General features: G+C 73.1%; 53 protein-coding genes and 1 riboswitch (1 of these 54 running past the window's edge). Of the genes, 30 read left to right on the top strand and 23 right to left on the bottom strand.

The annotated features are described in order from the left end of the window. Positions 1 to 96 precede the first annotated feature (96 nt). Positions 97 to 1,662 carry a DUF6350 family protein gene (locus ACIRQF_RS20280; RefSeq protein WP_404093797.1) on the top strand — a complete coding sequence of 522 codons (1,566 nt, stop codon included), beginning with the start codon at positions 97 to 99 and terminating at the stop codon, positions 1,660 to 1,662. Positions 1,663 to 1,666: 4 nt separating this feature from the next. Here the strand turns inward: ACIRQF_RS20280 and ACIRQF_RS20275 are convergent, their stop codons facing one another. After that, the gene (locus ACIRQF_RS20275) at positions 1,667 to 2,356 is read right to left on the bottom strand and encodes a hypothetical protein (RefSeq protein ID WP_404093795.1); all 690 of its coding nucleotides are present in this window, start codon (positions 2,354 to 2,356) and stop codon (positions 1,667 to 1,669) included. Positions 2,357 to 2,584: 228 nt separating this feature from the next. On the opposite strand from ACIRQF_RS20275, the gene purN reads away from it, so the two are divergent. From purN to ACIRQF_RS20260, 3 genes are all read left to right on the top strand, one after another. Then, positions 2,585 to 3,214 (top strand): phosphoribosylglycinamide formyltransferase, encoded by a 630-nt coding sequence (gene purN, locus ACIRQF_RS20270; RefSeq protein ID WP_376635560.1) that lies wholly within the window; start codon positions 2,585 to 2,587, stop codon positions 3,212 to 3,214. Continuing rightward, entirely contained in the window at positions 3,189 to 4,766 is a 1,578-nt protein-coding gene (gene purH / locus ACIRQF_RS20265; protein WP_404093792.1) for a bifunctional phosphoribosylaminoimidazolecarboxamide formyltransferase/IMP cyclohydrolase, read from the top strand. Before purN ends, purH begins: the two co-directional genes overlap by 26 nt. A gap of 137 nt (positions 4,767 to 4,903) precedes the next feature. Then, positions 4,904 to 6,358 (top strand): DUF2079 domain-containing protein, encoded by a 1,455-nt coding sequence (locus tag ACIRQF_RS20260; RefSeq protein WP_404093790.1) that lies wholly within the window; start codon positions 4,904 to 4,906, stop codon positions 6,356 to 6,358. 84 nt (positions 6,359 to 6,442) lie between these two features. Here ACIRQF_RS20260 and ACIRQF_RS20255 read toward each other — a convergent pair whose 3' ends face one another. Continuing rightward, positions 6,443 to 7,045, bottom strand: coding sequence for a hypothetical protein (locus ACIRQF_RS20255; RefSeq protein ID WP_376635565.1), 603 nt, complete (start codon positions 7,043 to 7,045; stop codon positions 6,443 to 6,445). A 236-nt stretch (positions 7,046 to 7,281) separates the two neighbouring features. Between ACIRQF_RS20255 and ACIRQF_RS20250 the strand changes: the two genes are divergently transcribed. The 6 genes from ACIRQF_RS20250 to ACIRQF_RS20225 all read left to right on the top strand — a co-directional run bounded on the left by ACIRQF_RS20250 (position 7,282) and on the right by ACIRQF_RS20225 (position 13,284). Beyond that, on the top strand, positions 7,282 to 8,142 hold the full coding sequence (locus ACIRQF_RS20250) for a bifunctional methylenetetrahydrofolate dehydrogenase/methenyltetrahydrofolate cyclohydrolase (RefSeq protein ID WP_404093787.1): 861 nt from the start codon (positions 7,282 to 7,284) through the stop codon (positions 8,140 to 8,142). Between the two features lie 2 nt (positions 8,143 to 8,144). Next, positions 8,145 to 8,660, top strand: a complete 516-nt coding sequence (locus ACIRQF_RS20245; RefSeq protein ID WP_376635569.1) for a DUF3017 domain-containing protein — start codon at positions 8,145 to 8,147, stop codon at positions 8,658 to 8,660. A 337-nt stretch (positions 8,661 to 8,997) separates the two neighbouring features. Next, positions 8,998 to 9,987, top strand: coding sequence for a malate dehydrogenase (locus ACIRQF_RS20240; RefSeq protein ID WP_376635571.1), 990 nt, complete (start codon positions 8,998 to 9,000; stop codon positions 9,985 to 9,987). Between the two features lie 166 nt (positions 9,988 to 10,153). Next, entirely contained in the window at positions 10,154 to 11,929 is a 1,776-nt protein-coding gene (locus tag ACIRQF_RS20235; RefSeq protein WP_404093783.1) for a hypothetical protein, read from the top strand. Continuing rightward, a complete protein-coding gene (locus ACIRQF_RS20230) occupies positions 11,922 to 12,308 on the top strand; it encodes a hypothetical protein (RefSeq protein ID WP_376635575.1) in 387 nt (128 codons plus the stop codon). The genes ACIRQF_RS20235 and ACIRQF_RS20230 overlap by 8 nt, the downstream gene beginning before the upstream one ends. Positions 12,309 to 12,567: 259 nt before the next feature. Beyond that, positions 12,568 to 13,284, top strand: a complete 717-nt coding sequence (locus tag ACIRQF_RS20225) for a hypothetical protein (RefSeq protein WP_404093780.1) — start codon at positions 12,568 to 12,570, stop codon at positions 13,282 to 13,284. A 49-nt stretch (positions 13,285 to 13,333) separates the two neighbouring features. Here the strand turns inward: ACIRQF_RS20225 and ACIRQF_RS20220 are convergent, their stop codons facing one another. Further along, complete coding sequence (locus ACIRQF_RS20220) at positions 13,334 to 14,071, bottom strand: isocitrate lyase/phosphoenolpyruvate mutase family protein (protein WP_404093777.1); 738 nt, start codon at positions 14,069 to 14,071, stop codon at positions 13,334 to 13,336. Beyond that, complete coding sequence (locus ACIRQF_RS20215) at positions 14,068 to 14,577, bottom strand: carboxymuconolactone decarboxylase family protein (protein WP_376635581.1); 510 nt, start codon at positions 14,575 to 14,577, stop codon at positions 14,068 to 14,070. Before ACIRQF_RS20215 ends, ACIRQF_RS20220 begins: the two co-directional genes overlap by 4 nt. 47 nt (positions 14,578 to 14,624) lie before the next feature. Here ACIRQF_RS20215 and ACIRQF_RS20210 point away from each other — a divergent pair, with 47 nt between their 5' ends. Further along, positions 14,625 to 16,034 (top strand): PLP-dependent aminotransferase family protein, encoded by a 1,410-nt coding sequence (locus tag ACIRQF_RS20210; RefSeq protein ID WP_404093775.1) that lies wholly within the window; start codon positions 14,625 to 14,627, stop codon positions 16,032 to 16,034. Between the two features lie 114 nt (positions 16,035 to 16,148). Here ACIRQF_RS20210 and ACIRQF_RS20205 read toward each other — a convergent pair whose 3' ends face one another. After that, positions 16,149 to 16,979 carry a hypothetical protein gene (locus ACIRQF_RS20205; protein WP_403520291.1) on the bottom strand — a complete coding sequence of 277 codons (831 nt, stop codon included), beginning with the start codon at positions 16,977 to 16,979 and terminating at the stop codon, positions 16,149 to 16,151. A gap of 122 nt (positions 16,980 to 17,101) precedes the next feature. Here ACIRQF_RS20205 and ACIRQF_RS20200 point away from each other — a divergent pair, with 122 nt between their 5' ends. Both ACIRQF_RS20200 and ACIRQF_RS20195 read left to right on the top strand, forming a co-directional pair. After that, positions 17,102 to 17,395: a hypothetical protein gene (locus ACIRQF_RS20200; RefSeq protein ID WP_404093772.1), complete on the top strand. Its 294-nt coding sequence runs from the start codon at positions 17,102 to 17,104 to the stop codon at positions 17,393 to 17,395. Between the two features lie 6 nt (positions 17,396 to 17,401). After that, positions 17,402 to 18,595 (top strand): glutathionylspermidine synthase family protein, encoded by a 1,194-nt coding sequence (locus tag ACIRQF_RS20195; protein WP_376635587.1) that lies wholly within the window; start codon positions 17,402 to 17,404, stop codon positions 18,593 to 18,595. A gap of 375 nt (positions 18,596 to 18,970) precedes the next feature. Here the strand turns inward: ACIRQF_RS20195 and rocD are convergent, their stop codons facing one another. After that, the gene (gene rocD / locus ACIRQF_RS20190) at positions 18,971 to 20,176 is read right to left on the bottom strand and encodes an ornithine--oxo-acid transaminase (RefSeq protein WP_376635588.1); all 1,206 of its coding nucleotides are present in this window, start codon (positions 20,174 to 20,176) and stop codon (positions 18,971 to 18,973) included. A gap of 108 nt (positions 20,177 to 20,284) precedes the next feature. Continuing rightward, positions 20,285 to 20,375, top strand: a riboswitch (ZMP/ZTP riboswitch). A gap of 68 nt (positions 20,376 to 20,443) precedes the next feature. Here rocD and glyA point away from each other — a divergent pair. After that, the gene (gene glyA, locus ACIRQF_RS20185; RefSeq protein ID WP_404093769.1) at positions 20,444 to 21,775 is read left to right on the top strand and encodes a serine hydroxymethyltransferase; all 1,332 of its coding nucleotides are present in this window, start codon (positions 20,444 to 20,446) and stop codon (positions 21,773 to 21,775) included. Between the two features lie 373 nt (positions 21,776 to 22,148). Here the strand turns inward: glyA and ACIRQF_RS20180 are convergent, their stop codons facing one another. Then, positions 22,149 to 22,928, bottom strand: coding sequence for a hypothetical protein (locus ACIRQF_RS20180; protein ID WP_404093766.1), 780 nt, complete (start codon positions 22,926 to 22,928; stop codon positions 22,149 to 22,151). Continuing rightward, positions 22,921 to 23,505, bottom strand: coding sequence for an RNA polymerase sigma factor (locus ACIRQF_RS20175; protein WP_404093763.1), 585 nt, complete (start codon positions 23,503 to 23,505; stop codon positions 22,921 to 22,923). The genes ACIRQF_RS20180 and ACIRQF_RS20175 overlap by 8 nt, the downstream gene beginning before the upstream one ends. 56 nt (positions 23,506 to 23,561) lie before the next feature. On the opposite strand from ACIRQF_RS20175, the gene trpS reads away from it, so the two are divergent. Further along, positions 23,562 to 24,575, top strand: coding sequence for a tryptophan--tRNA ligase (gene trpS / locus ACIRQF_RS20170; protein WP_376635595.1), 1,014 nt, complete (start codon positions 23,562 to 23,564; stop codon positions 24,573 to 24,575). Positions 24,576 to 24,678: 103 nt separating this feature from the next. After that, positions 24,679 to 25,275, top strand: coding sequence for a 2'-5' RNA ligase family protein (locus ACIRQF_RS20165; protein ID WP_404093760.1), 597 nt, complete (start codon positions 24,679 to 24,681; stop codon positions 25,273 to 25,275). A 74-nt stretch (positions 25,276 to 25,349) separates the two neighbouring features. Here ACIRQF_RS20165 and ACIRQF_RS20160 read toward each other — a convergent pair whose 3' ends face one another. After that, entirely contained in the window at positions 25,350 to 26,105 is a 756-nt protein-coding gene (locus ACIRQF_RS20160) for a decaprenylphospho-beta-D-erythro-pentofuranosid-2-ulose 2-reductase (protein ID WP_382483595.1), read from the bottom strand. Positions 26,106 to 26,238: 133 nt separating this feature from the next. Then, the gene (locus tag ACIRQF_RS20155; protein WP_404093758.1) at positions 26,239 to 27,918 is read right to left on the bottom strand and encodes an FAD-binding protein; all 1,680 of its coding nucleotides are present in this window, start codon (positions 27,916 to 27,918) and stop codon (positions 26,239 to 26,241) included. Between the two features lie 165 nt (positions 27,919 to 28,083). Here ACIRQF_RS20155 and ACIRQF_RS20150 point away from each other — a divergent pair, with 165 nt between their 5' ends. From ACIRQF_RS20150 to ACIRQF_RS20135, 4 genes are all read left to right on the top strand, one after another. Further along, complete coding sequence (locus ACIRQF_RS20150; protein ID WP_404094529.1) at positions 28,084 to 28,614, top strand: phosphatase PAP2 family protein; 531 nt, start codon at positions 28,084 to 28,086, stop codon at positions 28,612 to 28,614. Continuing rightward, positions 28,607 to 29,575 carry a decaprenyl-phosphate phosphoribosyltransferase gene (locus tag ACIRQF_RS20145; protein ID WP_376635601.1) on the top strand — a complete coding sequence of 323 codons (969 nt, stop codon included), beginning with the start codon at positions 28,607 to 28,609 and terminating at the stop codon, positions 29,573 to 29,575. The genes ACIRQF_RS20150 and ACIRQF_RS20145 overlap by 8 nt, the downstream gene beginning before the upstream one ends. Positions 29,576 to 29,778: 203 nt before the next feature. Continuing rightward, complete coding sequence (locus ACIRQF_RS20140; protein ID WP_404094526.1) at positions 29,779 to 30,192, top strand: GtrA family protein; 414 nt, start codon at positions 29,779 to 29,781, stop codon at positions 30,190 to 30,192. Continuing rightward, entirely contained in the window at positions 30,180 to 31,127 is a 948-nt protein-coding gene (locus ACIRQF_RS20135; RefSeq protein ID WP_404093755.1) for a YihY/virulence factor BrkB family protein, read from the top strand. Before ACIRQF_RS20140 ends, ACIRQF_RS20135 begins: the two co-directional genes overlap by 13 nt. Here the strand turns inward: ACIRQF_RS20135 and ACIRQF_RS20130 are convergent. Then, complete coding sequence (locus ACIRQF_RS20130) at positions 31,024 to 32,478, bottom strand: D-alanyl-D-alanine carboxypeptidase family protein (RefSeq protein ID WP_404094524.1); 1,455 nt, start codon at positions 32,476 to 32,478, stop codon at positions 31,024 to 31,026. The two genes, ACIRQF_RS20135 and ACIRQF_RS20130, sit on opposite strands and share 104 nt — an antisense overlap. A gap of 124 nt (positions 32,479 to 32,602) precedes the next feature. Here ACIRQF_RS20130 and ACIRQF_RS20125 point away from each other — a divergent pair, with 124 nt between their 5' ends. From ACIRQF_RS20125 to ACIRQF_RS20115, 3 genes are all read left to right on the top strand, one after another. After that, positions 32,603 to 32,848: an SCO4848 family membrane protein gene (locus ACIRQF_RS20125; protein WP_382483556.1), complete on the top strand. Its 246-nt coding sequence runs from the start codon at positions 32,603 to 32,605 to the stop codon at positions 32,846 to 32,848. Positions 32,849 to 32,861: 13 nt separating this feature from the next. Continuing rightward, positions 32,862 to 34,274, top strand: coding sequence for a metallophosphoesterase (locus ACIRQF_RS20120; protein ID WP_404093752.1), 1,413 nt, complete (start codon positions 32,862 to 32,864; stop codon positions 34,272 to 34,274). Positions 34,275 to 34,545: 271 nt separating this feature from the next. Beyond that, the gene (locus ACIRQF_RS20115; protein WP_404093749.1) at positions 34,546 to 36,105 is read left to right on the top strand and encodes an ABC transporter substrate-binding protein; all 1,560 of its coding nucleotides are present in this window, start codon (positions 34,546 to 34,548) and stop codon (positions 36,103 to 36,105) included. Positions 36,106 to 36,215: 110 nt separating this feature from the next. On the opposite strand, the gene ACIRQF_RS20110 is transcribed toward ACIRQF_RS20115, so the two are convergent. From ACIRQF_RS20110 to ACIRQF_RS20100, 3 genes are read right to left on the bottom strand one after another with little or no spacing between them, the layout of a single operon-like run. Further along, positions 36,216 to 36,983 (bottom strand): TetR family transcriptional regulator, encoded by a 768-nt coding sequence (locus tag ACIRQF_RS20110; protein WP_376635610.1) that lies wholly within the window; start codon positions 36,981 to 36,983, stop codon positions 36,216 to 36,218. A 23-nt stretch (positions 36,984 to 37,006) separates the two neighbouring features. After that, positions 37,007 to 37,435 (bottom strand): thiol-disulfide oxidoreductase DCC family protein, encoded by a 429-nt coding sequence (locus ACIRQF_RS20105; RefSeq protein ID WP_404093746.1) that lies wholly within the window; start codon positions 37,433 to 37,435, stop codon positions 37,007 to 37,009. Positions 37,436 to 37,439: 4 nt separating this feature from the next. Further along, positions 37,440 to 37,895, bottom strand: coding sequence for a hypothetical protein (locus ACIRQF_RS20100; RefSeq protein WP_404093744.1), 456 nt, complete (start codon positions 37,893 to 37,895; stop codon positions 37,440 to 37,442). A 136-nt stretch (positions 37,896 to 38,031) separates the two neighbouring features. Between ACIRQF_RS20100 and ACIRQF_RS20095 the strand changes: the two genes are divergently transcribed. Continuing rightward, complete coding sequence (locus ACIRQF_RS20095; protein WP_404093741.1) at positions 38,032 to 38,793, top strand: alpha/beta fold hydrolase; 762 nt, start codon at positions 38,032 to 38,034, stop codon at positions 38,791 to 38,793. On the opposite strand, the gene ACIRQF_RS20090 is transcribed toward ACIRQF_RS20095, so the two are convergent. After that, positions 38,780 to 39,991, bottom strand: coding sequence for an MFS transporter (locus ACIRQF_RS20090; RefSeq protein WP_404093738.1), 1,212 nt, complete (start codon positions 39,989 to 39,991; stop codon positions 38,780 to 38,782). The two genes, ACIRQF_RS20095 and ACIRQF_RS20090, sit on opposite strands and share 14 nt — an antisense overlap. 93 nt (positions 39,992 to 40,084) lie before the next feature. On the opposite strand from ACIRQF_RS20090, the gene ACIRQF_RS20085 reads away from it, so the two are divergent. Further along, positions 40,085 to 40,624: a MarR family winged helix-turn-helix transcriptional regulator gene (locus tag ACIRQF_RS20085; protein WP_382483548.1), complete on the top strand. Its 540-nt coding sequence runs from the start codon at positions 40,085 to 40,087 to the stop codon at positions 40,622 to 40,624. Between the two features lie 163 nt (positions 40,625 to 40,787). On the opposite strand, the gene ACIRQF_RS20080 is transcribed toward ACIRQF_RS20085, so the two are convergent. From ACIRQF_RS20080 to ACIRQF_RS20055, 6 genes are all read right to left on the bottom strand, one after another. Next, positions 40,788 to 41,351: a hypothetical protein gene (locus ACIRQF_RS20080; protein WP_404093735.1), complete on the bottom strand. Its 564-nt coding sequence runs from the start codon at positions 41,349 to 41,351 to the stop codon at positions 40,788 to 40,790. 91 nt (positions 41,352 to 41,442) lie between these two features. Further along, on the bottom strand, positions 41,443 to 42,201 hold the full coding sequence (locus tag ACIRQF_RS20075; RefSeq protein WP_376635623.1) for a succinate dehydrogenase iron-sulfur subunit: 759 nt from the start codon (positions 42,199 to 42,201) through the stop codon (positions 41,443 to 41,445). Then, complete coding sequence (gene sdhA, locus ACIRQF_RS20070) at positions 42,201 to 43,955, bottom strand: succinate dehydrogenase flavoprotein subunit (protein ID WP_376635625.1); 1,755 nt, start codon at positions 43,953 to 43,955, stop codon at positions 42,201 to 42,203. Before sdhA ends, ACIRQF_RS20075 begins: the two co-directional genes overlap by 1 nt. Positions 43,956 to 43,979: 24 nt before the next feature. Further along, complete coding sequence (locus ACIRQF_RS20065; protein WP_046908506.1) at positions 43,980 to 44,453, bottom strand: succinate dehydrogenase hydrophobic membrane anchor subunit; 474 nt, start codon at positions 44,451 to 44,453, stop codon at positions 43,980 to 43,982. A gap of 8 nt (positions 44,454 to 44,461) precedes the next feature. Further along, positions 44,462 to 44,842, bottom strand: coding sequence for a succinate dehydrogenase, cytochrome b556 subunit (gene sdhC / locus ACIRQF_RS20060; RefSeq protein ID WP_123954581.1), 381 nt, complete (start codon positions 44,840 to 44,842; stop codon positions 44,462 to 44,464). A gap of 192 nt (positions 44,843 to 45,034) precedes the next feature. Then, positions 45,035 to 45,484, bottom strand: a complete 450-nt coding sequence (locus ACIRQF_RS20055) for a 2-oxo-4-hydroxy-4-carboxy-5-ureidoimidazoline decarboxylase (protein WP_404093731.1) — start codon at positions 45,482 to 45,484, stop codon at positions 45,035 to 45,037. Positions 45,485 to 45,814: 330 nt separating this feature from the next. On the opposite strand from ACIRQF_RS20055, the gene ACIRQF_RS20050 reads away from it, so the two are divergent. The 3 genes from ACIRQF_RS20050 (at position 45,815) to ACIRQF_RS20040 (ending at position 48,553) form a co-directional block, all read left to right on the top strand. Beyond that, positions 45,815 to 47,392 (top strand): glycoside hydrolase family 20 protein, encoded by a 1,578-nt coding sequence (locus tag ACIRQF_RS20050; RefSeq protein WP_389753196.1) that lies wholly within the window; start codon positions 45,815 to 45,817, stop codon positions 47,390 to 47,392. Between the two features lie 76 nt (positions 47,393 to 47,468). Continuing rightward, entirely contained in the window at positions 47,469 to 47,966 is a 498-nt protein-coding gene (locus ACIRQF_RS20045) for a hypothetical protein (protein ID WP_404093728.1), read from the top strand. A gap of 65 nt (positions 47,967 to 48,031) precedes the next feature. Then, the gene (locus ACIRQF_RS20040; protein ID WP_389753194.1) at positions 48,032 to 48,553 is read left to right on the top strand and encodes a hypothetical protein; all 522 of its coding nucleotides are present in this window, start codon (positions 48,032 to 48,034) and stop codon (positions 48,551 to 48,553) included. A 97-nt stretch (positions 48,554 to 48,650) separates the two neighbouring features. On the opposite strand, the gene ACIRQF_RS20035 is transcribed toward ACIRQF_RS20040, so the two are convergent. Further along, positions 48,651 to 49,403, bottom strand: a complete 753-nt coding sequence (locus tag ACIRQF_RS20035) for a Clp protease N-terminal domain-containing protein (protein ID WP_389753191.1) — start codon at positions 49,401 to 49,403, stop codon at positions 48,651 to 48,653. A gap of 536 nt (positions 49,404 to 49,939) precedes the next feature. Here ACIRQF_RS20035 and ACIRQF_RS20030 point away from each other — a divergent pair. Together ACIRQF_RS20030 and ACIRQF_RS20025 are read left to right on the top strand one after the other, a co-directional pair. Next, on the top strand, positions 49,940 to 50,608 hold the full coding sequence (locus ACIRQF_RS20030; protein ID WP_376635751.1) for an RNA polymerase sigma factor: 669 nt from the start codon (positions 49,940 to 49,942) through the stop codon (positions 50,606 to 50,608). Beyond that, positions 50,608 to 51,630, top strand: coding sequence for a hypothetical protein (locus ACIRQF_RS20025; RefSeq protein ID WP_404093725.1), 1,023 nt, complete (start codon positions 50,608 to 50,610; stop codon positions 51,628 to 51,630). Before ACIRQF_RS20030 ends, ACIRQF_RS20025 begins: the two co-directional genes overlap by 1 nt. 181 nt (positions 51,631 to 51,811) lie before the next feature. On the opposite strand, the gene ACIRQF_RS20020 is transcribed toward ACIRQF_RS20025, so the two are convergent. Next, positions 51,812 to 52,597, bottom strand: the 3' portion of a protein-coding gene (locus ACIRQF_RS20020) for a peptidoglycan-binding protein (RefSeq protein WP_404093723.1). The gene runs 93 nt beyond the window's last position; the window shows 786 of its 879 coding nt (coding positions 94–879); its start codon lies beyond the right edge, outside the window; it ends in the stop codon at positions 51,812 to 51,814.

Here is a 52,597-nt window from a genome sequence, read left to right as displayed (position 1 = left end):
CTCTGGGCCGAAAAGTACATAAACGTATCTTGGGCGACACAACGGCCATTCGCCTGTTACGAGGGCAAACCGCGTGTCGCTGGCAGCATGGCCCCCGTGACGCACGTGACCGAGCAGCGCCCACCGCTGGTGCCCGACGCCCGGGTCCAGGGCGGCCGTTCCGCAGCCCTGGCCACCGCCTTCGTGCGCGGCGGAGTGGCGGCCGGGCTCGGCCTCGGCGCCTTCGCCGTCCTCGTGATCGGCGCCTGGGTGGCCTCGCCCTACCCCGACAGCGGCCCCGGCGGCGCCCTGCACACCGCCGCCGGCCTCTGGCTGCTCGCCCACGGCGCCGACCTCGTCCGGCTGGACACCGTCTCCGGCGTCCCGGCCCCCCTCGGTGTCGCCCCGCTGCTGCTGACCGCCCTGCCGCTGTGGCTGGCGCACCGGGCGGCCCGCGACACCGTCGACGCCGACGACGGCCGCGACGGCCCCTCGCCCGTCGCCGGTGTCGCCGCCGTCGCCTCGGGATACCTGCTGGTCGCGGCCGCGGTCGTGGTCTACAGCGAGACCGGCGCGTTCCCCGCCGACCTGCTCACCGCCGGCAGCTGGATCCCCGCCGGCGTCCTCGCCGCCGCGGGCGCGGGCGCCTGGACGGCGCACGGGCGGCCGCTGCCGGGCCGGGAGCAGAGCGCGACCGCCCTGCGCGCCGGGGGACTCGCCCTGCTGCTGCTCCTCGGCGGCGGCGCGGTGCTCGCCGCAGGATCCCTGCTGTGGCACGTGGGTGACGCCCAGGCATCGCTCGACGGCCTCGCGGGGGAGTGGTCGGGCCGGGCGTCCGTCGCCCTCCTCGGGACCGCGCTGCTGCCGAACGCCGTCGTCTGGGGCACCGCCTACGGTCTCGGCCCCGGCTTCTCCCTCGGCACGGGCGCCCTGGTCACCCCGCTCGGCTTCGGCGGCGCCCCCGCCGTGCCCGACTTCCCGCTGCTCGCGGCGCTGCCCGGGCACGGACCCGGCGGCTGGCCGCATTGGGCCACCGCCGCGATCCCCGCCCTGGCCGCCATGGCCCTCGGGCGCCGGGTCGGGCGGGCGGCCCGCTCCTGGTCCGGCCAGGAGACGGCGCTGAGCGCGCTGGTGGGCGCCTGGGTCTGCGGCGCGGCCGTCGCCGTCCTCGCGGCCGCCGCGGGCGGACCGCTCGGCTCGGGGCGGCTCGCGGTCTTCGGGCCGGTGTGGTGGCAGACGGGCACGGCGGCCGTGTTGTGGTCCATGGGCGTCGGCGTGCCGACCGCCCTCGCCGTCCGGGCCTGGGGCCGCCGCGGCCTCCGGAAGGCGGCGGAGCGCGCCGCGGGGGTGCCGGACGCGGCGGGCCGGGCGACCGGGCCGGTGTCCGTACCCGGGCTCAGGTCCGTGGCGGCGGCCCTTTCGGGCCTCCTGCGCCTGTCCGTGCCCGCGTCCGCTCCGGGGCGTGCGGAGCCGGAGGACGGGGAGGCCGCGCAGGCGCCGGGCGCGGACCCGCAGGGCGCGTCCCCCATCGCCGGAGCGCTCGCCGAGCCGGCCGCCCTCGACGCCCGCGACCCGCTCGACGACGACCCCGGCGACGAGTCCTACGGCTTCCTGCCCGCCGCCTGGGAGCCCCCCGCCGGGCTTCCCGCGGAGCCCCCCGTCACACCCTCCGACCCGGTCTGACGGACTACTCCCGCACCCCGAACGTGTCCTGCAGGGGCTTCGGCAGCAGGTCGTTGCAGGCCAGCTGGCTCTGCTTGGTCAGGGCGTCCGCCCGGCACTCGTAGAAGTCCCGGTAGGCGAGGTGCATCGCGAAACCGCTCGCCACGATCATCACCGCCACCGCGGACGCGACCAGGCCGCTGATCGCGGCGGTCCGCTTCGAGCGGGCCGCGGTCGCCGCCTGGCCCGCCTGGGCGGGGGTCTGCGGGCCCTCGCCGTCGGCGGCGGGGGCCTTCGTCCGGGCGCGCAGGGCGCTGATCGCCCAGTACAGGCCGAGGGCGCCGAGCAGCAGCGCGAGCTCCGGGATGTCGAAGATCGCGAAGAAGAAGGCCCACATGCCCGAGAGCACCGCGTACCGCGCGCGACGCTGTGCCGGGTCGGTCGGGTCCCAGCGCAGACCCGGGCCCTGGCCGCCCTCCGGGCCGCCCTGGCCACCCGGTCCGCCCGAGGGGCGCTCGGGGCGGCGGCCGAAGCCGTCGGAGGAACGTCCGGGCTGACTGCTGCTCCAGCCGGGGCCGCCCGAGGAGCCGCCGCCCTCCGGGTCCTCCTGCCCCTCCGAGCCCTCCGGACGCCGCGGCTGCCACGGCTGGTCCGGCTGTCCCTCCGGCGGCGGTGCGAACGGGTTGTTGTCGTTCGTGGACTGGCGATCCGGCATGTGCTGGACGTCTTCCCTCTGTCTGGTGTGCCCGGGTGTGAAGTGGCGCGGCCCTGGTGTGGCGGGTCGTCGGACCCTGACGCTACCGCCCGGTCCCGCCCCCGTCCCGTGGGGGCCGTCGGGAGTGCCGGTATCGTTGCTGACGGTCGGGCCCTTCGTAGGGTTCCCCGTATCCAGGGACGCGATTCGTTCGTACGACCGCACAAACACCACGGAAAGAGTGACCCAGTGGCTGCCGCCCGCCTCGTCGTCCTGGTCTCCGGTTCCGGTACGAACCTTCAGGCCCTGCTGGACGCCATCGCCGCCGACCCCGAGGGTTACGGCGTCGAGGTCGTCGCCGTCGGCGCCGACCGCGAGGGCATCGCCGGACTCGAACGGGCCGAGAACGCCGGGCTGCCCACCTTCGTCTGCCGCGTGAAGGACCACGCCGGCCGCGAGGAGTGGGACCGCGCCCTGACCGAGGCCACCGCGGCGTACGAGCCCGATCTCGTCGTCTCGGCCGGCTTCATGAAGATCGTCGGCAAGGAGTTCCTCGCCCGCTTCGGCGGCCGGGTCGTCAACACCCACCCGGCGCTCCTCCCCAGTTTTCCCGGTGCCCACGGCGTCCGCGACGCCCTCGCGTACGGCGCGAAGGTCACCGGGTGCACCGTCCACTTCGTCGACGACGGTGTCGACACCGGCCCGATCATCGCCCAGGGCGTGGTCGAGGTGCGGGACGAGGACGATGAGGCCGCGCTCCACGAGCGCATCAAGGAAGTCGAGCGCTCGCTGCTCGTCGAGGTCGTGGGGCGCCTCGCCCGCAACGGCTACAGCATTGAGGGACGAAAGGTTCATGTCGGTGAACACGGACACCGTTAAGCCCATCCGCCGCGCGCTGGTCAGCGTCTACGACAAGACGGGGCTCGAAGAGCTGGCCCGGGGTCTGCACGAGGCCGGCGTCGAGCTGGTCTCCACCGGCTCCACCGCGGCGAAGATCGCCGCGGCCGGCGTCCCGGTCACCAAGGTCGAGGAGCTGACCGGCTTCCCCGAGTGCCTGGACGGCCGCGTCAAGACGCTGCACCCGCGCGTCCACGCCGGCATCCTCGCCGACCTGCGCCTGGAGTCGCACCGTGCGCAGCTCGCCGAGCTGGGCGTCGAGCCCTTCGACCTGGTCGTCGTGAACCTCTACCCGTTCCGCGAGACCGTCGCCTCCGGCGCCACTCCGGACGAGTGCGTCGAGCAGATCGACATCGGCGGCCCGTCCATGGTCCGCGCCGCGGCCAAGAACCACCCGTCCGTGGCCGTCGTCACCGACCCCGGTGCCTACGCCGCGGTGCTCCAGGCGGTCAAGGAGGGCGGCTTCACGCTGGAGCAGCGCAAGCGCTTCGCCGCCCGGGCCTTCCAGCACACCGCCGCGTACGACGTCGCCGTCGCGTCCTGGTTCGCCGAGGACTACGCGGCCGCCGACAGCGACTCCGCCGCGGGCGGCTTCCCCGACTTCCTGGGCGCCACCTTCGAGCGCCAGCACGTGCTGCGCTACGGCGAGAACCCGCACCAGGGCGCCGCGCTCTACGTCGACGGCACGGGCGGCCTCGCCGAGGCCGAGCAGCTGCACGGCAAGGAGATGTCCTACAACAACTACACGGACACCGACGCCGCGCGCCGGGCCGCTTACGACCACGCCGAGCCGTGCGTCGCGATCATCAAGCACGCCAACCCGTGCGGGATCGCGGTCGGCGCCGACGTCGCCGAGGCCCACCGCAAGGCGCACGCCTGCGACCCGCTGTCCGCGTTCGGCGGCGTCATCGCCGTCAACCGCCCGGTGTCCGTCGCGATGGCCGAGCAGGTCGCCGAGATCTTCACCGAGGTCATCGTGGCCCCCGGCTACGAGGACGGCGCCGTCGAGATCCTCGCCAAGAAGAAGAACATCCGCGTGCTGCGCGCCGAGGGCGCCCCGGCCAACCCGGTCGAGGTCAAGCCGATCGACGGCGGCGCCCTGCTCCAGGTCACCGACCGTCTCCAGGCCGACGGCGACGACCCGGCCCACTGGACCCTCGCCACCGGCGAGGCCCTGTCGGAGGCCGAGCTCGCCGAGCTCTCCTTCGCCTGGAAGGCCTGCCGCGCGGTCAAGTCCAACGCGATCCTGCTCGCCAAGGACGGCGCCTCGGTCGGCGTCGGCATGGGCCAGGTCAACCGCGTCGACTCCGCGAAGCTCGCCGTCGAGCGGGCCGGCGAGGAGCGCGCCGCCGGCTCGTACGCGGCCTCGGACGCCTTCTTCCCCTTCCCCGACGGCCTGGAGATCCTCACCGCCGCCGGTGTGAAGGCGGTCGTGCAGCCGGGCGGATCGGTCCGCGACGAGCTGGTCGTCGAGGCCGCGAAGAAGGCGGGCGTGACCATGTACTTCACCGGTACGCGCCACTTCTTCCACTGACGGTGACGGGGGCCGGCACGGCCCCCGTCCGACGCCCCGGGCGGGCTCCGGTCCGCCCGAGGCGTCGATTCCGCCGGTCGAGTGGACTCTGCTCTAATGGGTTGCTCTTTTGTCGGCGGCTGTTCCCTGGGGGCGCGGTGTTGGATGTGCAGAGCAGTTCCGCGGCGGAGCACTCCGTCCCCGGGGCGCACGACGGCCCGCCGGGCGGCCGCGGCCCCGCACCGGCGCCCGCGCTGCCGTACGCGGCCGTGGCGAGCGTCCTGGGCGCCCTGTACTTCCTCTACTCGTGGGTCCAGTACGACCGCTTCCGGACGCCCTCCTGGGACCTCGGCATCTTCGAGCAGTCCGTCCGCGCCTACGCCGAGCTGCGCGCCCCGATCGTGGACATCAAGGGCCCCGGCTTCCTCATACTCGGGGACCATTTCAGCCCGGTGACCGCGCTCCTCGCGCCGCTCTACTGGGTGTGGTCCTCCCCGCTCGCCCTGCTCCTCGCCCAGGCCGCGCTCTTCGCGGCCTCCGCCGTCGTCGTCGGCCGCACCGCCCAGCAGGTGCTCGGCAGCCGCGCCGCCGGGATCGGTCTCACCGTGGCCTACGGGCTCTCCTGGGGCCTCCAGGAAGCGGTCAAGTCCGACTTCCACGAGATCGCCTTCGCCGTCCCGGTGCTCGCGCTGACCTGCCGGGCCCTGCTCCTGGGCCGCTGGACCGCGGCCGTCGCGTGGTCCGCGCCGCTGGTCCTCGTCAAGGAGGACATGGGCCTGACCGTCGCCATGGTCGGCGCGGTCCTGTTCGTCAAGGGACAGAAGCGGCTCGGCGCGGCCCTCGCCGCCTTCGGCACGCTCTTCTTCGCGCTCACGGTGCTGGTCCTCATCCCGGCCGCGAGCCGGGTCGGCCAGTACGACTACTGGGCCAAGATCGAGAAGTCCGGCGACGGCGCGGACGTCTCCTTCCTCGACTCCGTCGTCGGCGCCTTCCAGCACGGCGAGAAGTGGGAGATGGTCCTCTTCCTCGTCGGCGTCACCGGCTTCCTCTGCCTGCGCTCCCCGCTGACCCTGCTCGTCCTGCCGACGCTGGCCTGGCGCTTCCTCTCCCACGACCCCAACCACTGGGGCATGTTCTGGCACTACAACGCGATCCTGATGCCGGTGGTGTTCCTGGCCCTGGTCGACGCGGTCCGTGCCGTCCGCACCTCGCCGCGGCCCTGGCTCGTGGCGTACGGGAAGGTCGTCGTCCCCGTCGTCACCGCGATCGCGATCGTCCATGCCATGGACATGCCGCTGCGCGAGCTGCTGCGCTCCGAGACCTACCGCACGGACGCCCGCACCCTGGACGCGCGGCGGGCGGTCGCCGCGGTGCCGGAGGGCACCAGCGTGGAGACCAACGTGACGCTCATGGCCCACCTGACCGGTGACCACACGGTCTACTGGGTCGGCGGCGCGCAGGGCGTGAGCCCCGACTACCTCGCCCTCGACCTCGCCTCCGGCTGGTCCCAGCCGGTCACCGACCCGGTGGGCCTGGCCTCACAGCTGCACCCGGAGGCCCGGTACGCGGTGTCGGCGCAGGCCGGGCAGTTCGTGGTGCTCAGGCGGCAGTGACGCGCCGACAGGGCGGGACGCCGTACGGACGCCAAGGGGCCCGGTTCCAGGACGGAACCGGGCCCCTTCGCGTGAGCGCAGCGATCAGTAACGCGGGCGCTTGAACCAGGCCGCGCCGTCCGCCTTCGCGAAGAAGACGATGATCAGGATGCCCATCACGAGGCTGACCAGCGCGAAGACGTTGGCGCCGAGCAGGTTGACGAGGCTGCCGAGGGTGACCAGGGAGCCGTAGACGATGCCGCCGACGCGGACGCCGTTGCCGCCGGTCTTGACCTTCACGGCCGTCATGATCGCCCACACGCCGAAGGCGACGCCGATGATGCCGAAGACGACCATCGTGCCGGTCAGGACGTTGCTCACGTCCTGGCCCTGGGTGTCGAGCTCACCGGTGCCCTCGATCTGGTCGGCGACCCAGCCGCTGGCGGCGACCATGACGACGCCCATGAGGACCTGCAGGACGCCGAGGATCCACAGCATCACGCGGGCCGCCTTCACACCGCCCGGCATGTCCGCCGGCAGGCCCGGGTAGCCGCCGGGGCCGCCGGGGTACGGGGCGACCGGCGGGGCGGCCGGGTAGCCGTAACCCTGCTGGGGCGGCACGCCCTGCGGCGTCTGCTGCGGATAGCCGTAGCCGGGCTGCTGCCCCTGCGGCTGGCCGTAGGGGTTGTTCGGTTCGCCGAAGCTCATCGGGAGGTTCCTCCGTTGATTCTGTGCGGGGACGACGCGGCCCGCGCTGAGGAAGAGTCACCACCTGATTCACCACTTATGAGCGGTTCTGCCCCCCGGCACTGCCCGCGGCACTGCGCAGATCATCGTGGTCAGAACGTCCACCCCTTGTCCAGTCGATACGCAGCGCGGTTGTGCAAGTGCAATCTCCGCCTCCGAATTGGAATCAGGCGGGGGTCATCCGGGAGGATGGCCGTATGAGCGCCCAGATTCTCGATGGCAAGGCCACCGCAGCCGCGATCAAGTCCGATCTGACCGTCCGCGTGGCGGCCCTCAAGGAGTGGGGCGTGACGCCCGGTCTCGGCACCGTCCTGGTCGGCGACGACCCGGGCAGCCAGAAGTACGTCGCGGGCAAGCACCGCGACTGCGCCCAGGTCGGCATCGCCTCCATCCAGCGCGAGCTGCCCGCCACCGCCACGCAGGAGGAGATCGAGGCGGTCGTACGGGAGCTGAACGAGGACCCGGCCTGCACCGGCTACATCGTGCAGCTGCCGCTGCCCAAGGGCATCGACGAGAACCGCATCCTGGAGCTGATGGACCCGGCCAAGGACGCCGACGGTCTGCACCCGATGAACCTCGGCCGGCTGGTCCTGAACGAGCCCGCCCCGCTGCCCTGCACGCCGAACGGCGTCATCACCCTGCTGCGCCGCCACGGCGTCGAGATCAAGGGCGCCGAAGTCGTGGTCGTCGGCCGCGGGGTCACCATCGGGCGCCCGATGCCGCTGCTGCTGACCCGCCGCTCGGAGAACGCCACCGTGACCCAGTGCCACACCGGCACCAAGGACCTCGCGGCCCACCTGCGACGCGCGGACATCATCGTCGCGGCGGCCGGTGTCGGCCACCTCGTCAAGCCGGAGGACGTCAAGCCGGGCGCGGCCGTGCTCGACGTCGGCGTCTCCCGCGACGCCGACGGCAAGATCGTCGGCGACGTGCACCCGGGGGTCGCCGAGGTCGCCGGCTGGATCTCCCCGAACCCCGGCGGGGTCGGCCCGATGACCCGCGCCCAGCTCCTGGTCAACGTCGTCGAGGCCGCCGAGCGCGCGGCCGGGGTCCGCTGACCGTGTCCTCGTCCGAGACGCCTTCCGGCGCGGCGGCCGAGCGGGCCTCCGACGGTCCCGCCGAGCGGGCCTCCGTCGATCCGGCGGCCGGCGGTCCGGAGGACCCGGGCGGCGCCGCGTCGCGCCGCCACCCGCGGGCGAAGCTCACCACCACGACCGCGCGCCCCGAGGGCGGTGGCCGGGCGGCGCCCGGGGACGCCTCGGCGCCCGCACGCCAGTGGCCGCTGCTGACCGTCCTCGGACTGACCGGGCTCGGCCTGCTGATCGTCGGCACCGACCTGTTCCCGCAGGCGTTCCGGGTCGGCACCCTGCTGGTCGGCGCGGCGCTGCTGACGGGCGCGGTGTTCCGGCGCATGCTGCCGTCGGTCGGGATGCTGGCGGTCCGCTCGCGGTTCACCGACATGGTCACGTACGGGGTGATGGGCGGCCTGATCGTGCTGCTCGCGCTGATGGTGCAGCCGCAGCCCTGGCTGCGGATCCCGTTCCTGGAGGACGTCCTCCACCTCACCGTCACCTGACCGCGGAGCGCGACGGGTGACGTGACCCGTGGAACGACAGGCGCCCGTCCTCTCCCCCGTGGGAGGACGGGCGCCCCGCGATCAAGGGTCATGTACGTGCCAACACCGCTTCAAGCTCCTCCGGAGCCTTGTGGCACGGAAGTGACCATTCCGGTACGTGGTGTCCGGAAGCCGGGTGGCAGTGAGCCGTCCCACAAAGGGGTGGGGATTCGGCGGGTCCCGAGTCGGATAGCCTGACCGCTGGATATCTCTTCACGTCGAGACACCGATCGATCAAGAGGGGTATCCCACACCAGGGGCAGGGACCCCCACCGCCAGCTGTCTTACGGAGATCGCCATGACCCGCACTCCCGTGAATGTCACCGTGACCGGCGCGGCCGGCCAGATCGGCTACGCGCTGCTCTTCCGCATCGCCTCCGGCCACCTGCTCGGCGCGGACGTGCCGGTCAAGCTCCGCCTCCTGGAGATCCCGCAGGGCGTCAAGGCCGCCGAGGGCACCGCCATGGAGCTCGACGACTGCGCCTTCCCGCTGCTCAAGGGCATCGACATCTTCGACGACCCGAACCAGGGCTTCGAGGGCGCCAACATCGGCCTGCTCGTCGGCGCCCGCCCGCGCGGCCCGGGCATGGAGCGCGGCGACCTGCTCGCCGCCAACGGCGGCATCTTCAAGCCGCAGGGCGAGGCCATCGCCGCGCACGCCGCGGACGACATCAAGGTCCTGGTCGTCGGCAACCCGGCCAACACCAACGCCCTGATCGCCCAGTCGGCCGCCAAGGGCGTCCCGGCCGAGCGCTTCACCGCGATGACCCGCCTGGACCACAACCGCGCCCTGACGCAGCTGGCCCAGAAGACCGGCTCCTCGGTCACGGACATCAAGCGCCTCACCATCTGGGGCAACCACTCCGCGACCCAGTACCCGGACATCTTCCACGCGGAGATCGCCGGCAAGAACGCCGCCGAGGCCGTGAACGACGAGGCCTGGCTGGCCGGCACCTTCATCCCGACCGTCGCCAAGCGCGGCGCCGCGATCATCGACGCCCGTGGCGCGTCCTCGGCCGCCTCCGCCGCCAACGCCGCCATCGACCACGTCCACACCTGGGTCAACGGCACCGCCGAGGGCGACTGGACCTCCATGGGCGTCCCGTCGGACGGCTCCTACGGCGTCCCCGAGGGCCTCATCTCCTCCTTCCCGGTCACCTGCAAGGACGGCAAGTACGAGATCGTCCAGGGCCTGGAGATCAACGAGTTCTCCCGCACCCGCATCGACGCCTCCGTCCAGGAGCTCGTCGAGGAGCGCGACGCGGTCCGCGAGCTCGGCCTCATCTGAGCCCCGCGGCTCACGCGGCCCCCGTCACGCGGGAGTGCGCGTAGCCCCGCAGGACGCACACGGCGCCCCCGGCCCCTTCGGCCGGGGGCGCCGCGCGTTCTATGCTGACCCCCGCCACCGCCGACTCGGTGGGAGGCCACGTCAGTTCGGTATCTCGGGGGAGTAGTTGACGCAGTCGTCCTTACCTCAGCAACCCGGCCCACCCACCACTCCGCCCCCCACGCCGCCCCCCGCCGCGCCGCCCGTCGCCGAGCGCGACAACCCCGGCACCAGCGAGGCCACCCGGTTGCTCTGCGCCGGCGCCTATCTCGACGACGCCTTCCGCGACGCCGTCATCGACCAGCTCTACGTCCACGAGGAGCGGGTCGCCGCCCCGTCCCTCGGCATCGACGCCGCCCGCGTCCTCGCGCACGCCCTGCGCGCACGCCGCATCGAACTCGGCTGGTCGGCCGCGATCCTGGGCCTGTGGGTGGTGTCCTTCGCCCTCACGAAGGGCCTGGTCCTGCTGCTGGCCGTGCCCTTCCTCCTGCTCGGTGTCGCCCGCTGGATACGCGGCAAGGCGGCCGTCGCGCCCTTCTACCGCACGGTCCCCGCCTTCGTCCTGCGCTGGTACGCCCGCCTGATCCTGCTCCAGGCCGCCGTGATGCTCCTCTTCCTCGCCTTCGCCGACGAGGAGACCCGTTGGGACGTCCTGGGCGACGTCGTGGGCTCCGGCGACTCGGGCGCGCTCGTCGGCCTCGCCGTCGCCGGAGGAACCGAGCAGCTGTGGGGCATCGGTCTCCCGGAGGTCTGGATCACCCTCGCGGTGCCGCTCCTCATCGCCGCCGCCGTGGCCGCCCAGCGCGGCCAGTTCGCCCGGGCGCTCACCGGTGAGCTGTCCCGGAGCCGGTTCGCCGATCTGCACGGCGACCCGGCCGAGCAGGCCCAGGGGGCCCGCTTCCGGCGCCTGCGCGACCGGATCCGGCTCGAACAGCACGCACGGCTCGTGCTGTACCGCTCCGAAAATCCGTTCTGCGGTGCCGGAGAGCCCTACGAGCCCTGGTCCCTCTCCGTCGAGCTCCGGCCCCGCAAGGACCTGGACGGCCGCGCCCCGGAGAAGCTCGACAACAGCGCGATCATGCGGCACATCGTCCCGCTGGTGGAGGCGCTGCGCGTGCCCTCCCTGCACGGCTCCCCGGAGATCCAGGCGAGCGTACGGGACCGGTTGCGTCACCTCGAGATCGACGAGGTCGTCTTCCTTCCCCTCGACGGACTGCCGAGCCGCGCGTTCGCCCCTTACACGCCCGAGGAGTTCGAGCGGCAGCGCTCCGGCACCATCGAGGAGGGCGGCGAGGCCCGCCGCCACTTCCTGCGGATCAGGGTCGGCGGCTGGGGCGAGGAGATCGTCACGACCGTCTTCGTCCGGGTCCACACCCAGGGCGGCATGCTGATGCTGGAGGTCGCCCCGCACGTGCTCCGGCCGGTCGCCGAGTTGTTCCGGTACGCCGACCGGATCGCCCACCGCTATCGCCACAACCACCACTTCGGCAAGGCGGTCTGGGCTCTGGGCCGCACCCCGCGCTCCGCCGGGCAGGCCCTGGTCACGCTGTGGCGCGCGCTCGGTCATGCCTGGCGCGTCGCCACCGAGGGGCACGCGCGTGCCCTGCCCGAGGGCCCGCTGCACTCCGTGCGCGAGCTCGGGTCCGACGACGAGGCCTCCCTCTTCCAGGAGATGGACGTCAGCCGCTACCTGAAGAGCATTCAGGACAGGGTCGCCAACGGCGTGACCTTGGCGCTGCGTCAGGCCGGTTACCAGACCGCCGAGTTCGAGCAGAAGATCGTGCACGTCGCCGAGGGAGGGACGTTCATCGAGGGCACCAAGGGAAACGTCACCATCGGCGAGCACAACACCGTCACCAGCAAGACCTTCACCACGACCAGGACCGGAGGCGACCGTGGCTGAGCGCCCGAACCCCGCCGACGCCGCGGCCGGCGGCATCCACGTCAGCAACGCCGGCGGCAACGTCACCATCGGCGACAACAACCAGGTGTCGTACACGGTGCAGGGCTCCGAGCCCGCCCGCGACCCGCGCCAGGAGGAGCTCCTCCTGGCCGTCCGCGAGCTCCGCGCCGACCTCACGCGCCTCGTCGCCTCCGAGCAGACGACCGCGCTCGACGCCGAACTGTCCGACGCGGAGGACGAGATCGAGGGCACCGGCGCGGCCGGCCCCGGCCGCCTCGCCCGCCTGCGGCAGGCCCTGGCCGACGCGGGCGCCGTCACCGGCCTCTTCGCCTCGGCCGCCGCCGTCGGCCAGGCCGTCGGCGCGCTGCTCGGAGGATGAGATGAGCCGTGACGGGGGCGGCGGGGCGTGGTGGAACGACGAGTCGCAGAGCTGGGAGACGGGGCCGGTGGCACCCGGCCCGGGCGGGCCGGCAGGCGCCGGGGCAGGCGCAGGGCCCGGCTCCGTACCGGCTCCGGGAACGGCCCCCGGGCCGGCGCCGGTCCCCGGGCCGGTGCCGGGGCCCGTTCCCGGTGGCGGAGAGGCGCCCGGCGGCGTCCCCTCCCCCGGCGGCGGGCCGGTGCCGGCGCCCGTCGTGCCCATGCCGTACGTGCCGCCGGTGCCGCCGATGCCTCCGCAGGCGGCGCCCGGGGCGCCCGCGGGTGGGCGGCCGGGCGCGCGGAACGCCGTGATCGCCGGGGTCGTCGTGGCCGTGCTGGCCGCCGGGTCCGTCGGCGGCTGGTTCCTGTGGGGGCGGGGCGGGACCGACGACGGCAAGGGGCGGGGCACGACGGCCGCGCCCGGCGTGTCGGCGACGTCGGGTTCGGCCACCGACGCCGACGGGGCGCCTACCGGGACGCCGTCGGACTCCCCCTCGCCGTCGGACGGTGTCCCGCCCGCCGGCTTCCGGCTCGTCGAGGAGAGCGGCTTCACCCTCGCCGTACCCGAGGGATGGAACCGCACCGCCTCCGGTTCGAGCGTCTTCTACAACGCGCCCGACGGCCTCGGCCTGGTGCAGGTCTACCGCCTCGACGAGCCGGAGATCACCCCGTACGAGGCGCTGCGGCAGACCTCGCGGGACCTCGCCGCGAAGAACCCCGGCTACCGCGAGATCAGCCTCGCGCGTACCGGGCCGGGCGACGAATCCGTCGAGCTGGTCTACTCGTACGACCGCACCGAGGGGCGCCGGAAGGTCGTCGACCGGGCTTTCGTCGCAGGCGACGGGAAGCAGTACGCGGTGCTCGCCGCCGGGCCCGAAAGCGCCTGGCCCGAGCAGCGGAAGACGCTGGACACCGCCCTGGAGTTCTTCGAGCCGTGACCGGCCCGCTCGTGACCGGCCCGCCCGTGACCGGCCCGCTAGTGAACGGTCAGCCCGCGAGCAGCCGGCGGGCCAGTTCGGCGACGGCGTCCAGGGTGCGGGCGTGCAGCCCGTGCCCGAAGGTGATCCGGGTCGCGCCGAGCCGGCCGAGCTCGGCGTGCGGGGGATCGCCCGGCCGGGCCAGGAAGTTGAGCGGGCCCTCGACGCCCGCCGCGCGGAGCCGGGGGAGTTCCGCGGCGGGCGCGAGGATCGGGAAGACGCAGTCGGCGCCCGCCGCCACGTACAGACGGGCCCGCTCGGCGGCCTCCTCGGCCGTCCCGCCGTGGAGGTAGGTGTCCACGCGTGCGTTGACGAACAGCGCGCGCCCCGCTTCCTCCCGTACCGCGGCGATGCGTTCGGCGTGCTCGCGCGGGTCGCGCAGACGGCGGGTGCCGCGTGCGGAGTCCTCCAGATTGAGGCCGGCCGCGCCCGTCTCCAGGACCCGCGCGACCAGCTCCTTCGCCGGCAGCCCGTAGCCGTCCTCCAGATCGGCGGTGACCGGTACGGAGACGGCGCGGACGATCCGGGCGACCGCCGCGAACATCTCGTCGGCCGGGGTGTGCCCGTCCGCGTGGCCGAGGGCGGCGGCGATGCCCGCGCTGGGCGTGGCGAGCGCCGGGAACCCGGCCTCCTCGAAGACGCGCGCGGTGGCGGCGTCCCACGGGCCGGGCAGCACGAGGGGACGGGCGCCGGGCCGCGTGTCGTGCAGGGCGCGCAGCCGCTCGGCCGTGCTCGGGTCGCCACTCACCGCTTGTGCATCCCCGGGGTGTAGTGGCCCGGCGTGAAGCGGCAGGTGACACCGATCCGGTTCCAGGCGTTGATGACCGTGATCGCTCCGATGACGTGGGCGAGCTCCGCCTCGTCGAAGTGCGCGGCGGCCTCCGCGTACACCGCGTCGGGCACGAACCCGTCGGTGAGGACGGTGACGGCCTCCGTCAGACCGAGGGCGGCCAGCTCGCGCTCGGTGTAGAAGTGCCGCGACTCGCGCCAGGCCGACAGCTGGACGATCCGCTGCACGGTCTCGCCGGCCGCGAGCGCGTCCTTGGTGTGCATGTCGAGGCAGAAGCCGCAGTTGTTGATCTGCGAGGCGCGGATCTTGATCAGCTCGTAGAGGGTGGGGTCGACGTGCTTCGACGCGGCGATCTCCAGCCCGATCATGGCCTTGTAGAACTCGGGGTGCTTCTCGGCGAAGGCGAGCCGGGGCGCGTGCTCCTCGGCGTACGCGGCGGGGGAGGCGGTGTCGGTGATCGTCATGTCGATCACCGTACGGGCCGGATGGCACCCGGGTATGGTCCATTCCCATGGCGAATGAGTGGGCCACTTTCGGTGCCGACCTGCACCTGGAGCTCTCCGGCAAGGGACTGCGGACCGGCCTGATGGACGCGCTGCGGGAGGCGGTCCGCAGCGGCCGGCTCACGGCGGGGACCCGGCTGCCGTCGTCCCGCTCGCTCGCCGCCGACCTGGGCGTGGCCCGCAACACGGTCGCCGACGCCTACGCGGAGCTGGTCGCCGAGGGGTGGCTCACCGCGCGGCAGGGCTCGGGGACGCGGGTGGCCCCGCGGTCGGCGCCGCGCCGCCGTACGCCGCCGAGCCGGCCGGCCGGCGCACCGGCCGCGGCCGGCAGGCCGACGTACAACCTGCGGCCCGGCACCCCCGACCTCGCCTCCTTCCCGCGCGCCGACTGGCTCAAGGCGGCCCGCAAGGCGCTGACGGCCGCCCCGCACGAGGCCTTCGGATACGGCGATCCCCGCGGGCGGATCGAACTGCGCACCGCCCTCGCCGAGTACCTGGCGCGGGCGCGGGGCGTGTACGCGCGGCCCGAACGCATCATGATCTGCTCCGGGTTCGTGCACGGCCTGATGCTCATGGGCCAGGTGCTGCGGGCCCGCGGGGTGCGCGAGGTGGCGGTCGACTCCTACGGCCTCGACATCCACTGGGAGCTGCTCGAACGGGCGGGCCTGCGGATCCCGGCCCTGCCCTTCGACGAACGCGGCACGCGGACGGAGGAGTTGGGCACCCTGGGGAACGGGGTCGGAGCGGTCCTGATGACGCCCGCCCACCAGTTCCCCATGGGCGGCGCGCTCCATCCCGACCGGCGGGCGGCGGCCGTCGACTGGGCGCGGGCCGCCGGGGGACTGATCCTGGAGGACGACTACGACGGGGAGTTCCGCTACGACCGGCAGCCGGTCGGCGCGCTCCAGGGGCTCGACCCGGAGCGGGTCGTCTACCTCGGCACCGCCAGCAAGTCCCTCGCGCCGGGGCTCCGGCTGGCCTGGATGGTCCTCCCGGAGCACCTCGTGGACGAGGTGGCGGCGGCGAAGGGGGCGGTGGACTGGGTGTCGAGCGTGACGGACCAGCTGACCTTCGCGGAGTTCCTCCGCTCGGGCGCGTACGACCGGCACGTGCGTGCCATGCGCCTGCGCTACCGGCGCCGCCGCGACCAGCTGGTGGCGGCCGTCGCCGCGCGTTCCCCGGAGACGCGGGTCAGCGGCATCGCGGCCGGGCTGCACGCCGTCCTCGAACTCCCTGCGGGCACCGAGGCCGCGGTCGTCCGCTCCGCCGCCTTCCAGGGCCTGGCCCTCACCGGGCTGGACGACTTCCGCCACCCCGCCACCCCGCCGACGAGGGACGCCCTGGTCGTCGGCTACGCGACCCCACCGGACAGCGCCTGGTCGGGCGTCCTGGAGGCGCTGTGCCGGGTCCTCCCGTAGGTCGTGTCGTAGGTCGTGTCCTTCGGACCACTCCGGATCAGGGGCCGGACACCGCGAGCCCGGCTGACGCGAGGGGACGCGGCCCACGGGGCCTTCGGTCCGCGTCGGTTCCCGTCACTCGGCGGGCGCCACGTCCGTGGTCGACGGCGCCTCGCCGAACCGCGCCAGCGTCAGCGAGCCCGCGACGGCGATCGCGAAGCCCAGGAAGGCCAGCCAGGAGAGGCCCTCGCGGGTGCGGTCGCCCAGCCACGCGACGCCGACGATCGCCGGGCCGATCGTCTCGCCCAGGACGAGTCCGGCCGTCGCCGTGGTGACCGCGCCGCTGTGGAGGGCGGAGGTGTAGAGGAGGAACGCGGCGCCGCCGCCGACCAGGAGGGCGTAGAGCGCGGGGTTGGTGAAGTCCACCGAGTCGATCAGCCGGACCGCGACCTCCACCACCCCGAAGCCCACGCCGCCCGCCAGACCGAGCGTCAGCGCCCGGGGCCGTTCCGGCAGGCGCCCCGCCGCCGCGCCGACCAGCAGGACGGCGAACGCCGCCACGAGCAGCCCCCACCCCAGGCCCTCCCCGACGTCCTCGTGGCCCTCCTTGCCGGAGGCGAGCGCGAGCATGGCGAGCCCCAGGCAGACCAGGCCGACGGCCGCCCACTCGACGCGGCGCAGCCGCACCCTGAGGACCCGCGAGGCGATCACCGCCGTCACCGCGAGACTCGCCGCGAGCGCCGCCCCGACCGCGTAGATCGGCAGCGTCCGCAGCGCGACGATCTGCAGCACGAAACCGAACCCGTCCAGGCCGAGCCCGGCCACGTACCGCCACTGCCGCAGCGCCCGCCACATCAGCGTGACGTCGACCCCGCCGCCGGAGCCGGGCTCGGCAGCCCGGGCACCCATCGCCTGGAGCACCGACGCGGCGCCGAAACAGAGCGCGGAACCCAGTGCGCACATCATCCCAAGGAGCACGAAAGGGACTCTAGTGCGACGGGGATCGGCCACGTGGCCAGACCGGGCCTACACTGTGCGGTCGCAACCAGGCGCGGGCAGACGCCGGGGCGGACAGGGGAGGAAAGGCGATGCGCAGACTGAGGTCCGGCACGGTGATACTCGGCGGCGTGAGCATGCTCGCGGCGACCCTGACCGCGTGCGGCTCCGAGCCCGACCGCCGGTGCATCGACCCCGTGACGTACAAGGAACTCCCGGACTACCAGTGCGAGTCCGGGGGTGACGGCGACGGCAGCAGCTCCCACGGCGGTCGCTACTACTACGGCGGCTCCTCCAGCAGCGGCAAGGTCAGTGGCGGCAGCTTCGACAGGTCCGCCGTCGACAGCGGTGGCTTCGGCGGCCACCACTCCTCCTCCGGCGGCTGATCCCCCGTGCGGCGCCACACCATCGAGCCCCGCCCCGGCTGGCAGCAGACGGTCGAGGAGCAGGGGCTGATCTATCCGCTGACCCGCTACCCCGACGACTCGCTGCGCCCCTACTGGGACGAGAGCGCGTACTACTCCTTCACCCTCCCCGAGGTCGAGGCCCTGGAGGAGGTCGTCGAGGAGCTGCACGCCATGTGCCTCGCGGCCGCCGCGCACATCGTGGAGAAGGACCGGTTCGCGGAGCTCGGGATCACCGACCCCCGGGTCCGGTCGCGGGTCGCGGAGGCGTGGCGCCGCAGAGCCGAACTACCCACCCTCTACGGGCGGTTCGACCTCCGGTACGACGGCACGGGCCCGGCCAAGATGCTGGAGTACAACGCCGACACGCCCACCTCCCTCGTGGAGGCCGCGAGCCCGCAGTGGTTCTGGATGGAAGAGCGTTTCCCCGGCGCCGACCAGTGGAACTCCCTGCACGAGCGGCTCGTCGACGCCTGGAAGCGCCAGGCGCACCTGCTGCCGCCCGGCAGCCCGGTCCACTTCGTCCACTCCGACGGCGACGAGCTCGGCGAGGACCTGATGACCGTCGCGTATCTGCGCGAGACCGCCCAGCAGGCCGGTCTCGCCACGGAGGCGCTGTCGGTGGAGCGGATCGGCTGGGACCGGATCGCCGGGCGTTTCGTCGACGACCGGCTCCGCTTCATCCGCGCCTGCTTCAAGCTCTACCCGTGGGAGTGGCTCACCACGGACCGCTTCGGGCCGCACGTCCTCGACACCCTCGACAACGGCGGCGGCACGGGCACCACCTGCTGGATCGAGCCGGCCTGGAAGATGCTGCTCTCCAACAAGGCACTCCTCGCGATCCTCTGGGAGCTGCACCCCGGACACCCCAACCTGCTGCCCGCCTACCTCGACGGCCCGCGCGAGCTCGCCGCCGCCGGCGGCCCCGGCTACGTCTCCAAGCCGCTGCTCGGGCGCGAGGGCGCGGGCGTCACGATCCACGAGCCGGGCGCTGCCCCGGTGTCGCGCGTCGACGAGCCCTGCTGCTACCAGGAGTCGGCCCCGCTGCCCGACTTCGACGGCAACCGGGTGGTGCTCGGCGCGTGGACCGTCGGGGACGAGGCGGCGGGACTCGGGATCAGGGAGTCGTCGGGCCCGATCACGGACGAGTACGCCCGCTTCATCCCGCACGTCATCCTCTGAGGGCGACGAAGGGGCACGGCGTTTCGGCCCCCGCCGGCCCCCCGCCGGTCGCGGCAGGCGGGGCGGGCGGGGCCGGCGGGGCGGGCGGGGCCGGCGGGTGGCACGGTCGAGCGGGCGCGGCTCCGGCCGGGTGCGGTCGCCGGGCCGCTCCGGGCGTAGCCCCGCTGCGGGACCACGGCCGGAGCAGCCCGCAACGGCGCGGGGCTTCCGCCGTGACCCACCCTTCCGGAGCGTCGCCGCTCCGGAAGGGGCGGGCCGGGTCTCGCACCTCGGCGGTGCCGGAGGGGTGGGCCGGGTCTCGCACCTCGGCGGCGCCGGGGCCTGCGGCGCGAGCGGAGGCGGCGGTACGGGGTCGCCGCGGACCCGGGCCGTGTCCTAGTCCGAGAGCACAGCACGCAGCTGCTCGAGCCCCCAGTCCAGGTCCTCCTTGCCGATGACCAGCGGCGGGGCGATCCGGATCGTCGAGCCGTGGGTGTCCTTCACCAGGACGCCGCGTTCCATCAGCTTCTCCGAGATCTGCCGTCCCGTGCCCTTCTCCGGGACGATGTCCACACCCGCCCACAGACCGCGCCCCCGGACCGCCTCCACCGCGCCGCCGCCCACGAGCAGGCCCAGTTCCGCGTGCAGGTGCTCGCCGAGCTCGGCCGCCCGCTGCTGGTACTCACCGGTCCGCAGCATCGCGACGACCTCCAGCCCCACCGCGCAGGCCAGCGGGTTGCCGCCGAAGGTCGAGCCGTGCTCTCCCGGGCGGAACACGCCGAGGACGTCCCGGTCCGCGACCACCGCCGACACCGGCACCACGCCGCCGCCGAGCGCCTTGCCCAGGATGTAGACGTCCGGCACCACGCCCTCGTGCTCGCACGCGAAGGTCCGGCCCGTACGCCCCAGGCCCGACTGGATCTCGTCCGCCATGAAGAGCACGTTCCGCCGGGCCGTCAGCTCCCGCACCCCGCGCAGGTACCCGGGCGGCGGGACCAGGACCCCGGCCTCGCCCTGGATCGGTTCGAGGAGCACCGCCACCGTGTTCTCGGTGACCGCCGTCTCCAGCGCGGTCAGGTCGCCGTACGGCACGATCTCGAAGCCCGGCGTGTAGGGGCCGTAGTGGTCGCGGGCCTCGTGGTCCGTGGAGAAGCTGACGATCGTCGTGGTGCGGCCGTGGAAGTTGTTGGCCGCGACGACGATCTTCGCGTGCCCGTCCGGCACGCCCTTCACCTCGTACCCCCACTTGCGGGCGGTCTTCACCGCCGTCTCCACCGCCTCCGCGCCGGTGTTCATCGGCAGCACCATCTCCTTGCCGCACAGCTCGGCCAGGCGCGCGCAGAACTCCCCGAAGCGGTCGTGGTGGAAGGCGCGCGACGTCAGCGTCACCCGCTCCAGCTGCGCCCGGGCGGCATCGAGCAGACGCCGGTTGCCATGGCCGAAATTGAGCGCCGAGTAGCCGGCGAGCATGTCGAGGAAGCGGCGCCCCTCGACATCGGTCATCCACGCTCCCTCGGCAGAGGCGACGACCACGGGGAGGGGGTGGTAGTTGTGGGCGCTGTGCGCGTCCGCGGAAGCGATCTCGTCTTGCGTTCTCGACACGGGATCTCCGTTCGTCCTGCGGCCTGGGGCGGGTGTGGCTCCCTTTTCTTATCGTCGCTCGGATGCCGGACGGGGAAACCTGCGTGTCGGCGCGCCCGCTAGTCTGGAAACACGCGCGGCGACTGGCGAACGGGGAACGAACCCCGGGGGAGCCGTGCGCGGCAGACCACACGAGGTGCCGCCCGCCTGGGCATCACGGGACGACCGAACAGGTCCCGTGTGGTGCCGCAGGGCAGCCGCACCGGGGCCCCTGCCCTGAGGAACGCCATGACCCTTCCCGGCCGGTACGCCGAACTTCCCGCCCACCACGCGGACGCTCCCCTCCCCTCCGCGGGACTTCCCGCCCACCACCCCGCCCTTTCGGCCACCGATCCCGAGCTCGCCGCGCTCGTCGGCGCCGAGGAGCGGCTCCAGGCCGAGACCCTGCGGCTCATCCCCAGCGAGAACTACGTCTCCGCCGCCGTCCTCGAAGCCTCCGGCACCGTGCTGCAAAACAAGTACAGCGAGGGCTACCCCGGCCGCCGCTACTACGAGGGCCAGCAGAACATCGACCAGGTCGAGACCCTCGCCGTCGAGCGCGCCAAGGCGCTCTTCGGCGTCGACCACGCCAATGTGCAGCCCTACTCCGGCTCCCCGGCCAACCTCGCCGTCTACCTCGCCTTCGCCCGGCCCGGCGACACCGTGATGGGCATGGCCCTGCCCATGGGCGGCCACCTCACCCACGGCTGGGGCGTCTCCGCCACCGGCTCCTGGTTCCGCGGCGTCCAGTACGGCGTGCGCCAGGACAGCGGGCTCGTCGACTTCGACCAGGTCCGCGAGCTCGCCCTCGCCGAGCGCCCGAAGGTGATCTTCTGCGGCGGCACCGCGCTGCCCCGCACCATCGACTTCGCGGCCTTCGGCGAGATCGCCCGCGAGACCGGCGCCGTGCTCGTCGCCGACGTCGCCCACATCGCCGGCCTCATCGCGGGCGGCGCCCACCCGTCCCCGGTGCCGCACGTCGACGTGATCTCGACGACCACCCACAAGACGCTGCGCGGCCCGCGCGGCGCCATGCTGATGTCCCGCGAGGAGCACGCCAAGGCCCTCGACAAGGCCGTCTTCCCCGGCCTCCAGGGCGGCCCGCACAACCAGACCACCGCCGCCATCGCCGTCGCCCTGCGCGAGGCGGCCCGGCCCTCCTTCCGCGCGTACGCCCACGCGGTCGTCGCCAACGCCCGGGCCCTCGCCGAGGCGCTGCTCGCCCGCGGCTTCGACCTGGTCTCCGGCGGCACCGACAACCACCTGATCCTGATGGACCTCACCTCCAAGGAGGTCCCCGGCAAGGTCGCCGCCAAGGCCCTCGACCGGGCCGGGATCGTCGTCAACTACAACACCGTCCCCTACGACCCCAGGAAGCCCTTCGACCCCTCCGGCGTCCGCATCGGCACCCCTTCCCTCACCTCCCGTGGCCTCGGCGTCTCCCACATGCCGCAGATCGCCGACTGGATCGACCGCGCCGTCGCCGCCGCCGGCAAGGGCGACGAGGACGCCCTCACCGTGATCCGCGCCGAGGTCGCCGACCTCATGAACGCCTTCCCGGCCCCGGGCCTGCCGGTCTGACACCCTCCGGAGCCACCGGACACCCCGTCCCGGAGAGCCCCGGGCCCGGGCCGGGGCGTCCGGCCGGATCCCCGGTTCCGCCGGGCTCCCGACCCAGGGGCCCCGGCCCACGGGCCCCGGTCTCCGGACCGGGTTCCCGCTCACGGGCCGGTCCCGGTCTCCGGACCGGGTTCCCGCTCACGGGCCGGTCCCGGTCTCCGGACCGGGTTCCCGCTCACGGGCCGGCCCCGGTCTGCGGGCCGGGTTCCCGCTCACGGGCCGGTCCCGGTCTGCGGACCGGGTTCCCGCCCGCGGGCCGGGACCTGGCCTCCCGACCGAGTCCCCGCCCACGGGCCGGCCCCGGTCTCCGGACCGGGTTCCCGGCCCACCCGACTCACCGGACGGACGCGGCGACCCGCAGCGCCTCCGTCCGGTCGGGTATGCCCTCCAGACGGAGCGTCAGGGTGCCCCCGCTCCTCGTCCACAGGAGCGTGGGGCCCGCCGGGCGTACCGAGTGGGTCCACACCGTCCCCGAGGCGTCCGTCATCGGAAAGGTCAGGGCGTGGGGCCGGGCGAACCAGTACGCCTCCGTGCCGTCCGGCAGCGATGCCCACTGCGGCTGGACCCGCACCTGCTTGGCGAAGCCGAGGTCCAGCCGGGCCGGGAAGACGTCCAGCCGGACCGTCCGCCCGCTCGCCGTCCGCCAGCACAGGCCGACCACCCCGCGCGGCTGCGCACCCGTGACCGTCACCGCGTCCGGCGGCCCCAGCACCCCGGGTATCGGCGGCGCGAAGCCGGCCCGGCGGCCCGCCTCCACGAGCGGCACCGGATCCGGGCAACCCGGGACGGCCGCCCTGCCCGCCGGGAGCGGCGCCCCCGGCTCGTACCGCACGTCGACCCCGCCGAAGCCCAGCCACTCCACGACCGACGCCCGCACCGGGGGAGTGAGCACCACGACCATGAGCAGCCCGGAGAGCGAGGCGACCAGTGCCTTCCAGCGGAGCCGCAGCCACCGCCACCGGTCGGGCGGCGGCGCCGGCGCGGGAACCCGCTCGGCCAGGAGCTGCGCGAGCACCCGCTCGGCCATCGTCTCCCCGTCCACCTCCGGCACCCTCAGGGACCGCCCGAGCTCCCGCAGCTCCCGCTCCAGGCCGAGCTCCCCGCCGTCAGCCATGCTCGTCACCTCCCTTCAGCGTCGTCCCCAGCCTTTTCAGCGCCCGGCTCAGCCGGGACTTCACCGTCCCGCGCGGCCAGCCGAGCGCCTCGGCCGTCTCCGCCTCGTCCAGCTCCAGCAGGTAGCGGTGCACCACCACCTGGCGTTGTTCCTCGCCCAGCGCGTCGAGCGCCGCCCGCAGCCGTCTGCGCCGCTCGTCCTCCTCCGCCGCCACCGCCGGGTCCGCGCCCTCCGGTATCAGCGGCTCGCCCGCGAGCAGCTCCGCCTCCCGCCCCGCCACGGCCCGTTGCCGGCCCGCCGCGCGCAGTGTGTTCCTCGTCTCATTGGCCACGATGCTCAGCAGCCACGGCCGGAACGAGCCCCCGTCCTTGAACCGCCCCAGCGAGCGATACGCCTTGAAGAAGGCCTGCTGGACCACGTCCTCGGCGTCGCCGCCCGCCCCGCAGGCCACCGCCGCCCGCAGCGCCACCGCCGTATGAGCACGAACCAGCTCCGCGTACGCCTCCGGGTCCCCGGCGCGTACGCGTGCGATCACCGCGGCCTCGTCCTCGACCAGGCCCCCCTCCCGCGTCCTCACACCTTTGATACACCGGCAGTCGGGGATCGGTTCCCACACCTGAGAGAATGATGAGCATGGCCTCTGACCGACCTCGTGTGCTCTCCGGAATCCAGCCCACCGCAGGCTCGTTCCACCTCGGCAACTACCTCGGCGCCGTGCGCCAGTGGGTGGCTCTCCAGGAATCCCACGACGCCTTCTACATGGTCGTGGACCTGCACGCGATCACGGTCCCGCAGGACCCGGCCGAGCTGCGCGCCAACACCCGGCTCGCCGCCGCCCAGCTGCTCGCCGCGGGCCTCGACCCCGAGCGCTGCACCCTCTTCGTCCAGAGCCACGTCCCCGAGCACGCCCAGCTCGGCTGGGTCATGAACTGCCTCACCGGCTTCGGCGAGGCCTCCCGCATGACGCAGTTCAAGGACAAGTCCGCGAAGCAGGGCGCCGACCGCGCGACCGTCGGCCTCTTCACGTATCCGATCCTCCAGGTCGCCGACATCCTGCTCTACCAGGCCCACCAGGTCCCGGTCGGCGAGGACCAGCGCCAGCACATCGAGCTCACCCGCGACCTCGCGGAGCGCTTCAACGGGCGCTTCGGCGAGACGTTCACGATCCCGGCGCCGTACATCCTCAAGGAGACGGCGAAGATCTACGACCTGCAGGACCCGGCGATCAAGATGAGCAAGTCGGCGTCCACCCCCAAGGGCCTGATCAACCTGCTCGACGACCCGAAGACGACGGCGAAGAAGGTCAAGAGCGCGGTCACCGACACCGACACGGTCATCCGCTTCGACCCGGCGAACAAGGCCGGCGTCTCCAACCTGCTCACCATCATGTCCGTGCTCACCGACACGTCGGTCGCCGACCTGGAGAAGAGCTACGAGGGCAAGATGTACGGCGCCCTGAAGACCGACCTGGCCGAGGTCATGGTGGACTTCGTCACCCCCTTCCGGACCCGCACCCAGGAGTACCTGGACGACCCGGAGACGCTGGACTCGGTCCTGGCCAAGGGCGCGGAGAAGGCCCGCGCGGTCGCCGCGGAGACCCTGGCGCAGACCTACGAGCGGATCGGTTTCCTGCCCGCCAAGCACTGAGCCGGGCACGGGGTCCGAGGCCCCTGGCCGAAAGGGCGGTGCAGGCCGCACACTGGCGGCTGTACCACCACACACGTTTCGACGGACGACGGAGGAGAACGACGTGGGGACCGTAACGATCGGCGTCTCGATCGCGGTCCCGGAGCCTCACGGCAGCCTGCTCCAGGAGCGGCGCGCGGGCTTCGGGGACCCCGCCGCGCACGGCATCCCCACCCACGTCACCCTCCTCCCGCCCACCGAGGTCGACGAGGAGCGCCTGCCCGAGATCGAGGCGCACCTCGCCGGCCTCGCCGCGCTCAGCGACCCCTTCACGATGCGGCTCGACGGCACCGGCACCTTCCGGCCGCTCTCCCCGGTCGTCTTCGTGAAGCTCGTCGAGGGCGCCGAGGGCTGCGACGTGCTCCAGCAGCGCATCCGGGACGCGGCCGGCCCGGTCCCGCGCGAGCTCCAGTTCCCGTACCACCCGCACGTCACCGTCGCGCACGGCATCTCCGAGGCGGCCATGGACCGCGCCTTCGAGGAGCTGGCCGACTACGGGGCCGAGTGGACCTGCAGTTCCTTCGCGCTGTACGAGCAGGGCGCCGACGAGGTGTGGCGGAAGCTGTACGACTACGAGTTCGGCAGCGGCCGTACGGCCACGGTCCCCGCCGTACCGGCTCAGGGCGGCAGCCCGGTCGACGAGCCGACCACCACCCACTAGCCCCACCACTCACTAGCCGCCTCCCGCCCGCCCGGAGGACAGCACGTCCGGTCAGGCCGCCTGCCCGGGCGCGATCACATCGGCAGGCGACGGAACACCGCTCTCGGCACGTGCCGCAGCGCCGACATCACCACGCGCAGCGCCCCCGGCACCCAGACCGTCTCCGAGCGGCGCCGCAGCCCCAGCTCGATCGCCGTCGCGACCGCCTCCGGGGTGGTCGCCAGCGGGGCCTCCTCGCGGCCCAGGGTCATCTTCGAGCGCACGAAACCGGGCCGGACCACCATGACGTGCACCCCGGTGCCGTGCAGCGCGTCACCGAGGCCCTGCGCGAAGGCGTCGAGGCCGGCCTTCGACGAGCCGTAGATGAAGTTGGCCCGGCGGGCCCGCTCGCCGGCCACCGACGAGAGCACCACGAGCGAGCCGTGCCCCTGTGCCTGGAGGGCCTGGGCGCAGACCAGGCCCGCGGAGACGGCGCCGGTGTAGTTCGTCTGGGCGACCCGGACGGCCGCCAGCGGTTCGGACTCGTCACGGGCCTGGTCGCCGAGGACGCCGAAGGCGAGCAGCACCATGTCGATGTCGCCCTCGGTGAAGAGCTTGCCGAGCCGCTCCTCGTGGGACTCGGTGTCCAGCGCGTCGAACGGGACGGTGTGCACGTCGGCACCGAGCGCTCGCAGCGAGTCCGCGGCGGCGGCCAGGGCGGGGGACGGGCGCCCGGCCAGCCACACAGTGCGGGTGCGGCGGGTGATCAGGCGGCGGGCGGTGGCGAGGCCGATCTCGGAGGTGCCGCCGAGAACGAGCAGGGACTGGGGCGCGCCGAAGGCGTCCTTCATGGCGTTCACGCTCCTCAAGAGATACCGGGGGATCGGAGGGACCGGGGGATGGGGGACTGGGGGGAAAGGGGGCTGGAGGGTTGAGAGGGGCCGGAGGTTTGAGAGGGGGGCGGGGGCCCTGGGTCGGGCCAGGTCAGAGGCCCAGGCGCCGTGACAGGTCGGAGACGAAGACCGACCGCGGGTCGAGGGTCGCGCGCAGCTCGCGGAAGTCGGCGAGCCTCGGGTACATCGCGGCCAGCAGCTCGGGCCGCAGCCGTGAGTCCTTGGCGAGGTAGACCCGGCCGCCCGCGGCGACGACCTCCTCGTCGAGCTCGTCGAGGAACGCGCCGAGGCCGCTGAGCGACGCCGGGATGTCGAGCGCGAGGGTCCAGCCGGGCACCGGGAAGGAGAGCCAGCCGGGGTCGGCCTCGCCGAAGCGCTTCAGCACGGCGAGGAAGGACGGACAGCCGCGGATCGCGATCCGGCGTACGACCCGGCGCAGCGTCTCCTCCTGTCCGTGGCCGACGACGAACTGGTACTGCACGAAGCCGCTCCGCCCGTAGACCCGGTTCCAGTGCGGGACGCCGTCGAGGGGGTGGAAGAACGAGGAGAGCCGCTGGAGCCGGCCGGTGGAGCGGCGGGGGGCCTTGCGGTACCAGAGCTCGTTGAACAGCCCGACGCCCGTGCGGCCGAGCAGCCCCTCGGGGACGTACGCGGGGGCGGCGGGCAGCCGGGCGGGCCGGAAGCCGAGCGGCGCGCGGCGGGCGCGGCGCGGCAGCGCCTCGTACGGGGCGTGGTCGCCGCGGGTGAGGACGGCACGGCCGGTTGCGGCGCCGCGCGCGAGCAGGTCGATCCAGGCGACGGAGTAGCGGTGGCGGTGGTCGGTGGCGGTGAGCCGGGCCATCAGGTCGTCGAGGTCGGCGGCGCGTTCGGTGACGACGTACATCAGCGAGGTCTCGACGGGCAGCAGCCGGAGGGTGACGGAGAGGATCACACCGGTCAGACCCATGCCGCCCGTGGTGGCGTCGAAGAGCGGGGTGCCGGGGGTGAGCGTGTGCACCTGCCCGTCGGCGGTGAGCAGGTCGAGGGCGACGACGTGCCGGGCGAAGGAGCCGGAGACGTGGTGGTTCTTTCCGTGGATGTCGGCGCCGACGGCCCCGCCGACGGTGACGTAGCGGGTGCCGGGGGTGACGGGTACGAACCAGCCGAGCGGCAGCAGCACCTCCATCAGGTGGTGCAGGCTGACGCCGGCGTCGCAGACGACGAGTCCGGCGTCGGTGTCGATCGCGCGGATCCGGGACAGCGCCGTCATGTCGAGCACGGACCCGCCGGCGTTCTGCGCGGCGTCGCCGTAGGCGCGGCCGAGGCCGCGGGCGATCGACCCGCGGGCGCCGCAGGCCAGGACGGCCGCGGCGGCCTCCTCGTACGTACGGGGGCGGATCACGCGTGCGAGGGTGGGCGCGGTGCGGCCCCAGCCGGTGAGCGTGTGGAAGCTGTCGTAGGCGTCTTCGTACGCGTCGTCGTCGTACGCGTCGGCGTCGTACGTCTCGTTCGTCCCGTACCGGGCGGGCTCCCCGGCGGCGTCGGAGGCTGCGGCCGCCTCCGCCCTAGTGCCCCCGTCTGCGCCGACACCCATGTCCGTCCCGGCGCCCCCGTCCGTCCCGTCGCCCGCGCCCGCGCCCGTGCCCGAGCCCGTGCCCGCGCCCGTGCCCACGCCCATGCCCGAGCCCCCACCTGTGTCCGCGCCCACCCCCGTGGATGCGTCGCCTTCGGCGGAGTCGGTCGCGCGGTGCGCGGGCGCGACACCCGTCTCGATGTCGGTCTCGGCTGCCATGGAAGCGACGGTATCGCCGGGACTGTCGCTTATGCCGGGATTGGCGGGCGGTTCGTCGAAATGGGTGATTAAACGAGTGTCAGGAAAGAGTGCCGCCCCCTACGGCGACTCCGCCCGTCAGAGTCGCCCCTGGTTGACGGCGACGCGCGGAGGCGAGTGAGACGCATGCGATACGGGGACTGGACCGCGGCCGACCACCGGGTCCTCGCCGCGCTGCGCGCCCACGGGCGGCGCCCCGCCGTCGCCGCCGCAGCCCGGGCGCTCTCCCACGGCGGCGAGCACGCCGCCCTGTGGCTCGCCGCCGGACTCGCCGCCGCCGCCCTCGACCCGCCGCGCCGGGCCGGGTGGCTGCGCGGCACCGCCGTGGTCGGCGCCGCCCACCTGGCCGGCATGGGCGTCAAGCGGCTCGTACGGCGCCCCAGGCCGCACCCCGGGGAGTACGCGCCCCTGGTCCGCACCGCCGGCCGGCACTCCTTCCCCAGCTGTCACGCCACCTCCTCCGCCGCCGCGGCCGTCGCCTTCGCCGCCCTGCACCCGCCCGCCCGGCACGTCGCCGTCCCGGCCGCCGCCGCGATGTGCCTCTCCCGGCTCGTCGTCGGCGTCCACTACCCGACCGACGTCGCCGCCGGCGCCCTCCTGGGCGTGGCCACGGCGAAGGCCGGACGCCGCTGGGTCACCGGAGGCCCCCGTGACTGAGCACGCCACGGGCCGCACCGTCACCGCGCTGCTCGACCCGCCCGCCGCGCCCCCGCTGCGCCGTCCCCGGCGCGGCACCCTCTCGGTCGTCCGCGGGCTCGTACGGACCGCCCGGCCCCGCCAGTGGGTCAAGAACGCCCTCGTCGTCGCCGCGCCCGTCGCCGCCGGACAGCTCGGCTCCTGGCCCCACGCGGCCCGACTCCTCCTCGTCTTCGCCCTGTTCACGGCCGCCGCCTCGGCCGTGTACCTGGTCAACGACGCGCGCGACGCCGCGGCCGACCGCGCCCACCCCGTCAAACGGCGCCGCCCCGTCGCCGCCGGCCTCGTGCCCGTACCCCTCGCGTACGCCACCGGCGGCGCGCTCGCGCTCGGGGCCGCGGTCGCGAGCGCCCTGCTCTGCAACGCGATGACGGCGCTGCTGATCGCCGCGTACCTCGGCATGCAACTCGCCTACTGCGTCCGCCTCAAGCACGTCCTCGTCGTCGACCTCACCGTCGTCGCCACCGGCTTCCTCATGCGGGCGATGATCGGCGGGATCGCGCTCGGCATCCCGCTCTCCCGCTGGTTCCTCATCACCACCGGCTTCGGCGCGCTCTTCATGGTGGCGGCCAAGCGCTACTCCGAGGCCGTGCAGATGGAGTCCGCCCAGGGCGCGACCCGGGCCCTGCTCACCCAGTACACGACCGGATACCTGCGTTTCGTCTGGCAGTTGGCCGCGGGGGTCGCCGTCCTCGGCTACTGCCTGTGGGCGCTGGAGAGCGGCGGCGTCGCCACCGGCACGCTGCTGCCCTGGCGCCAGCTCTCCGTCGTCGCCTTCGTCCTGGCGGTGCTGCGCTACGCCGTCTTCGCCGACCGCGGCACCGCGGGCGAGCCCGAGGACGTCGTGCTGCGGGACCGGCCGCTCGCCGCCATCGGACTGGCGTGGGCGGCGATGTACGGCATGGCGGTCGCGGGGCTGTGAGTACGGAGGTACGGCGGGGCGGTCGACGGCGGGTGAGCGCCGAGGTACGGCGGGGCGGTCGACGCCCAGTGAGCGCCGAGGCACGGCGGGGCGGTCGACGGCGGGTGAGCGCCGAAGCACGGCCGGGCGGTCGACGGCCCTCGAACGGCGCGGTCACCGCGTGGACGCGCCGTTCACGGCCCGGCGGCGGAGCGCGCCGCGAGGTGCTCGGCTTCGTCGCCGCGGGGCTCGCCGCGTACGCCGCCGACCTCGCCCTCTTCCTGTGGCTGCGCGGGCCGCTCGGCGTCGGCCCGGTCGCCGCCAAGACGCTGTCCTTCCTGGCCGGATGCACGGTCGCCTACCTCGGCAACGCGCTCGGCACCTACCGCCGCCGGGCCGTCACCCTGCGCGAGTACGCCGCCTTCTTCGCCGTGAACGGGGCGGGCGCCGCGGTCCAGTTGCTCTGCCTCGTCGTCTCCCACCACGGCCTCGGCCTCACCTCGGCGAGCGCCGACACGGTGTCAGGACTCGGCGTGGGCATGGTCCTGGCTACCTGTCTGCGATTCTGGGGTACCCGGACCCTGGTGTTCCGGACCCCGTCCCCCCAGGAAGAGGCGCGCCCGCCATGGACTGGCTGACCAAGCTCCCCGTCGTCGGCCCGTGGGTCGTCCGCCTCATGAAGACGCATGCCTGGCACTCGTACGAACGCCTCGACGAGGTCTACTGGGCCCGGCTCGCCGCCGCCATCACCTTCCTGAGCTTCCTCGCGCTCTTCCCGCTGATCACCGTCGCCGCCGCCATCGGCGCCGCGCTGCTCTCCCCCGAACAGCTCGACCGGATCGAGACCAAGCTCGCCGACCAGGTCCCCGGCATCTCCGACCAGCTCGACATCGGCGGCCTCGTCGACAACGCCGGCACCATCGGTCTCGTCGCCGGCGCCGTGCTGCTCTTCATGGGCATCGGCTGGGTCGGCTCGATGCGCGAGTGCCTGCGCGCGGTGTGGGGCCTCGACGGCGTCGACCAGGGCAACCCGGTGCTGCGCAAGGGCAAGGACACGATCGTGCTGCTCGGTCTCGGCGGCGTGATGCTGGGCTCGCTCGCCGCGTCCTGGCTCGGCTCGACCGCCGTCGGCTGGAGTGCCGAACGGATCGGCGTCTCGCACTCCGGGGCCGGCGGGTTCTTCCTGGAGGCCGCCGCGATCCTGGTCGCCGTCGCCGCCGACTTCCTGATCCTGTCCTTCGTCCTGACCCTGCTGCCCGGAGTCGAGCCGCGGCGCCGCGACCTGGTGATCGCGGCGCTGATGGGCGCGGTCGGCTTCGAGCTCCTGAAGCTGCTGCTGGGCGGCTACATGAAGGGCGTCGCGGCGAAGTCGATGTACGGGGCGTTCGGCGTACCGGTCGCCCTGCTCCTGTGGATCAACTTCACCGCGAAGCTGCTGCTGTTCTGCGCGGCCTGGACGGCGACGGGGGTCAGGGGTTCGCCGGAGCCCCGTCGGCCGGAGCCGCCGCAGCTGGAGGAGCCGACGGTGACGCCGAAGCCTCCGAAGCCTCCGAAGCCTCCGAAGACGCCGTAGCAGGAGGAGCCGACGTGGACGCCGAAGCCTTCGAGGACTCGGTGGCCCCCGCGGAGTCAGAGGCCTTCTCGGCTCCGGCCCCGCTCTTGGCCGCGTCGGACTCCGGGGCCCCCTCGGGCTTCTGGCGACGGGCCGAAGCCGCCAGCGGCCAACGGCGGTTCACCAGGAAGACGGCGGCGGCGAGCAGGACGAGCACGCCGCCCGCCACGGCGAGCGCGATCCCGGCCCCGCCGGACTTCGCCTGCGCGACGGCCGCTTGCGCGGCACCCGTCGGGGCGTTCTTGCCGGGGGCGGGCGCGGTGCCGTCCGAGGTGTCGGTGCCGGTCCCCGGGGTCGTACGGACCGACTTCGGCGCCACCAGCTCGCCGACCGGCGTCACCTTGCCGGTGGCCGCGAAGCCCCAGTCGAGCAGGCGGGCCGTCTCCTTGTAGACGGCGTGCTGCTCCTTCGAGGACGGGTTCATCACGGTGACGAGCAGGACGTGTCCGTTGCGCTCCGCGACGCCGGTGAAGGTCGCGCCGGCGTGCGTGGTGTTGCCGTTCTTGACGCCGGCGATGCCCTGGTAGGCGGGAACGCCGATGTCGCCGGTGAGCAGCCGGTTGGTGTTCTGGATCTCGAAGGTCTCGCGCGCCTTGCCGGGCTTCTGCTCGCCGGGGAACTTCGCGCGGGCGGTCGAGGAGTACTCCCGGAAGTCCGGGTTCTGCATGCCGTGGCGGGCGATGAGGGTGAGGTCGTACGCGGAGGAGACCTGGCCGGGGGCGTCGTAGCCGTCCGGGGAGACGACGTGGGTGTCGAGGGCCTGGAGGTCGTCGGCCTGGGCCTGCATGTCGGCGACGGTCTGCTCGACGCCGTTGTTCATGGCCGACAGGACGTGGACGGCGTCGTTGCCGGAGCGCAGGAAGACGCCGAGCCACAGGTCGTGGACGCTGTAGGTCTGCTTCTCCTTGATGCCGACGAGGCTTGACCCGACGCCCGTGCCCGCCAGGTCCTGGGCCAGCACGGTGTGGTTCTCCGTCTTGGGGAACTTCGGCAGCAGGGTGTCCGCGAACAGCATCTTGAGCGTGGAGGCGGGCGCGAGCTTCCAGTGCGCGTTGTGCGCGGCGAGGACCTGGCCGCTCTCCGCGTCCGCCACGATCCACGAGCGCGCGCTGAGCTCCTTGGGCAGCACCGGGGCGCCGGGGCCGAGCTGCACCTGGGTGCCGGGCTGGGCCAGGCGCGTCCCGCCGACGCTGGACATGAGGGCCGGCGGCTTGGGCTGCTGGTCCTTGTCGTCCGCGTGCGCGGGGGCGGCGGCGAGGAAGGGGAGCAGGGTGGCGGCGGCGGTCGCCGAAAGGGCGACCTTCGCGGTCATCTTCGAAGCAGACACGATCGAGAACGTACATGCCCGGAAGCAGGTTCCGAACCCCGCGGGGCGGTTCGTCCCCGGTCGTCCACCCGTCCGCAGGGCCCGTGGGGCGGCCGGTGATACTGGGACCATGAAGCTCAGCCGTCCCGTCTCCTGGTTCCTGCTCGCGTTCGGAGTGTGGAGCTGGGTCATTTGGGTCACTTTCGTCAAGAATCTCTGGCACGACGCGAGCGGTCTCGCCTTCGACGACGCGGGCGATCCGACGGCCTACTTCTGGGTGCACCTGCTGCTGGCCGTCACGTCCTTTGTTCTGGGGACGGTCGTCGGGGTGATCGGGTTGCGTGGCGTGCGCGCTCTTCGGCGCGAGCGCGGATAGGGGTTTCTCGGGCGTGGTCGTCTTCCTGCTGGTCCTGGTGGTGGTCCTCGCCCTCCTGGTCCTGGTCCACCGGTACGTGTGGCGGCGCCTCGTGCGCGATCTCACGGAGCCCGGCGGGGTCGCCCGCCGGCTCGGCACGGCGGTGGCGTTCCTGCTGCCGCTGCTGTCGCTGGCCGCGCTCGTCTCGGGGCGCGCCGGCGCCCCCTTCGTCCTCCAGCAGGTCGTCGCCTGGCCGGGCTTCCTCTGGCTGGCGCTGCTGCTGTACCTGACGCTCGCCCTGGTGGTGACCGAGCCGCTGCGGCCGCTGCTGCGGCGGTGGCTCGCCCGCCGGGCGGTCGGTCGCAGGGCGTCGGCGCCGGAGGCCGTGCCCGCCGCGGCGGGGTCCGCTCCGGCGGGGGCACCTGCCGAGGCGCCTGCCCAGACGCCTGCCGAGGCGCCGGCCGAGACGCCTGCTGAGACGCCGGCCCAGAAGCCTGCTGAGGCATCCGCCGAGGCATCCGTCGTGACGTCCGCGGAGGCAGCTGTCGAGGTGCCCGCCGAGCGGGCCGGTGACGTTCCCGTGGAGCCGGTCGCCGGGTCCGGCGAGGCCGCGCCCGAGCTTTCGCGCCGGCTCTTCGTCAACCGGCTCGTCTCCGGCACCGCGGCCGCCGTCGCCGTCGGGACCGTGGGGTACGGGACGTACGGGGTGCTGCGCGGACCGCGGGTGAAGCGGGTGACCGTACCGCTGGCCAAGCTGCCGCGCGCGGCGCACGGTTACCGGATCGCCGTGGTGTCGGACATCCACCTCGGGCCCATCCTGGGCCGCGCCCACACCCAGCGGATCGTCGACACGATCAACGCCACGCAGCCCGATCTCGTCGCCGTCGTCGGCGACCTGGTCGACGGCACCGTCGAGAACCTCGGCCCCGCCGCCGAGCCGCTCGCCCGGCTGAGGGCCCGCGACGGCGCGTTCTTCGTGACGGGCAACCACGAGTACTTCTCCGGCGCCGACGCCTGGGTGGACCACGTCCGCGAGCTCGGAATGCACCCGCTGCGCAACGCCCGCGTCGAGATCGGCGCAGGGTTCGACCTCGCCGGCGTGGACGACGTCGCCGGTGAGAGCGAGGGGCAGGGCCCGGACTTCGCGAAGGCGCTCGGGGACCGGGACCCGGCCCGTACGGCCGTCCTGCTCGCTCACCAGCCGATCGTCATCGACGACGCCGTACGCCACGGGGTCGACCTCCAGCTGTCCGGCCACACCCACGGCGGCCAGCTCTGGCCCGGGAACTACCTGGCCGAACTGGCGAATCCGACGGTCGCGGGCCTGGAGCGCTACGGCGACACCCAGCTGTACGTCTCGCGCGGGGCGGGTGCCTGGGGACCCCCCGTGCGGGTCGGCGCGCCCTCCGACATCACCGTCGTGGAGCTGGCCTCGAAGCAGGCGTGACGAAGCGGGAGAAAACCGGCCGGTCGCGCGGCGCTCACAGGTGTCTCACAGGCATCTCACAGGCGTGTCACAGGGTGGGGCGCGGTGTGCGCCGTGCCGGATACGTACTGCTGAGTCCCGCTGAGTCCGCTGAATTCCCTGATCCCTGGACATATGCATGCAGTGTGAAGGTTTACCCTTCCACTAGTGAAGACCGTGTGATTGGCTGGCGCCATCGCGGCCGGCCGTTTTCCGCCGCGACAGGGGTGGGAACGAAAAGGAAGCACGTCTCATGCGGTCTGCGGTCCGTCTGCGCATTTTGATCACTTGTGGGGTATTGGTGGTCGCGGGGATCGGAGGCTGGCAACTGCTGCCCTCCGATGACGTGCGTTCCGATCCGATCACCGTCGGCACGACCGACGAGGTGACCTCGCTCGACCCGGCCGGCGCCTACGACGCCGGTTCCTGGGCGATGTACAGCAACGTCTTCCAGTCGCTGCTGACCTTCAAGCCGGGCTTCACCACCCCGGTCCCCGACGCCGCGAAGAACTGCCGCTTCGTCGGCTCGAAGCTGACGACGTACGCGTGCACGCTCCGCGACGACCTCACCTTCTCCAACGGGCACAAGATCACCGCTGACGACGTCCGGTTCTCCTTCGAGCGGATGATGTCGATCAAGACGGACGTCGGTCCGGCGCCGCTCTTCCCGACCCTGCAGAAGGTCGTGGCCAACGGTCAGAAGGTCACCTTCCAACTCAGCGGCCGGGACGCCACCTTCCCGCTGAAACTCGCGACGGGTGCCGGCTCGATCGTCGACCACACCGCGTACTCGGCCAAGGGGCTGCGCAGGGACAACGTGGTCGACGGCTCAGGCCCGTACGTCCTCAGGGAGTACCGGCCGGGCGTCAGCGCCCGCCTGGAGCCCAACCCCAACTACCGGGGTGCCATCGCCAAGTCCGGCCGCCCGGTGATCGTGAAGTACTTCAAGGAGTCCGAGCAGCTCGCCGAGGCCTGGCGGGCCAAGCAGGTCGACGTGACGCACCGGCAGATGCCGCCGGCCTTCCTCGACAAGCTGAACGAGTCGGCGCCGACTGACACGAAGATCACCGAGGCCGCGAGCGCCGAGATCCGCAACCTCAACTTCAACGTGCGCCCCGACTCGGTCATGGCGGAGAAGGCGGTCCGGCAGGCCGTCGCCGCGGTCGTCGACCGCCCGGCCATCACCACCGGCCCGTACCGGAGCACGGTCGAGCCGCTGTACTCCCTCATCCCGCAGGGCTTCGTCGGGCACAGCACCGCCTTCTACGACGCCTACCCGGAGCCCAGTACCTCCAGGGCCAAGAAGCTCCTCAGGTCGGCGGGCGTCGACACCCCGGTGAAGTTCACCCTCGGCCACCGCAAGGACGCCACCTACGCGGCCGAGGCCGCCGAGCTGAAGAAGCAGCTGGAGGAGACCGGCCTCTTCGAGGTCAAGGTCGTCCCGGTGGCGTGGACCGAGTTCCAGAAGGAGTACGCGCAGGGCAAGTTCGACGCGTACACGGTCGGCTGGCTCCCCGACTTCCCGGACTCCGACAGCTTCACCGCCCCGCTCGTCGGCACCGACAACACCCTGCACAACAAGTTCTCCAGCGCGGCGATCGACTCGCTGATCGCCTCCACGCAGCAGTACAGCGACCGCGCGCGGGCGACCGAGGACTTCAAGGCCATCCAGGAAGAGGTCGCCAAGGAGGTGCCGCTGGTGCCGCTGTGGCAGAAGAAGGACTACGTGCTGTCGACCGAAGAGGTCGCCGGCTCGCAGTACCTGTCGGACGGCACCGGCATCTGGCGCCTCTGGGAGCTGAGCTGGATCTAGGCCGCGTCTCCGGCCCGGCGCCCGAACGCGCCCCAGGACCGGAAGGGGCCCCGGACCACCCGCCGTGGTCCGGGGCCCCTTTCGTTGCGGGGGCGCGGGGTGACCCGCCGTCAGGACTTGCGGGTGGCCCGCTTGGGCTTGCCCGACGCCGCCATCCCGGCCGCCGTCGGCATGAAGTCGGACAGGACGTCGTGGACGTCCGTGACCAGCGGGCGCAGGATCCGGAAGCGGGAGAGCGAGATCGCCCGGGCGGTGACCGGGGAGAGCCGCTCCACCAGGCGCCGGCTGTTGGCGGCCCCCTCCGACCGGTCGTACACCCAGAACAGGACCAGTCCCATCTGCTGCAGCCAGAGCAACCGCGGCAGCGGCTCGGCCAGTTCCGGGTCGACCTTCACCGAGGCCCCGCGAATGACGCGGCGGTGCACCTCGATCGCCGCCTCCCGCGGGCCCTCCGACTCGGGGGAGAAGGGGCTGAGCGGGCTGTCGGGGTCGGCGGCGTTCTTGAAGAACTGCGAGGCGAACTCGTGGTACGGCTCGGCGATGTCGAGCCAGGCGAGGAGCACCCCGCGGATCCGGGCTGTCAGGTCCTTCTCGCCGCTCTCCAGGATGGGTGCGACGGCCCGCTGGTGCTCCTCGGCGATCCGGTCGTAGAAGCCCTGGACGAGGTGCTCCTTGGAGGAGAAGTAGTAGTACGCGTTGCCGACGGAGACGCCGGCCTCCTGCGCGATGGCCCGCATGGTCGTCTTGTCGTAGCCGCGCTCCTTGAACAGGCGGAGCGCGGTCTCCAGGATGAGCGCGCGGGTCTGCTCGCTCTTCGGCGCCTTGGCGGGCTTGTCCGTCGGCTGCCCGCCGGCGTCCGGGTCCTGCTTCTCTTCCATCGCGACCTCCACAGGCCCTGAGCCTAGCCGGACGAACCGGGTGCCTCGCACTGCCCGTCCGCGCAGGCGGTGCGGTCCGGCTTCAGGGCCTCGCGCCACCGGGCGGCGGCGAGCATCGTCGCGCGGGCGAACGGCTGCCCGGCCGGGGTGGCCAGCCAGTGGGCCTTGGGGCGGTGTTCGGCCAGGGCCCAGAGGCAGACGATCCAGGCGGCGGTGGAGCGGTAGACCTGGCCGGCGTCCCCGACGGCCGTGATCTCCCGCAGGGTGGCGTCGTGGTCGAGGGCCGGGAAGCGCCTGCGCGCCTCCCGGGAGCCGGCCGGGACGAGGTCCAGGGGGACGAGCTGGGGCTGGCGGAGCAGCCAGTGCCGCAGGTGGACGCAGAGCGGGCAGTCCGCGTCGTAGAGGACGGTCAGGCGCCGCACGGGCGCGTGGGGCATCGGGTGCCGTGCCATGGGTTCAGGCGCCGGCGGCGGGGGTCGCCCAGGGGTTGGGGCCCTGGGGGCCGCCGCTGCCCCTGGCGGGGCCGGTCCAGCCCTGCGGGGGCACCGGCGGGACGTGGCCGCGCTCCATGACGCCCCGGCGGCGGATCTTGTTGAGGACGTAGACGTTGGCGAGGTGCAGCACGCCGAGCACGAGCAGGACGACGCCGAGCTTCACCGACAGGGCCTCGAAGAGCCGGCGGGCGTCGCGGACGGCGTCGTCCTGGCTCAGGTAGAGGGCGACGAAGCCGAAGTTGACGAGGTAGAAGCCGACGACGAGCAGGTGGTTGACGGCGTCCGCGAGCTTCTCGTTCCCGTGCAGGACGTCGGCGAGGAAGACCCTGCCGTTGCGGCTGAGGGTACGGGCGACCCAGATGGTGAGTCCGACGCTGACGAGCAGGTAGACGACGTACGCGACGACAGTGAGGTCCATGCCCTCACGCTCCCTTGAACGCGTTCAAAGCTGACGTCCATGAATGTAGACCTCCCCTTGAACATGTTCAAGTACGGGTGGGCGAGGGTCGGGAAACCGCTGGTGAGGCGTGGCCCGGAGATCTAGGGTCGGCCGCATGACACTTGCTCACGATGTGGCCGGCGACGGCCCCTCCACCGTTCTGCTGCTCCACTCCGGCGTCTGTGACCGGCGCATGTGGGACGCGCAGTTCGAGGCCCTCGCCGCGGCCGGGCACCGCGTGGTCCGCTGCGACCTCCGGGGCTTCGGCGACAGTCCCGTCGACCGCCCGCACGTCCACGCCGACGACGTGGCCGCCCTGCTCGACCGGCTCGGCGTCGAGCGGGCCGCCGTCGTCGCCTCCTCGTTCGGGGGCAAGGTCGCGCTGGAGTTCGCCGCGCGCCACCCGGGCCGCGCCTCCTCCCTCGCGCTGCTCTGCGCGGCCGCCCCGGGCCAGGAGGCGAGCCCGGAACTGCGTGCCTTCTTCGGGCGCGAGGACGCCCTGCTGGAGGCCGACGACCTGCCGGGGGCCGTCGACCTGAACGTGGACTTCTGGCTCGGTCCGGACGCGGGAGCCGAGGCGCGCGAACTGGTCCGGCTGATGCAGGCCCGCGCCTTCGAGCTCCAGCTCGCCGCCCCCGAGGAGTTCGGGCCGCAGCCCGCGGACGTCACCGACGCCGACCTCGCCACGATCGGTGTCCCGGTCCTGGCCGTCACCGGAGCCCATGACGTCGCCGACTTCCGTGCCGTCGCGACCCGGCTCGCCGGTCTCCTGCCCGACGTCCGTCACGTCGAGCTGGACTGGGCCGGGCACCTTCCCGCGCTGGAGCGCCCCGAGGAGACCACCCGCCTGATCGGGGACTTCCTCAGCCGGCCCTGAACCCCCGCACCCCCGGGACGAGCGCCGTCCCCAGGCAGCAGCCCGCCACCGCCACCGCCGCGACCACCAGGGGCAGTTCGGGCCCCCAGGTGGCGGCGGCCAGCGGGGCCAGGGCGTAGCCCAGGGGCATCGCGGCGAAGGAGAGCAGCCAGTCGTACGAGGTCACGCGCGCCAGCGCGTGCTCCGGTACGGCCCGCTGCACCGCGGTCTCCCAGACCGGGGTGAGGAAGCCCAGACCCGCCTGCGCGAGCCCGTACGCCGCGATCGTCAGCGGCGCGGGCGCGCCGGCCGCCAGGAGCAGCAGCGGCAGCGCGTACGTGGCGAGGCCGAGGTTCGCGGCGAGGATCGGGCGCCCGGGGCGGACCCGGTCGGCGGCCAGTGAGCCGAGCAGCAGCCCGACCGCCCCCACCTGGAGGAAGACCGCCCAGGCGAGATCGCCGCCCAGCCGCTGCAGCGCGATCGCGGGGCCGAGCGTCATCAGGACCGCCGCGGCCCCGTTCCAGGCGCTGTGCCCGATCAGGCTGGTCCAGTACCAGTCGAGGGTGCGGACCTCCCGCCAGCCCTCCTTGAGGTCGGCCAGGAGCGGGCGCCGCGGCACCTTCACCCGCGCCACCCGTACGGCGCACAGCAGGGCGGCGCTGACGCCGAAGCTCGCCGCGTCCAGGACGAAGGCCCAGCCGGGCCCCACCGTGAGGATCAGTGTCCCGGCGAGGGCCGGGCCGCCGACCCGGCTCACGCTGTAGGCCACCGCCATCGCCGCGTTGGCCCGGTGCAGCGCCTCCGCCGGGACCGTGCCCTTGACCAGCGGCGCGGAGGTGGGCGTGGCGAAGGCGCCCGCCGCACCGCCGAGCACCTCGACGCCCGCGATGACCGCGAGCGACGGTGTGCCGCCCAACAGCTGTATTCCGACCACGAGTTGGGTGACGCACCGGACGAGGTCCATCGCCAGCGCCACCGTGCGGGCGTCGAAGCGGTCGCCGACGACGCCGCCCAGCGGCAGCAGGAGCAGCTTCGGGACCATCGAGCAGGCGAGCACGAGCGCGAGCGCCGAGGTGGAACCGGTCGCCTTCAGGACCGCGAGGGCGAGGGCGGCGGGGATGACGGCGTCGCCGAGGAGGGAGAGCGCGCGGCCGGCGAAGAGCAGCCGGAAGGAGCGGGTACGCAGCGGATGGGGCACGGGCGTGAGGAGGGCAGCCATGTGCCGCAGGGTGTTTCGGTGCCGAATAATTCGTCAACGAAATACTTTTGGTGCCCTCGGGTGGCGTCCCTTCCAGCGACGTACGATCACTGCATGGCATCCCCCGAGGAACCGCGCGCGACCCCGCGCGACTGGACCGACGAGCACGTGGCCCGCTGGCAGCCCGTCCTGCCCGGTCTGGACCCGGTCGTCGAGGGCGCCGTCACCCGGATGAAGAAGCTCTCCGTCCACCTGCGCCGGGTGCGCGAGCAGTCCCTCGTCGACTTCGACCTGGAACGCCACGAGTTCGACACGCTCCACAAACTCGCCGGCCGCGGCGGCAGCGCCGCCCCATCCGAGCTCGCCCAGGACCTCGATCTCGCGCCCGCCTCCGTCACCGGCCGGCTCGACGCCCTGGAGAAGCGCGGGTTCGTGCGCCGTACGCAGTCCACGACCGACCGCCGCCGCGTGATCGTCGAACTCACGGGCAGCGGCCGCGAGACCTGGCTCGGCGCCATGGACGTCCTCGGCCACGAGGAGGAACGCCTCCTCGACGTCCTGCTGCCCGAGGAGCGCGCAAGCCTCAACGACATGCTCCGCCGCATCATGGTCGTCGCCGAGCAGGACGCCTCCGACCAGTCCTGGCACGGTTAGGCGCTGCCTTCCGGACCGTGCCGGGCCACCTGGCCGGGCGTGCGGGTCAGCCTCGTACCGGCCCCCGCGGCCCGGCTCCCTTGGAGGCGGCCTCGGCGATCCGATCGGGGGCGGCCCTGGCCGGCCCCCGGGGGGCGACCCCGAGGCGAGCCCCGAGACGCCCTCAGACGCTCAGCGAGCGCGCGTAGTTCAGCTGTCCCATCACCCAGTGGATGGTGTCCGGGCCGGTCGCCGGGATCATCGTCGCGTGGTGGCGGCCGCCGCTGGTCACCGTGACCTGGATGAAGCCGGTGGTCTGCTTCTCCTTCATCAGCAGGAACAGCAGACCCAGCAGGCACAGCAGGAAAAAGATGATGGCGAGCACGATCGCGACCGTCGGGATCTTCTCCTCGGTGCGCGACATGTCCATCGCGTTCCACACCGCGCCCTTCAGCGGCAGCGCCCCGGCCGGCGTGATGATCTGGTCGCCGACCACGGTGATGTCCCCGAGGCTCAGCAGCGGTGCCCCCGCGCCGCCCGCCGGCATGCCGGACGCGCCCGGCCCGTACTGCGGCGGCGCCGGCACCCCGCCCGGCAGGGTCGGCTGGTAGGGCGGCGGCGTCTGCGGGTAGCCGTACCCCGGCGCGCCCGTCTGCGGATAGCCGTATCCCGGCGCGCCCGCCTGCTGTCCCGGCCCCCACTCGTAGGAACCCGAGTTCTCGGGCTTGTAAGGGTTCGGCTCGCTCATCAGTCCCCGTCCTCCACTGCGTACGCATGCGAAAAGCCCGCCTCTGCACGACGCAGCGTACAGAAGCGGGCTCGACCGCAGTGACCAGGCGTCAGAAGCGACGCGTGATCAGCGCGCGCTTCACTTCCTGGATCGCCTTCGTGACCTCGATGCCACGCGGGCAGGCGTCCGTGCAGTTGAACGTCGTGCGGCAACGCCACACGCCGTCCTTGTCGTTCAGGATCTCCAGGCGCTGCTCGCCCGCCTCGTCACGCGAGTCGAAGATGAAGCGGTGCGCGTTGACGATCGCGGCCGGACCGAAGTACTGGCCGTCGTTCCAGAAGACCGGGCAGGACGACGTGCACGCGGCGCACAGGATGCACTTGGTGGTGTCGTCGAAGCGCTCGCGGTCCTCGGCGGACTGCAGGCGCTCGCGGGTCGGCTCGTTGCCCTTGGTGACCAGGAACGGCATGACGTCCCGGTACGCCTGGAAGAAGGGCTCCATGTCGACCACGAGGTCCTTCATCACCGTGAGGCCCTTGATGGCCTCGACGGTGATCGGCTTCTCGGGGTTGATGTCCTTGATCAGCGTCTTGCAGGCGAGCCTGTTCTTGCCGTTGATCCGCATCGCGTCCGAGCCGCAGATGCCGTGGGCGCACGAGCGGCGGAAGGTCAGCGTGCCGTCCAGGTCCCACTTGATCTTGTGAAGGGCGTCGAGCACACGCTCCTTCGGGTCGATCTCGATCTGGAAGTCCTCCCAGACCGCCGCGTCCGAGATCTCGGGGTTGTAGCGGCGGATCCGGACGGTGACCGTGATGTACGGGGAGGCGGCGGACTCCGCCTCGACCTTGTCCAGTACGGGGGTAGCCATCAGTACTTACGCTCCATCGGCTGGTAGCGGGTCTGGACGACCGGCTTGTAGTCGAGACGGACGGTCTCGGAGCCGTCCTCGCCGACCTCGCGGTACGCCATGGTGTGGCGCATGAAGTTGACGTCGTCGCGGTTGGGGTAGTCCTCGCGGTAGTGACCGCCGCGGGACTCCTTGCGCGCCAGGGCCGAGACGGCCATGACCTCGGCCAGTTCGAGCAGGTTGCCCAGCTCGATGGCCTCGAGGAGGTCCGTGTTGAAGCGCTTGCCCTTGTCCTGGATGGACACGTTCTCGTAGCGCTCGCGCAGCTCGGCGATCTTCTCGACGGCCGTCTTGATCGTCTGCTCGGTGCGGAACACCATCACGTTGGCGTCCATCGTCTCCTGGAGCTCACGGCGGATGTCGGCCACCCGCTCGCTGCCCGTGGAGTTGCGCAGCTTGTCGATCTGCGCGACGACGAGGGCCTCCGGGGCCTCCGGCAGCTCGACGAAGTCGTGCTTGGCGGAGTACTCGGCCGCGGCGATGCCGGAGCGCTTGCCGAAGACGTTGATGTCGAGCAGCGAGTTGGTGCCGAGGCGGTTGGCGCCGTGCACCGACACGCAGGCGACCTCGCCGGCCGCGTACAGACCCGGGACGACGGTGGTGTTGTCCGCCAGGACCTCACCCTCGACGTTGGTCGGGATGCCGCCCATGGCGTAGTGCGCGGTGGGCTGGATCGGGATCGGGTCCGTGTACGGCTCGATGCCGAGGTACGTACGGGCGAACTCGGTGATGTCCGGGAGCTTGGCGTCGAGCTGCTCCGGCGGAAGGTGCGTCAGGTCGAGGTAGACGTGGTCGCCCTCGGGACCGCAGCCGCGGCCCTCGCGGATCTCCGTGTAGATGGAGCGGGAGACGACGTCACGGGACGCGAGGTCCTTCATGACCGGCGCGTACTTCTCCATGAAGCGCTCGCCGTCCTTGTTGCGGAGGATGCCGCCCTCACCGCGGGCGCCCTCCGTCAGCAGGATGCCCATGCGCCAGATGCCCGTCGGGTGGAACTGGAAGAACTCCATGTCCTCCAGCGGCAGACCGCGGCGGTAGCAGGCCGCCTGGCCGTCACCCGTCAGCGTGTGCGCGTTGGAGGTCACCTTGAAGAACTTGCCCGTGCCGCCGGAGGCGTAGATCACGGCCTTGGCCTGGAAGATGTGGATCTCACCGGTGGCCAGCTCGTACGCGACCACGCCGGCGGACTTCTTGACGCCGTCGACCTCGGTGATCAGCTGGTCCAGGACGTAGAACTCGTTGAAGAACTCCACACCCTCCTTGACGCAGTTCTGGTACAGCGTCTGGAGGATCATGTGGCCGGTGCGGTCCGCGGCGTAGCAGGACCGGCGGACCGGGGCCTCGCCGTGGTTGCGGGAGTGACCGCCGAAGCGGCGCTGGTCGATGGTGCCGTTCGGGGTGCGGTTGAACGGCAGGCCCATCTTCTCCAGGTCGAGGACGGCGTCGATGGCCTCCTTCGCCAGGATCTCGGCGGCGTCCTGGTCGACCAGGTAGTCACCGCCCTTGACCGTGTCGAAGGTGTGCCACTCCCAGTTGTCCTCCTCCACGTTCGCCAGCGCGGCGGCCATGCCGCCCTGCGCGGCGCCCGTGTGGGAGCGGGTGGGGTAGAGCTTCGTCAGCACGGCGGTGCGGCTGCGCTTCGTCGCCTCGATGGCGGCGCGCATGCCGGCGCCGCCGGCGCCGACGATGACGGTGTCGTACTTGTGGAACTTCATGACGTGGTTACCTCAGCCCCGTGCCTAGCGGATGTTCGGGTCGAAGGTGAAGATCACCAGCGTGCCCAGAAGGATGGTGAACACCGTGGCGGTGTACAGCAGGCCCTTGAGCCACAGGCGCGTGTTGGCCCGCTCCGCGTAGTCGTTGATGACCGTGCGGAGGCCGTTGGCGCCGTGCAGCATCGCGAGCCACAGCATCAGCAGGTCCCAGACCTGCCAGAACGGGGACGCCCAGCGGCCGGCCACGAAGGCGAAGCCGATCTTGGAGACGCCGCCGTCCAGGAAGAGCTGGATCAGCAGGTGGCCGAGGACCAGGACGACGAGGACCACGCCCGAGAGGCGCATGAAGAGCCACGCGGCCATCTCGAAGTTGCCGCGGGTCGCGCGCGGGGTCTTCCCGGTGCGCTTACGGGGGGCCTCGATGTACGGGGCCGGGTTGTCCACGCCGTAGGCAGCGCCTTCGACGGGACCGATGGCGGAAGTGGTGTCAGCGGACATGTCTGGCGTCAGCTCCCGAACAGTTCACGTGCGGCGTGGCCGAGGACGGGGTACAGCGAGCCCGCCATCAGCACGACCCAGATGCCCACGACGGTCCAGAGCATCTGCTTCTGGTAGCGCGGGCCCTTGGACCAGAAGTCCACGGCGATGACACGGAGACCGTTCAGCGCGTGGAAGAGGATGGCGGCGACGAGGCCGTACTCGAGGAGTGCGACGATCGGCGTCTTGTAGGTCGCCACGACATCGTCGTACGCCTCGGGGGAGACGCGGACGAGAGCGGTGTCCAGCACGTGTACGAACAGGAAGAAGAAGATGAGGACGCCGGTGACTCGGTGAGCCACCCAGGACCACATTCCTTCCCGGCCGCGGTACAGCGTTCCAGCCGGCACGGAAAAACCCTCCGGGAGCGGGGATCAGGGCCGGCCGGCTTCTCTGTCGGTCAGACCCGGCCGGGTACGGTCCACCGGCCCCGGTCATCGTAGCGACGACTCGTCGGTTCGCTCGCGCGGGGTCCATCGGTGTGATCAAACAGGCACGGACGGGCTATCGTTCGAACCCGAATCGCCGCATAAGGGGTGAACTCACCGTCCGGTGATCGAACGGGTGAGCCTCGTACGGGCGAGTCGGCGGAGTTCCTCGGCCGCCACGACCCGTTCCTCCTCCCTTTCGTTGCCGAGACGTGACCGGATGCCCGCGAGGACCCGGTCGAGCCGCTCGCCGGCCGGCACGCCGTCCAGGCTGATCACGAAGGCGTGCCCGAAGCTGCTCTCGTACGCGGCGAGGGCGGCGCGCAGCGCGGTCCGGGCGGCCGGCGGCGCGTCCGGGTGGGGCAGGGCCGCGGTCTCGTGGGACAGCGCTTCGTCGAGATCGCGCCGCGGCAGGTCGTAGCCCGCCTCGTCGGCCGCGGCGAGCAGTGCGTCGAGGGTCGGATACGGCCGGTGGGCCGCGACCCGTTCCGCCCAGAGTCGGCTGCCGCAGCAGTCGAGCAGCAGGCCCTCGGCGAGCTCGGAGGTGGCCGCGTTGAAACGCACGAGGCCCGTGAGGTGCCGTACGGTGCCCTGCTGGGCAGGTAAGGCGGGGGAGGTCGGGGTCCGACAGGAGGCGGCGTGGATGTCGCTGGTCAGCGGGGACTCCGGAGCGCTGGCGAGGAGGGGAAACCGATGGGGTGGATGTGACTCCACGCTATCGGCGGGAAGGGGGAAGCGTCCGACGGATGCGCGAATTTCACCTGGACGAGTGGGTTTCGTCGACGGGGTGGACGGCGGAGCCGGAAAGCCCCGGGATGCCGTGATTCGCGCGGTGAGGGAGGATTCCCAGTGATGCGGTACTCCATACGAGGGCCCCGTAGGGGCCCTGCACTGATGGCGGCAGCGGTGGCACTGGTCACCGTGGCGGCCTGTTCGAACGGATCCTCCCCGGCGACGCCCGCCGCTTCCGGCACGGGCTCCACCGCCTCGGCCGCGGCGCCCACGCAGGCCGCCCCGCCGCCGAGCCCGACGCCCACGAGGACCTACCCCCTCTCCACCGCGCCCCGGGTGATCCCGGCCGTGCGCGCCCACGAGGCGGCCCGCGGCCCCGGCTGGAAGCCCGGCCCGGGCGCCGGCGTCGTGGTGGCGGCGAAGGACGAGGCCGCCCTCGCCGACGAGGCCCGGCTGATCGCGGGCGAGCTGCGCGTCCCGTACCGCGGCACCGCCGCGGCCCGCCCCGGCGACGTCTCCCTGGCCCTCGGCGGGCAGGGCGCCCGCGAGTCGTACACCCTGGCCGTCCGTGACGGCGGCGTCCGGATCACCGGACCCGACCAGGCCGGCGTCTTCTACGGCACCCGCACGCTCAAGCAGTCCGTCAGGTCCACCGGCGCGATGCCCGAGGGCGTGGTCACCGACGCGCCCGCGAAGCCCGAGCGGGGACTGTTCGTCGACATCGCCCGCAAGTACTTCACCGCCGGGTGGATCGAGGCCCGGGTGCGCGAGATGGCCGACCTCAAGCTCAACGAGCTCCAGCTGCACTTCTCGGACGACCAGGGCTTCCGCATCGCCTCGGACAGCCACCCCGAGGTGGTCTCCGCGAAGCACCTCAGCAAGGCCGAGGTGAAGCGGATCGTGGACCTCGCCGCGAGCCTGCACATCACGGTGGTGCCCGAGATCGACTCGCCCGGACACCTGGGCGCGGTCATCGCCGCCCACCCCGAGCTGCAGCTCGTCAGCGCGACCGGCCGCACCCCGCGCGGCGCGGTCGACATCTCCAAGCCCGCCTCGGCGAAGATCGTCGACGATCTGCTCCGCGAGTACCAGGGACTGTTCCCCGGCGCCTACTGGCACCTGGGCGGCGACGAGTACGTGGCCCTGATGTCGAAGAACCCCGAGGCGACCTATCCGCAGCTGGCCCGGGCCGCGACCGCGAAGTACGGGTCCTCCGGCCGCGTCCAGGACCTCGCGACCGGCTGGCTCGACGACCGTGCCGCGGTCGTCAGGCCGAGCGGCAAGGCGCTGCGCGCCTGGAACGACGGCTTCTTCACCGGCGGGGTGGTGAGCGCGGCCAAGGACCTCCAGGTCGCGTACTGGACCGGCAAGGAGATCGGCGCCCGCCAGCCCGTCTCGTACCTGAGCGCGGGGCGGAAGCTGCTCAACTACAACGACAAGTACCTCTACTACGTCCTCGGGCAGCCGAACCACTTCACCTACCCGACCGGGCGCCGGATCTACGAGGAGTGGACCCCGCTCGTCGTGCGCGGCAGCACCCCCGTCCCCGCACGTTACGACTCCCAGATCCTCGGCGGGAGCTTCGCGGTCTGGTGCGACTTCCCGAACGCGCAGACCCAGGCCCAGGTGGCGGACGGCATCCGCATGCCCCTGACGGCGACGGCCCAGAAGCTGTGGGACGCGCGGAAGCCGGCGCTGACCTGGACGGCCTTCCGGGACCTGGCGGGACGGGTGCGCTGACCCGGCCGGGATACTCAGGCGCGCCTGAGTGTTTTCGCCGTGGTGGCGGGTGCCTGGCCGCCCGTACGTTCCGGTCATGCACCGAACGAACCCGCACGGCCGGTCGTACGCCGTCGCCCCCCTGCTCCTCGCCGCCGCGGCCGCCGACGTCCTGGCCGCTTGGGCGGCCTTCGACGTCCGCGCCCTGTTCCTCGGGCCGCTCGCGGACCACTCCGACCCGGCGGGCTTCGGCGACCTGGACCTGGCGATGGCCGGGACCGCCCAGTGCGTGGTGCTGCCGGCGACCGCGGTGCTCTTCGTGCTCTGGTTCCGCGGCCGGGACCGGAACGTGCGGGCTGGCCGGACCGGCCTCGTCTGGTGGGCGGCCCTCGCGCTCGCCGCGCTCGCGCTGGCCGTCGGGACCTGGCGCTACGCCTCCGCCACGACCGTGCCCGCGTTCGTCACGGGCTCGACCTGGCTGGGCGTGGCGGACGCCCTGAACGCCGCCGTCGCCCTTCTCGGGATCCTCTACGTACGTCGACTGACCCCTATGCAGGGCCGGAGCGGCACTGGCATGATTCCGGCCGCGCAGTGACGAAAAAGCGTCTAGCGGCGCAGTAGGGGAAGTACGGCGTCCGCAGCGTTGGCGAGGAGGCGTCCATGACGTCCGTGACGAGCACGAGCCTGCAGGAACTGATCGACCGCGCCGACGCGCGGGGCCTCGCGGCCGCGGGCCTGGCGTGCCTTGACCGGTGTTTGCCGCTCCTCGCGCCCGAGCGTTCCGAGGTGCTGCGGCCGGTGTGGGCCGCGGTGGCGCGCGGGGACGGCGGGGCCTGGACCGAGGCCGTCGGCAAGGCGCGGGTCGAGCTGGACGGCGCGGGCGACGCGTCGGACGAGACCGCCGCGCTGGTGCGCGGGATGCTGGACGGCGTGCCCGCCGAGTGGTCCGAGGGCCCGCTGAGGGTCTGGGCCGGGCAGTGCGCGCAGGCGGCCCTCGCGGCGCACGCGCGCTACGACGCGACCGAGGCCGGCCCGCTGCACGCCGGCGAGCTCCGCCGCCAACAGGCCGTCCTGGAAGCGGCCGCCCACGGACCGACCGGTCTGCGCCGGGCCCGCGAACTGTCCATCGAGGGCGGACGGGTGCTGCGCGCGGTCGTCTCGCGCCGGGCGCGCACCGCCTGAGCCGGGCGGCGAGGCGGGCCGCCCGAGTCGTGGCGGCCCTTGCACGAAGGGGTGGCCGGCGCCGGCCACCCCTTTTCCCGCTACGGGACCCGTGAGGTCAGGCCTCCGGCTCCGGCTCCTGGATGTGCAGCGAGGCGATCGCCTCGGCGATCTCCCGCTCGGCCTTCGCCTTGTCGAGACCGAGGCCGGCGAGCGGGCCCCCGCCGTGCTCGAACTCGAGCAGGGCGAGCAGGATGTGCTCGGTGCCCACGAAGTTGTGCCCGAGGCGCAGGGCCTCGCGGAACGTGAGCTCCAGGACCTTCTTGGCGTCCGCGTCGTACGGGATGAGCGCGGGCACCTCCTCGACGGCCGGCGGCAGGGTCGGGGTGACCGCCTCGCGGATCCGCTCCAGGGCGACGCCCTGACCGACGATCCAGCGGCCGGCCAGCCCCTCGGGCTCGGCGAGCAGGCCGAGGGCCAGGTGGGCCGGGACCGTCTTGTCGTTGCGGGCCGCGGAGGCCTCGTTCTGTGCGGCCATCACGACGTTCCGGGCCCGCGGGGTGAACCGGCTGAAGCCGGCGTTCGGGTCCATCCTGGCCGCGTCCGCCTCCTTGTCGTCCTTGGGGACGAAGCGCTTCTGGGCGGCCTGCCGGGTGACGCCCATGCTCGTGCCGATGTCGGTCCAGGAGGCGCCGGCCCGCCGGGCCTGGTCCACGAAGTGGCCGATGAGGTGGTCGGCGACCTCGCCGAGGTGGTCCGCCGCGATGACCGCGCCGGAGAGCTGGTCGAGGGCGTTCGTGTGGGACTTCTTGATCGCGTCGATCAGGTCGTCGAGACGCACGGGGTGGGTCATGCCGAGTGGATTCGTCATGAGTGCAACCCTAGGTTGACACTTTGGGGGTGTCAACCCGTGGTTGACACCTCAAGGTCGTATGTCGTTGGTGCGGGGGAGCGGGGGAGCGGGGGAGCGGGGGAGCGGGGGTGCGGGGGAGCGGAAGCGCGGAGGGCACGGGGGCGCGGCGGGCCAGGGGCGCGGAGAGCACGGAGGGGCCAGGGGTGCGGGAGCGCGGAGGTGCGATCGGGGGTGATCGACGGGCGAACGGGGGCAGACGGAAAAGGGCGCCCCTCGAGGCGCCCGAAAAGGAAGACGACCGGGGCCGCCACCCCCCACAGGAGAGGCCCCGGTCGTCGTCCGCGGAGCCGCAGCACGGCCCCGTATTCCTAACAGCGCCGCGCATGCGTTTTCTGTCACACCCCATGTCGCCCCCCGGTACGAAGTTGCGAGTTGTACAAAGAACCGGACCCGCGTGGACGCGGCGCCCGAAAAGGACGTAGCGTTCTGCTGCGCCCTGGCGGCGTGCGGTGGCGACCAGCCGCGATGGGCGTGACGACGAACAGGTGTGGGGAGTGCTGGGGGACGAGGCGGAGCTGACGGCCGCAGTGCTCGCCGCGCAGGACGGTGACGAGGGCGCCTTCCGCGCCGTGTACCGCGCGGTGCATCCCCGGCTCCTCGGCTACATACGCACCCTCGTCGGCGAGGCCGACGCCGAGGACGTCGCCTCCGAGAGCTGGCTGCAGATCGCCCGCGACCTCGACCGCTTCAGCGGCGACGCCGACCGCTTCCGCGGCTGGGCGGCCCGGATCGCCCGCAACCGCGCGCTCGACCACATCCGGATGCGCGGCCGGCGTCCCGCCGTCGGCGGCGACGAGACCGAACTCACCGACAAGCCCGCCGACTCCGACACCGCGGGCGAGGCACTGGAAGCCCTGGCCACCGGTCGCACCATGCACCTCATCGCCCAGCTTCCGCAGGACCAGGCCGAGGCCGTCGTCCTGCGGGTCGTCGTCGGACTGGACGCCAAGAGCGCGGCCGACACCCTCGGCAAGCGCCCCGGCGCCGTCCGTACCGCCGCCCACCGCGGTCTCAAGAAGCTCGCCGAACTCCTCGGCGCGCCCGGACCCGACGAGGACGCCGTCCCCCTGGACGGTGTCCCTCCGCAGCGCGGCCGACGCCCGGGGGCCACGGCCCCCCGCGGTGTGACGCAATCGCACGCGCGGACGCAGAAGGACATGTGATGGCCGACGAGCGGTACCAGTGGCTCGACCAGGAGGCCGCGGAGCGGCTGCTGCGCGGCGAACCGGTCGACCCCGTCGACGACGTGTCCCGTGCGCAGGCCGAGCTCCTCGCGCGGGCCCTCGACGCCGCCCGGACGCCCATGGCCCTCGACCGCGACGGCGAACTCCCCGGAGAGGCCGCCGCCCTCGCCGCCTTCCGCAAGGTCGCCGCCGAGCGCGCGGACGCCGTCCTGCCCGGATCCGCCGGGCGCGCCGCGACCGACCTCGGCGCCGTCCGGATCGTCCCCGTCCACGCCGGCCGCCGCTGGGGACGCTCCCTGCGCTACGGCCTCGCCGCCGCGTTCGCCGCCGTCACGGTCGGGGGAGTGGCCGTCGCCGCCGGTACGGGCGTGCTGCCGCTGACCGCCGAACCGGAACCCGGACGCTCGGTCACGGCCGTCGACACGGGTCCGCCCGTCACGTCCGGCTCGCCGACCGGCGGCGCCGGCACCGAGGTGCCCGTGCCCACCGGCCCCGGCGTCCGGACCACCACCCCCGGCGCCTCCAACGGCCCCACCACCGCCACCGCGGGACCGGGCGGCGAGAGCGGCAAGACCGCCGGCCCCGTCGGGACCCCGAGCGACGGCCCCGAGGTCAGGGACGAGGAGCGGGCCAAGGTGGTCAAGGCCTGCCAGGACTTCCGCGCGGGCAGGCTCGCGGGCAGCGGCCGGGACCGGCTCGTGAACGCGCTCCGCAACGGCGAGACGGTGAAGCGCTACTGCGACCGGATCCTCTCCGGCGCACCGGTCACGGCCACCACCAGGCCCGCCGCCGGCCGCACGCCCTCGGGCAACGGCGGTTCCGGGAGCGGCGGCTCCGGCGGCGGTTCCGACTCGGGCAGCGCCGACGGTGACGACAAGAGCGACCGAGGCGGGAAGGGCCGCGACCGCGACCACGACACGGGCCGCGGAAACGCGGACCGGGACCGGGATCAGGGCTCCCACGCGCCCGGGAAGCACGGCACCGACAGCTCCCGTTCATAGCGCCGAAAGGCGGGTGTGACACTTTTCGGCCCGCCGACGCTGTACTGAGTGAGCCGACTGGTCATCGGCGAGCGCACGGAGCCGGGGTTCCCCCCGTACCTTCGGCTCGGCGCACCGGCGCGGGTGGGACACGTTCCCCCGGTCCCACCCGCGCCATTTCTCTTCTCTCCGCGTGCGGCGCCTACCAGTGCACGACGACCTTGTCGCCCACCTTCACCTGGTCGAACAGCACCGCGAGCTTCCCCTTGTCACGTACGTTGACGCAGCCGTGCGAGGCGCCCGCGTAGCCGCGGGCCGCGAAGTCCGCCGAGTAGTGCACGGCCTGGCCGCGGCTGAAGAACATCGCGTACGGCATGGGCGTGTGGTAGATCGTCGACGTCCACTCGCGGGCCTTCCACTCGACCTTGAACTCGCCCTCGCGGGTCGGCGTGTTCTCCGAGCCGAAGCGCACGTCCAGCGACGACACGACCTTGCCGTCGATCATCCAGGCCAGCGTCCGGCTCTCCTTGCTGATGCACAGCACCCGCCCCGTCAGGCAGCGCGGGTCCGGCGCGTCCAGCTTGTTGGTGGTGGCCGGACGCAGCTCGTCGGCGGTCGGCTCGTGCGTCATGGCCTTGAGCTTCTGCCAGGTGGTCTCGTCGACCGTGCCGGTCTGCGGCAGCCCGCGCTTCTTCTGGAAGGCCTTCACCGCGCCCGCGGTCATCGTCCCGTAGAAGCCGGTGGGCGCCCGGTCGAAGTAGCCGACCTGGCGCAGCCGCGCCTGCAGCTCGCGCACCTGGGTGTTCTCGTCGCCGTCGTCCATCAGCACCTTGGCCTTGGGCGGCTCCGTGGTGGCCGAGGCCGAGGGCGTGCCGGTGGACGGCGTTGCGGAGGAGGACGGCTTGTCGTCGCCCGTCGCGCTCTGCGTGGGGGCCGGCGCGGCGCTGGTGGGCGCCGGGCTGACCGTGCCCTTGCCGGTGCCACCGGC

The sequence above is a fragment of the Streptomyces sp. NPDC101191 genome (genome assembly GCF_044767915.1).
Lineage (GTDB): Bacteria > Actinomycetota > Actinomycetes > Streptomycetales > Streptomycetaceae > Streptomyces.
Note: the sequence above shows the minus strand (reverse complement) of the source record. Positions and strands in the feature narration are given on the sequence as shown.

What these genes read in the sequence shown, in the direction of transcription:
- ACIRQF_RS20275 (WP_404093795.1), bottom strand. Translation starts at nt 2,356, where the DNA reads ATGCCGGATCGCCAGTCCACGAACGACAACAACCCGTTCGCACCGCCG.
- purH (WP_404093792.1), top strand. Translation starts at nt 3,189, where the DNA reads ATGTCGGTGAACACGGACACCGTTAAGCCCATCCGCCGCGCGCTGGTC.
- ACIRQF_RS20255 (WP_376635565.1), bottom strand. Translation starts at nt 7,045, where the DNA reads ATGAGCTTCGGCGAACCGAACAACCCCTACGGCCAGCCGCAGGGGCAG.
- ACIRQF_RS20250 (WP_404093787.1), top strand. Translation starts at nt 7,282, where the DNA reads ATGAGCGCCCAGATTCTCGATGGCAAGGCCACCGCAGCCGCGATCAAG.
- ACIRQF_RS20240 (WP_376635571.1), top strand. Translation starts at nt 8,998, where the DNA reads ATGACCCGCACTCCCGTGAATGTCACCGTGACCGGCGCGGCCGGCCAG.
- ACIRQF_RS20225 (WP_404093780.1), top strand. Translation starts at nt 12,568, where the DNA reads ATGCCGTACGTGCCGCCGGTGCCGCCGATGCCTCCGCAGGCGGCGCCC.
- ACIRQF_RS20215 (WP_376635581.1), bottom strand. Translation starts at nt 14,577, where the DNA reads ATGACGATCACCGACACCGCCTCCCCCGCCGCGTACGCCGAGGAGCAC.
- ACIRQF_RS20210 (WP_404093775.1), top strand. Translation starts at nt 14,625, where the DNA reads ATGGCGAATGAGTGGGCCACTTTCGGTGCCGACCTGCACCTGGAGCTC.
- ACIRQF_RS20205 (WP_403520291.1), bottom strand. Translation starts at nt 16,979, where the DNA reads ATGATGTGCGCACTGGGTTCCGCGCTCTGTTTCGGCGCCGCGTCGGTG.
- ACIRQF_RS20200 (WP_404093772.1), top strand. Translation starts at nt 17,102, where the DNA reads ATGCGCAGACTGAGGTCCGGCACGGTGATACTCGGCGGCGTGAGCATG.
- glyA (WP_404093769.1), top strand. Translation starts at nt 20,444, where the DNA reads ATGACCCTTCCCGGCCGGTACGCCGAACTTCCCGCCCACCACGCGGAC.
- ACIRQF_RS20180 (WP_404093766.1), bottom strand. Translation starts at nt 22,928, where the DNA reads ATGGCTGACGGCGGGGAGCTCGGCCTGGAGCGGGAGCTGCGGGAGCTC.
- trpS (WP_376635595.1), top strand. Translation starts at nt 23,562, where the DNA reads ATGGCCTCTGACCGACCTCGTGTGCTCTCCGGAATCCAGCCCACCGCA.
- ACIRQF_RS20160 (WP_382483595.1), bottom strand. Translation starts at nt 26,105, where the DNA reads ATGAAGGACGCCTTCGGCGCGCCCCAGTCCCTGCTCGTTCTCGGCGGC.
- ACIRQF_RS20155 (WP_404093758.1), bottom strand. Translation starts at nt 27,918, where the DNA reads ATGGCAGCCGAGACCGACATCGAGACGGGTGTCGCGCCCGCGCACCGC.
- ACIRQF_RS20150 (WP_404094529.1), top strand. Translation starts at nt 28,084, where the DNA reads ATGCGATACGGGGACTGGACCGCGGCCGACCACCGGGTCCTCGCCGCG.
- ACIRQF_RS20135 (WP_404093755.1), top strand. Translation starts at nt 30,180, where the DNA reads ATGGACTGGCTGACCAAGCTCCCCGTCGTCGGCCCGTGGGTCGTCCGC.
- ACIRQF_RS20130 (WP_404094524.1), bottom strand. Translation starts at nt 32,478, where the DNA reads ATGACCGCGAAGGTCGCCCTTTCGGCGACCGCCGCCGCCACCCTGCTC.
- ACIRQF_RS20125 (WP_382483556.1), top strand. Translation starts at nt 32,603, where the DNA reads ATGAAGCTCAGCCGTCCCGTCTCCTGGTTCCTGCTCGCGTTCGGAGTG.
- ACIRQF_RS20115 (WP_404093749.1), top strand. Translation starts at nt 34,546, where the DNA reads ATGCGGTCTGCGGTCCGTCTGCGCATTTTGATCACTTGTGGGGTATTG.
- ACIRQF_RS20110 (WP_376635610.1), bottom strand. Translation starts at nt 36,983, where the DNA reads ATGGAAGAGAAGCAGGACCCGGACGCCGGCGGGCAGCCGACGGACAAG.
- ACIRQF_RS20105 (WP_404093746.1), bottom strand. Translation starts at nt 37,435, where the DNA reads ATGGCACGGCACCCGATGCCCCACGCGCCCGTGCGGCGCCTGACCGTC.
- ACIRQF_RS20100 (WP_404093744.1), bottom strand. Translation starts at nt 37,895, where the DNA reads ATGGACCTCACTGTCGTCGCGTACGTCGTCTACCTGCTCGTCAGCGTC.
- ACIRQF_RS20095 (WP_404093741.1), top strand. Translation starts at nt 38,032, where the DNA reads ATGACACTTGCTCACGATGTGGCCGGCGACGGCCCCTCCACCGTTCTG.
- ACIRQF_RS20090 (WP_404093738.1), bottom strand. Translation starts at nt 39,991, where the DNA reads ATGGCTGCCCTCCTCACGCCCGTGCCCCATCCGCTGCGTACCCGCTCC.
- ACIRQF_RS20085 (WP_382483548.1), top strand. Translation starts at nt 40,085, where the DNA reads ATGGCATCCCCCGAGGAACCGCGCGCGACCCCGCGCGACTGGACCGAC.
- ACIRQF_RS20080 (WP_404093735.1), bottom strand. Translation starts at nt 41,351, where the DNA reads ATGAGCGAGCCGAACCCTTACAAGCCCGAGAACTCGGGTTCCTACGAG.
- ACIRQF_RS20075 (WP_376635623.1), bottom strand. Translation starts at nt 42,201, where the DNA reads ATGGCTACCCCCGTACTGGACAAGGTCGAGGCGGAGTCCGCCGCCTCC.
- sdhA (WP_376635625.1), bottom strand. Translation starts at nt 43,955, where the DNA reads ATGAAGTTCCACAAGTACGACACCGTCATCGTCGGCGCCGGCGGCGCC.
- ACIRQF_RS20065 (WP_046908506.1), bottom strand. Translation starts at nt 44,453, where the DNA reads ATGTCCGCTGACACCACTTCCGCCATCGGTCCCGTCGAAGGCGCTGCC.
- ACIRQF_RS20050 (WP_389753196.1), top strand. Translation starts at nt 45,815, where the DNA reads ATGGCGGCAGCGGTGGCACTGGTCACCGTGGCGGCCTGTTCGAACGGA.
- ACIRQF_RS20045 (WP_404093728.1), top strand. Translation starts at nt 47,469, where the DNA reads ATGCACCGAACGAACCCGCACGGCCGGTCGTACGCCGTCGCCCCCCTG.
- ACIRQF_RS20040 (WP_389753194.1), top strand. Translation starts at nt 48,032, where the DNA reads ATGACGTCCGTGACGAGCACGAGCCTGCAGGAACTGATCGACCGCGCC.
- ACIRQF_RS20035 (WP_389753191.1), bottom strand. Translation starts at nt 49,403, where the DNA reads ATGACGAATCCACTCGGCATGACCCACCCCGTGCGTCTCGACGACCTG.
- ACIRQF_RS20025 (WP_404093725.1), top strand. Translation starts at nt 50,608, where the DNA reads ATGGCCGACGAGCGGTACCAGTGGCTCGACCAGGAGGCCGCGGAGCGG.